The 54,045-nt window shown below is 69.7% G+C and carries 59 protein-coding genes (2 of these 59 running past the window's edge); 24 read left to right on the top strand and 35 right to left on the bottom strand.

The genetic code is table 11. The annotated features are described in order from the left end of the window. The 3 genes from RT282_RS07070 to RT282_RS07060 all read right to left on the bottom strand — a co-directional run. A protein-coding gene (locus RT282_RS07070; RefSeq protein ID WP_313312893.1) for an alpha/beta fold hydrolase crosses the window boundary here: on the bottom strand, positions 1–684 show its 5' portion. It extends 216 nt beyond the left edge of the window; only the first 684 of its 900 coding nucleotides appear in the window; it begins with the start codon at positions 682–684; its stop codon lies beyond the left edge, outside the window. After that, positions 681–1,127, bottom strand: coding sequence for a type II 3-dehydroquinate dehydratase (aroQ, locus tag RT282_RS07065; protein ID WP_312760377.1), 447 nt, complete (start codon positions 1,125–1,127; stop codon positions 681–683). The genes RT282_RS07070 and aroQ overlap by 4 nt, the downstream gene beginning before the upstream one ends. A 90-nt stretch (positions 1,128–1,217) precedes the next feature. Continuing rightward, positions 1,218–1,559, bottom strand: coding sequence for a hypothetical protein (locus tag RT282_RS07060; RefSeq protein WP_313312892.1), 342 nt, complete (start codon positions 1,557–1,559; stop codon positions 1,218–1,220). Positions 1,560–1,733: 174 nt separating this feature from the next. On the opposite strand from RT282_RS07060, the gene RT282_RS07055 reads away from it, so the two are divergent. Both RT282_RS07055 and RT282_RS07050 read left to right on the top strand, forming a co-directional pair. Then, positions 1,734–3,542 carry a glutamine--tRNA ligase/YqeY domain fusion protein gene (locus RT282_RS07055; protein ID WP_313312891.1) on the top strand — a complete coding sequence of 603 codons (1,809 nt, stop codon included), beginning with the start codon at positions 1,734–1,736 and terminating at the stop codon, positions 3,540–3,542. Between the two features lie 108 nt (positions 3,543–3,650). Then, positions 3,651–4,493, top strand: coding sequence for an META and DUF4377 domain-containing protein (locus tag RT282_RS07050; protein WP_313312890.1), 843 nt, complete (start codon positions 3,651–3,653; stop codon positions 4,491–4,493). 93 nt (positions 4,494–4,586) lie between these two features. Here RT282_RS07050 and RT282_RS07045 read toward each other — a convergent pair whose 3' ends face one another. After that, a complete protein-coding gene (locus RT282_RS07045; protein WP_313312889.1) occupies positions 4,587–5,990 on the bottom strand; it encodes an aspartate ammonia-lyase in 1,404 nt (467 codons plus the stop codon). A gap of 304 nt (positions 5,991–6,294) precedes the next feature. Here RT282_RS07045 and RT282_RS07040 point away from each other — a divergent pair, with 304 nt between their 5' ends. Both RT282_RS07040 and RT282_RS07035 read left to right on the top strand, forming a co-directional pair. Further along, positions 6,295–7,152, top strand: a complete 858-nt coding sequence (locus tag RT282_RS07040; RefSeq protein ID WP_313312888.1) for a peptidoglycan DD-metalloendopeptidase family protein — start codon at positions 6,295–6,297, stop codon at positions 7,150–7,152. Next, complete coding sequence (locus RT282_RS07035; protein ID WP_409519474.1) at positions 7,101–7,742, top strand: pseudouridine synthase; 642 nt, start codon at positions 7,101–7,103, stop codon at positions 7,740–7,742. Before RT282_RS07040 ends, RT282_RS07035 begins: the two co-directional genes overlap by 52 nt. A 42-nt stretch (positions 7,743–7,784) precedes the next feature. On the opposite strand, the gene RT282_RS07030 is transcribed toward RT282_RS07035, so the two are convergent. Genes RT282_RS07030 through RT282_RS07020 form a run of 3 tightly spaced genes read right to left on the bottom strand, consistent with a single transcriptional unit; the run spans position 7,785 to position 8,900 of the window. Next, complete coding sequence (locus RT282_RS07030; protein ID WP_313312884.1) at positions 7,785–7,982, bottom strand: DUF2892 domain-containing protein; 198 nt, start codon at positions 7,980–7,982, stop codon at positions 7,785–7,787. 38 nt (positions 7,983–8,020) lie between these two features. Further along, the gene (locus tag RT282_RS07025; protein ID WP_313312882.1) at positions 8,021–8,581 is read right to left on the bottom strand and encodes a rhodanese family protein; all 561 of its coding nucleotides are present in this window, start codon (positions 8,579–8,581) and stop codon (positions 8,021–8,023) included. 7 nt (positions 8,582–8,588) lie between these two features. After that, positions 8,589–8,900, bottom strand: a complete 312-nt coding sequence (locus RT282_RS07020; protein WP_313313985.1) for a metalloregulator ArsR/SmtB family transcription factor — start codon at positions 8,898–8,900, stop codon at positions 8,589–8,591. Positions 8,901–9,027: 127 nt separating this feature from the next. Here RT282_RS07020 and RT282_RS07015 point away from each other — a divergent pair, with 127 nt between their 5' ends. Further along, positions 9,028–9,381: a carboxymuconolactone decarboxylase family protein gene (locus RT282_RS07015; protein WP_313312881.1), complete on the top strand. Its 354-nt coding sequence runs from the start codon at positions 9,028–9,030 to the stop codon at positions 9,379–9,381. Positions 9,382–9,402: 21 nt separating this feature from the next. On the opposite strand, the gene rarD is transcribed toward RT282_RS07015, so the two are convergent. Next, a complete protein-coding gene (gene rarD, locus RT282_RS07010) occupies positions 9,403–10,275 on the bottom strand; it encodes an EamA family transporter RarD (RefSeq protein WP_313312879.1) in 873 nt (290 codons plus the stop codon). Between the two features lie 90 nt (positions 10,276–10,365). On the opposite strand from rarD, the gene RT282_RS07005 reads away from it, so the two are divergent. Further along, on the top strand, positions 10,366–10,827 hold the full coding sequence (locus RT282_RS07005; RefSeq protein ID WP_313312877.1) for a thermonuclease family protein: 462 nt from the start codon (positions 10,366–10,368) through the stop codon (positions 10,825–10,827). 13 nt (positions 10,828–10,840) lie between these two features. On the opposite strand, the gene RT282_RS07000 is transcribed toward RT282_RS07005, so the two are convergent. From RT282_RS07000 to RT282_RS06990, 3 genes are all read right to left on the bottom strand, one after another. Next, positions 10,841–11,845 (bottom strand): diaminopimelate dehydrogenase, encoded by a 1,005-nt coding sequence (locus tag RT282_RS07000; RefSeq protein ID WP_313312871.1) that lies wholly within the window; start codon positions 11,843–11,845, stop codon positions 10,841–10,843. A 99-nt stretch (positions 11,846–11,944) separates the two neighbouring features. Beyond that, positions 11,945–12,889: a DHH family phosphoesterase gene (locus RT282_RS06995; protein ID WP_313312868.1), complete on the bottom strand. Its 945-nt coding sequence runs from the start codon at positions 12,887–12,889 to the stop codon at positions 11,945–11,947. A 233-nt stretch (positions 12,890–13,122) separates the two neighbouring features. Further along, on the bottom strand, positions 13,123–13,395 hold the full coding sequence (locus RT282_RS06990) for a hypothetical protein (RefSeq protein ID WP_312303337.1): 273 nt from the start codon (positions 13,393–13,395) through the stop codon (positions 13,123–13,125). A 236-nt stretch (positions 13,396–13,631) separates the two neighbouring features. Here RT282_RS06990 and RT282_RS06985 point away from each other — a divergent pair, with 236 nt between their 5' ends. The 7 genes from RT282_RS06985 to RT282_RS06955 all read left to right on the top strand — a co-directional run bounded on the left by RT282_RS06985 (position 13,632) and on the right by RT282_RS06955 (position 20,525). After that, positions 13,632–13,919, top strand: coding sequence for a hypothetical protein (locus tag RT282_RS06985; RefSeq protein ID WP_313312867.1), 288 nt, complete (start codon positions 13,632–13,634; stop codon positions 13,917–13,919). Continuing rightward, positions 13,916–14,707 (top strand): pseudouridine synthase, encoded by a 792-nt coding sequence (locus RT282_RS06980; protein ID WP_313312866.1) that lies wholly within the window; start codon positions 13,916–13,918, stop codon positions 14,705–14,707. The genes RT282_RS06985 and RT282_RS06980 overlap by 4 nt, the downstream gene beginning before the upstream one ends. 207 nt (positions 14,708–14,914) lie before the next feature. Then, positions 14,915–15,520, top strand: a complete 606-nt coding sequence (locus RT282_RS06975; RefSeq protein WP_312303333.1) for an MgtC/SapB family protein — start codon at positions 14,915–14,917, stop codon at positions 15,518–15,520. Then, entirely contained in the window at positions 15,517–15,756 is a 240-nt protein-coding gene (locus RT282_RS06970) for a hypothetical protein (protein WP_313312865.1), read from the top strand. The genes RT282_RS06975 and RT282_RS06970 overlap by 4 nt, the downstream gene beginning before the upstream one ends. Positions 15,757–15,785: 29 nt before the next feature. Beyond that, positions 15,786–17,399, top strand: coding sequence for a hypothetical protein (locus RT282_RS06965; protein WP_313312863.1), 1,614 nt, complete (start codon positions 15,786–15,788; stop codon positions 17,397–17,399). Between the two features lie 72 nt (positions 17,400–17,471). Continuing rightward, positions 17,472–17,951, top strand: a complete 480-nt coding sequence (locus RT282_RS06960) for an OsmC family protein (protein WP_313312862.1) — start codon at positions 17,472–17,474, stop codon at positions 17,949–17,951. 6 nt (positions 17,952–17,957) lie between these two features. Next, complete coding sequence (locus RT282_RS06955) at positions 17,958–20,525, top strand: DEAD/DEAH box helicase (protein ID WP_313312861.1); 2,568 nt, start codon at positions 17,958–17,960, stop codon at positions 20,523–20,525. A gap of 72 nt (positions 20,526–20,597) precedes the next feature. Here the strand turns inward: RT282_RS06955 and ylqF are convergent, their stop codons facing one another. From ylqF to RT282_RS06925, 6 genes are all read right to left on the bottom strand, one after another. Continuing rightward, the gene (gene ylqF, locus RT282_RS06950; protein WP_313312860.1) at positions 20,598–21,542 is read right to left on the bottom strand and encodes a ribosome biogenesis GTPase YlqF; all 945 of its coding nucleotides are present in this window, start codon (positions 21,540–21,542) and stop codon (positions 20,598–20,600) included. Positions 21,543–21,609: 67 nt separating this feature from the next. Continuing rightward, on the bottom strand, positions 21,610–22,515 hold the full coding sequence (locus RT282_RS06945; RefSeq protein WP_313312859.1) for an SDR family oxidoreductase: 906 nt from the start codon (positions 22,513–22,515) through the stop codon (positions 21,610–21,612). Next, positions 22,512–23,000: a GNAT family N-acetyltransferase gene (locus RT282_RS06940; protein ID WP_313312857.1), complete on the bottom strand. Its 489-nt coding sequence runs from the start codon at positions 22,998–23,000 to the stop codon at positions 22,512–22,514. The genes RT282_RS06945 and RT282_RS06940 overlap by 4 nt, the downstream gene beginning before the upstream one ends. Then, entirely contained in the window at positions 23,000–24,016 is a 1,017-nt protein-coding gene (locus RT282_RS06935) for an NADP-dependent oxidoreductase (RefSeq protein WP_312303316.1), read from the bottom strand. The genes RT282_RS06940 and RT282_RS06935 overlap by 1 nt, the downstream gene beginning before the upstream one ends. A 102-nt stretch (positions 24,017–24,118) precedes the next feature. Further along, a complete protein-coding gene (locus tag RT282_RS06930; RefSeq protein ID WP_313312855.1) occupies positions 24,119–24,529 on the bottom strand; it encodes a PaaI family thioesterase in 411 nt (136 codons plus the stop codon). Between the two features lie 23 nt (positions 24,530–24,552). After that, positions 24,553–25,341, bottom strand: coding sequence for an SDR family oxidoreductase (locus tag RT282_RS06925; RefSeq protein WP_313312853.1), 789 nt, complete (start codon positions 25,339–25,341; stop codon positions 24,553–24,555). A 248-nt stretch (positions 25,342–25,589) separates the two neighbouring features. Between RT282_RS06925 and RT282_RS06920 the strand changes: the two genes are divergently transcribed. From RT282_RS06920 to RT282_RS06910, 3 genes are all read left to right on the top strand, one after another. Further along, positions 25,590–26,705 carry an ABC transporter substrate-binding protein gene (locus tag RT282_RS06920; RefSeq protein WP_312303309.1) on the top strand — a complete coding sequence of 372 codons (1,116 nt, stop codon included), beginning with the start codon at positions 25,590–25,592 and terminating at the stop codon, positions 26,703–26,705. A 151-nt stretch (positions 26,706–26,856) separates the two neighbouring features. Next, positions 26,857–27,327 (top strand): nucleoside deaminase, encoded by a 471-nt coding sequence (locus tag RT282_RS06915; RefSeq protein ID WP_313312850.1) that lies wholly within the window; start codon positions 26,857–26,859, stop codon positions 27,325–27,327. Next, positions 27,317–28,525: an MFS transporter gene (locus tag RT282_RS06910; protein ID WP_313312848.1), complete on the top strand. Its 1,209-nt coding sequence runs from the start codon at positions 27,317–27,319 to the stop codon at positions 28,523–28,525. The genes RT282_RS06915 and RT282_RS06910 overlap by 11 nt, the downstream gene beginning before the upstream one ends. Before the next feature lie 10 nt (positions 28,526–28,535). On the opposite strand, the gene RT282_RS06905 is transcribed toward RT282_RS06910, so the two are convergent. From RT282_RS06905 to RT282_RS06890, 4 genes are all read right to left on the bottom strand, one after another. Further along, entirely contained in the window at positions 28,536–29,036 is a 501-nt protein-coding gene (locus RT282_RS06905) for an NAD(P)H-dependent oxidoreductase (RefSeq protein ID WP_313312846.1), read from the bottom strand. A 25-nt stretch (positions 29,037–29,061) separates the two neighbouring features. Then, positions 29,062–30,900, bottom strand: coding sequence for an acyl-CoA dehydrogenase (locus tag RT282_RS06900; protein ID WP_313312842.1), 1,839 nt, complete (start codon positions 30,898–30,900; stop codon positions 29,062–29,064). 83 nt (positions 30,901–30,983) lie between these two features. Then, the gene (locus tag RT282_RS06895; RefSeq protein WP_313312841.1) at positions 30,984–31,382 is read right to left on the bottom strand and encodes a c-type cytochrome; all 399 of its coding nucleotides are present in this window, start codon (positions 31,380–31,382) and stop codon (positions 30,984–30,986) included. Next, entirely contained in the window at positions 31,379–31,951 is a 573-nt protein-coding gene (locus RT282_RS06890; protein WP_313312840.1) for a ferritin-like domain-containing protein, read from the bottom strand. Before RT282_RS06890 ends, RT282_RS06895 begins: the two co-directional genes overlap by 4 nt. Positions 31,952–32,141: 190 nt before the next feature. Here RT282_RS06890 and RT282_RS06885 point away from each other — a divergent pair, with 190 nt between their 5' ends. Together RT282_RS06885 and RT282_RS06880 are read left to right on the top strand one after the other, a co-directional pair. Then, on the top strand, positions 32,142–32,849 hold the full coding sequence (locus RT282_RS06885; RefSeq protein ID WP_313313982.1) for an RNA polymerase sigma factor: 708 nt from the start codon (positions 32,142–32,144) through the stop codon (positions 32,847–32,849). A 272-nt stretch (positions 32,850–33,121) separates the two neighbouring features. Further along, positions 33,122–34,321 carry an MFS transporter gene (locus RT282_RS06880; RefSeq protein ID WP_313312839.1) on the top strand — a complete coding sequence of 400 codons (1,200 nt, stop codon included), beginning with the start codon at positions 33,122–33,124 and terminating at the stop codon, positions 34,319–34,321. Positions 34,322–34,489: 168 nt separating this feature from the next. On the opposite strand, the gene RT282_RS06875 is transcribed toward RT282_RS06880, so the two are convergent. The 5 genes from RT282_RS06875 to RT282_RS06855 all read right to left on the bottom strand — a co-directional run bounded on the left by RT282_RS06875 (position 34,490) and on the right by RT282_RS06855 (position 40,296). Beyond that, entirely contained in the window at positions 34,490–35,665 is a 1,176-nt protein-coding gene (locus RT282_RS06875) for an acetyl-CoA C-acyltransferase (RefSeq protein WP_313312838.1), read from the bottom strand. 51 nt (positions 35,666–35,716) lie between these two features. Then, positions 35,717–37,816, bottom strand: a complete 2,100-nt coding sequence (locus RT282_RS06870; protein ID WP_313312837.1) for a 3-hydroxyacyl-CoA dehydrogenase NAD-binding domain-containing protein — start codon at positions 37,814–37,816, stop codon at positions 35,717–35,719. Between the two features lie 146 nt (positions 37,817–37,962). Further along, entirely contained in the window at positions 37,963–38,619 is a 657-nt protein-coding gene (gene maiA / locus RT282_RS06865; protein ID WP_313313980.1) for a maleylacetoacetate isomerase, read from the bottom strand. 20 nt (positions 38,620–38,639) lie between these two features. Beyond that, positions 38,640–39,653 (bottom strand): fumarylacetoacetate hydrolase family protein, encoded by a 1,014-nt coding sequence (locus RT282_RS06860; RefSeq protein ID WP_313312835.1) that lies wholly within the window; start codon positions 39,651–39,653, stop codon positions 38,640–38,642. A gap of 97 nt (positions 39,654–39,750) precedes the next feature. Continuing rightward, on the bottom strand, positions 39,751–40,296 hold the full coding sequence (locus tag RT282_RS06855; protein ID WP_312306564.1) for a VOC family protein: 546 nt from the start codon (positions 40,294–40,296) through the stop codon (positions 39,751–39,753). 108 nt (positions 40,297–40,404) lie between these two features. Here RT282_RS06855 and RT282_RS06850 point away from each other — a divergent pair, with 108 nt between their 5' ends. Further along, on the top strand, positions 40,405–41,310 hold the full coding sequence (locus RT282_RS06850) for a LysR family transcriptional regulator (protein ID WP_313312826.1): 906 nt from the start codon (positions 40,405–40,407) through the stop codon (positions 41,308–41,310). A gap of 71 nt (positions 41,311–41,381) precedes the next feature. Here RT282_RS06850 and RT282_RS06845 read toward each other — a convergent pair whose 3' ends face one another. From RT282_RS06845 to RT282_RS06820, 6 genes are all read right to left on the bottom strand, one after another. Next, entirely contained in the window at positions 41,382–42,077 is a 696-nt protein-coding gene (locus RT282_RS06845; RefSeq protein WP_106846682.1) for an ABC transporter ATP-binding protein, read from the bottom strand. A 6-nt stretch (positions 42,078–42,083) separates the two neighbouring features. Continuing rightward, on the bottom strand, positions 42,084–42,890 hold the full coding sequence (locus RT282_RS06840) for an ABC transporter ATP-binding protein (protein ID WP_312306557.1): 807 nt from the start codon (positions 42,888–42,890) through the stop codon (positions 42,084–42,086). Further along, the gene (locus tag RT282_RS06835; protein WP_313312823.1) at positions 42,887–44,227 is read right to left on the bottom strand and encodes a branched-chain amino acid ABC transporter permease; all 1,341 of its coding nucleotides are present in this window, start codon (positions 44,225–44,227) and stop codon (positions 42,887–42,889) included. Before RT282_RS06835 ends, RT282_RS06840 begins: the two co-directional genes overlap by 4 nt. A 4-nt stretch (positions 44,228–44,231) precedes the next feature. Then, positions 44,232–45,185, bottom strand: a complete 954-nt coding sequence (locus tag RT282_RS06830; protein ID WP_313312821.1) for a branched-chain amino acid ABC transporter permease — start codon at positions 45,183–45,185, stop codon at positions 44,232–44,234. Positions 45,186–45,272: 87 nt separating this feature from the next. After that, positions 45,273–46,508 (bottom strand): branched-chain amino acid ABC transporter substrate-binding protein, encoded by a 1,236-nt coding sequence (locus tag RT282_RS06825; RefSeq protein ID WP_313312819.1) that lies wholly within the window; start codon positions 46,506–46,508, stop codon positions 45,273–45,275. Positions 46,509–46,634: 126 nt separating this feature from the next. Next, positions 46,635–48,272, bottom strand: coding sequence for a 3-(methylthio)propionyl-CoA ligase (locus RT282_RS06820; protein WP_313312817.1), 1,638 nt, complete (start codon positions 48,270–48,272; stop codon positions 46,635–46,637). A gap of 151 nt (positions 48,273–48,423) precedes the next feature. Here RT282_RS06820 and RT282_RS06815 point away from each other — a divergent pair, with 151 nt between their 5' ends. From RT282_RS06815 to RT282_RS06795, 5 genes are read left to right on the top strand one after another with little or no spacing between them, the layout of a single operon-like run. Continuing rightward, entirely contained in the window at positions 48,424–49,911 is a 1,488-nt protein-coding gene (locus RT282_RS06815) for a protein adenylyltransferase SelO family protein (protein WP_313312816.1), read from the top strand. After that, entirely contained in the window at positions 49,908–50,321 is a 414-nt protein-coding gene (msrB, locus tag RT282_RS06810) for a peptide-methionine (R)-S-oxide reductase MsrB (protein WP_312306543.1), read from the top strand. The genes RT282_RS06815 and msrB overlap by 4 nt, the downstream gene beginning before the upstream one ends. A gap of 4 nt (positions 50,322–50,325) precedes the next feature. After that, a complete protein-coding gene (locus RT282_RS06805) occupies positions 50,326–50,889 on the top strand; it encodes a septation protein A (protein ID WP_313312813.1) in 564 nt (187 codons plus the stop codon). Then, on the top strand, positions 50,886–51,182 hold the full coding sequence (locus RT282_RS06800; RefSeq protein WP_312306540.1) for a BolA family protein: 297 nt from the start codon (positions 50,886–50,888) through the stop codon (positions 51,180–51,182). Before RT282_RS06805 ends, RT282_RS06800 begins: the two co-directional genes overlap by 4 nt. Positions 51,183–51,237: 55 nt before the next feature. After that, positions 51,238–52,023 (top strand): peptidyl-prolyl cis-trans isomerase, encoded by a 786-nt coding sequence (locus RT282_RS06795; protein ID WP_312306537.1) that lies wholly within the window; start codon positions 51,238–51,240, stop codon positions 52,021–52,023. Between the two features lie 69 nt (positions 52,024–52,092). Here RT282_RS06795 and RT282_RS06790 read toward each other — a convergent pair whose 3' ends face one another. From RT282_RS06790 to ypfH, 3 genes are all read right to left on the bottom strand, one after another. Then, positions 52,093–52,782: a heparan-alpha-glucosaminide N-acetyltransferase gene (locus RT282_RS06790; RefSeq protein WP_409519473.1), complete on the bottom strand. Its 690-nt coding sequence runs from the start codon at positions 52,780–52,782 to the stop codon at positions 52,093–52,095. A 434-nt stretch (positions 52,783–53,216) separates the two neighbouring features. Continuing rightward, positions 53,217–53,669, bottom strand: a complete 453-nt coding sequence (locus RT282_RS06785; protein WP_312306533.1) for a hypothetical protein — start codon at positions 53,667–53,669, stop codon at positions 53,217–53,219. Next, positions 53,666–54,045: the 3' portion of an esterase gene (ypfH, locus tag RT282_RS06780; protein ID WP_313312808.1), read on the bottom strand. Its footprint extends 271 nt past the window's final position; 380 of the gene's 651 nt are visible here — the last part of the coding sequence; the start codon falls outside the window, past its right edge — the gene reads right to left on this strand; its stop codon occupies positions 53,666–53,668. The genes RT282_RS06785 and ypfH overlap by 4 nt, the downstream gene beginning before the upstream one ends.

Genomic DNA, 54,045 nt, shown 5'->3' with positions numbered 1-54,045 from the left:
CGCCCGGGCCAGGGCGCCGGTGTGCGCCAGGCGGCGGCGCGGCATGCGGTCGCGCAGCACGTTGGCCACATGCAGGCCCAGGGCCAGGCCTTCTTCGGTGTCGATCAGGGCGGGATCCTGCAGCATCAGCGCGGCCAGGTTGTAACGGTGCGCCGCCAGCTGCCCGGGTGCCTCCAGGTGGCGCCAGGCCTTGAGCACGAACTGCCGCGAGGGCACCACGCCCATGGCCGGCGCGCCCACCAGCACCAGCTGGCGTGCCAGGCGCGGGTGCGCGGCCAGCAGCAGGCCGGCCGTCAGCCCGCCAAAGGAAAAGCCCACCAGGTCGCACGGCCGATTACCGAAGAGCTGGCGCAGGCCCTGGGCCAGCGGCTCGACCACGGCGTCGGCGTCGGCGCCCTGGGGCGGCGAGGCGGAGTCGCCAAAGCCCGGCAAATCGGGCACCCAGACGGTGCGGCCGGCCTGGACCAGCGCGCCGATGTTGCGCACCCAATGCGTCCAGCTGCCGCTGCCGCCATGCAGCAGCACCAGCGGCGGTGTCACCTCTGTGCCCGCGCCCTCCCCCCAGACGTGCCAGACCAGCTCGCCATCGCCGCAGGGCGTGGCCAGGCGGCGCGCCTGCCGCTGCAGGGCGGTGACAGCGGGCGGCGTGGGCAGGGTGGCCGGCGTGGGCAGCGGCGCACTCACCACCGGGCCAACCCGTCGATGGCCAGCACGTAGCCCTGCACGCCGAAGCCGCACAGCACGGCGCGCGCCGCGGCGGACAGGTAGGAATGGTGGCGGAAGGCCTCGCGCGCGTGCACGTTGCTGATGTGCAGCTCCACCAGGGGCACGCCCGTGCCCTTGACGGCGTCCAGCAGGGCCACGCTGGTGTGGGTATAGGCGCCGGCGTTCAGCACCAGGCCGGCCAGCCGGCCGTCGGCATGCAGGCGCCCGGCCTCGTGCACCCAGTCCACGAGCTCGCCCTCGTGGTTGCTCTGGCGGAATTCCAGGCCCAGCCCGTGCCGATCGCAGGCCTGGCGGCACAGCTGCTGCACGTCGGCCAGGGTGTGGGCGCCGTAGATGTGCGGCTCGCGCGTACCCAGCAGGTTCAGGTTGGGGCCGTTGAGGACGAAGACGGTTTTGCTCATGGACGCGGCGCGGCGGCTACGGGGAAGGGCCGATTATGCGGGCCATAAAAAAGCGGCCCCAAGGGCCGCTGCATCGAGCGGGGCGCTGGCTCAGCGCCAGTCGCGACGGTGCCTGTGGTGGCTGTGTCCATGTCCACGGCCGTGGCCGCGGTAATAGCCGACCGGCGGCGCCACCACGACGGGAGGTGCGTAGTACACGGGACGGGGTGCGCGGTATACCGGTGGCGCATAGACCACCGGAGGGGGCGCGTAGTACACCGGTGCCGGCGGGGTGTAGTAGACGGGGGCGGCATTGCCTGCGCCGATGACGACGCCGGGAACCCCCACTCCCACGGACCAGTACACGTCGCTGCGCGCCTGCGCAGCGCCGGCCCCTACCAACAGGGCCAGGCCTACGCCGGCGGCGGCAAACCAAGAGCGAGTTGCGGTCATGACGACTCTCCTATGAAGGCGGCCGTGCCGCCAGGCTCAAAACAAAAAATGGGCGCTTTGCAGTCATAACGCACGAGATGCCACAAAGGATGGCACAAATGTCGCCTTTTCTTGTTTCCGCATGTAGGGGTGCGCGTCACCGCGTGTAACCGGTGCGCCGCCTAGAATCGCGGGATGAGCTCCCCCGCCGACAAAGACCGCAGTTCCGACATTCCCCGGCCCAGCAATTTCCTGCGCCAGATCATCCAGTCCGACCTGGACAAGGGCACGCACGCCACGCGCACCTGGGGCGGCGCCCCGGGCGATGCGCAGCACCACAGCCAGGGCGGCCTGGACGAGGCTCGCATCCGCACGCGTTTCCCGCCCGAGCCCAACGGCTACCTGCACGTGGGCCACGCCAAGAGTATTTGCGTGAACTTCGGCCTGGCGCGCGATTACGGCGGCGTCTGCCACCTGCGCTTTGACGACACCAACCCGGAAAAGGAAGACCAGGAGTACGTGGACGGCATCATCGACGCCGTGCACTGGCTGGGCTTCGACTGGAAGGGCGCGCAGGGCGAAGAGAACCTGTACTGGGCCAGCAACTACTTCGACTTCATGTACCGCGCCGCCGAATACCTGGTGCAGCGCGGCCTGGCCTATGTGGACGAGCAGTCGCCCGAGGAGATGCGCGCCAACCGCGGCGACTTCACCCGCCCCGGTGTGAACAGCCCCTTCCGCGACCGCAGCCCGGACGAGAACCTGGCGCGGCTGCGCGACATGAAGGCCGGCAAGCTGCCCGACGGCGCCGCCGTGCTGCGCGCAAAAATAGACATGGCCTCGCCCAACATCAACCTGCGCGACCCGGCTATCTACCGCATCAAGCACGCCGAGCACCACAACACGGGCAACGACTGGTGCATCTACCCGATGTACACCTACGCCCACCCGATCGAGGACGCGCTGGAGCACATCACCCACTCCATCTGCACGCTGGAGTTCGAGGACCAGCGCCCGTTCTACGACTGGCTGCTGGACCACCTGCGCGAGGGCGGCCTTATCGCCCCACCGCAGCCGCGCCAGTACGAGTTCGCCCGGCTGAACCTGACCTACGTGGTCACCAGCAAGCGCAAGCTCAAGCACCTGGTGGACAGCGGCCTGCTGACCGGCTGGGACGACCCGCGCATGCCCACCATCGTCGGCCTGCGCCGGCGCGGCTTCACGCCGGCATCCATCCGCAACTTCTGCGAACGCATCGGCGTGACCAAGGATTACAGCTGGATCGACTATGCCCTGCTGGAGGCCTGCCTGCGCGAGGACCTGGAGGCCAGCGCCCACCGCGCCATGGTGGTGCTGGAGCCGCTCAAGCTGGAGCTGACCAACTGGGCCGAAGTCTTCGGCAGCGACGCCCATCTGGAGGACTGCACTTTGCCCGCCCTGCCCCACGCGCAGGACGGCGCGCCGGTGCCCGAGCGCCGCTTCACCCTGGGGCGCGAGGTCTGGATCGAGCGCGAGGACTTCGCCGAGGAGCCGCCCAAGGGCTACAAGCGCCTGTTCCCAGGCAACCGCGTACGTCTGAAGGGCGGCTACGTCATCGAGTGCACCGGCTGCGAGAAGGATGCCCAAGGCCAAGTCACCAAGGTGCTGGCCACCGTGCTGCCTGGCACCAAGAGCGGCACGCCCGGCGCCGACAGCGTGAAGGTCAAGGCCGCCATCACCTGGGTGGGTGTGCAGGACGGCCTGCAGGCCGAGGTGCGCCTGTACGACCGCCTGTTCACCGACCCGCAGCCCGACTCCGGCGGCAAGGACTACCTGACGCTGATGAATCCGGACAGCCTGAAGGTGACGACCGCCTGGGTCGAGCCCTCGCTGGCCGCCGCGCAGCCGGACGACAAGTTCCAGTTCGAGCGCTTCGGCTACTTCGTCGCCGACCGCAAGGACCATGCGAGCGACCACCCGGTGTTCAACCGCATCACCGGGCTGAAGGACTCCTGGGGCAAGTAGGCCGGGGATGGGCCTGCCGCGCAGGCCAAGAAGCGTCCGCTTCCTACCCGCGCCGTGGCGCGGGCGTGGCACGCTGCTCCCGTTTGCCCCTACTGGAGAACCCCACCCATGCGCGCACCCAACGCCTGCAAGAGCCTGTCCGCACTGTCCATCCTGTCCCTCGCCGCGCTGCTGGCCGCCTGCGCCGGCGTGCCGCAAGGCAGCCAGCCCGCCTCGCCGGCCCTGCCCGGCAGCGTCGTCGCCCCGCCCCCTGCCGCCGCCATGCCGCAACTGACCGCCTACGACTGGGAACTGGTCGCCATGAGCGACCGCCACGGGCGCAGCGACACGCGCTGGCGCCAAGCCAGCCCGCGCGCGCCGCGCCTGCATTTCGAGAACGGCCGCGTGTCGCTGCACAACCTGTGCAACGTCGTCAGCAGCAGCTACCAGCTGCGCGGCAGCATGCTGGAGCTGACGCAGGGTGTGTCCACGCGCCGCGCCTGCGCCGAGCCGGCCCTCAATGAGCTGGAGCAGCGCATGACGGCCGCGCTGTCTGCCGCCGTCAGCTACGAGGTGCGCAACAACGCCGGCGGCCCGCCGCTGCTGGTGCTGCACTTCAACGACGCCAGCCGCTGGGAGCTCAAGGGCACGCCCACGCCGCAGACCCAGTACGGCGGCCCGGGCGAGCGCGTGTTCCTGGAGGTCGCGCCGCACCGCGTGGCCTGCAGCCAGCCGCTGATGCGCGGCGCCCAGTGCCTGCGCGTGCGCGAGGTGCGCTTTGGCGACAACGGCGTGCGCCAGGGCACGGGCGAGTGGTACCCGCTGTACACCGAGATCGAGGGCTACCAGCACGAGCCCGGCATGCGCAACGTGCTGCGCCTGAACCGCTTCAAGCGCCAGAAGGCGCCGGCCGACGCCTCGCCCTGGGTCTATGTGCTGGACATGGTGGTGGAGAGCGAGCGGGTGCGCTAACCGCTCCTCCTCAAAAGCACGACGGGCGTTGGAGCCAGAAACAGCTCCACCGCCCGCCAGTCAAGCGCAAGCAGCTATTAACTCAGTAGCAGATCACGGCTGGACCGCCAGCGTGCCGGCCTGGGTCAGGCGCTCGGCCACCAGCAGCTTTTGCATGTCGGCGCGGCTCATGATGCCCAGGTCCTCGGCCACTTCGGCGATCGGCTTGCCCGTGGCGATGGCGGCCTTGGCGATGGAGGCGGCCTTCTCGTAGCCGATCAGCGGGTTGAGCGCCGTCACCAGCGTCACCGAAGCGGCGATGCGCTCGCCCAGCAGGTCGCGGTTGGCCACGATGCCTTCGACGCAATGCACTTGCAGCGTGTGGCAGGCCTGGCCCAGGTGGCGCAGGCTCTTGTGCAGCGCCCAGGCGATCAGCGGCTCGAAGGCGTTGAGCTGCAGCTGGCCCGCCTCGGCCGCCATGGTGATGGCCACGTCGTTGCCGATGACCTCGAAGCACACCTGGTTCATTACCTCGGGGATCACCGGGTTGACCTTGCCCGGCATGATGGACGAGCCGGCCTGGCGCGCGGGCAGCTTGATGTCGCACACGCCGGCCTGCGGGCCCGACGACAGCAGGCGCAGGTCGTTGCTGATCTTTGACAGCTTGGCGGCAATCCGCTTCAGAACGCCGGAGATATCGACAAAGGCACCCGTATCGGAGGTGGCTGCGATCAGGTTGCCGGCAGCCTTCAGCGGCACGCCCGACAGTTCGGCCAGCTTCGGCGTGACCACGTCCACGTAGCCCACGGGGGCGTTGATGCCCGTGCCGATGGCTGTGCCGCCCAGGTTGATCTCGCACATCAGGAAGGCCGAGTCGCGCAGGCGGCGCTCATCGTCGGCGATCATGGCGGCAAAAGCCGCGAATTCTTGGCCCAGCGTCATGGGCACGGCGTCCTGCAACTGGGTGCGGCCGATCTTCAGGATGGGACCGAACTCCGCGGCCTTGGCCTCGAAGGCGCCGCGCAGGGAAGCCAGGGACTGCAGCAGCGACTGGATGCCGAAGTAGGCGGCGATCTTGACGGCGGTCGGGTAAGCGTCGTTGGTGCTTTGCGATGCGTTGACGTGGTCGTTCGGGTGGATCACGTCATAGCGGCCCTTGGGCAACCCCAGGTGCTCCAGGGCACGGTTGGCGATCACCTCGTTGGCGTTCATGTTGGTGGAGGTGCCGGCACCGCCCTGGATCACGTCGGTGACGAACTGCTCGTGCAGCTGGCCGGCGATCAGGTCGTCGCAGGCCTGCGAAATGGCCTGGGCCTGGGTTTCGTTGATCACGCCCAGCTGCAGGTTGGCGTGGGCGGCGGCTTTCTTGACGAAGGCAAAGGCCCGCACCAGCTCGGGCATCTGCGCAACGGTGTGGCCGGTGATGGGAAAGTTCTCCACGGCGCGGGCCGTATGCACACCCCAGTAGGCGTCGGGAGGGATGGTCTTGATGCCGATGAAGTCGTGTTCTTGACGCATGGTCGAGTGAGATGAATGAAGATGTGGAGAAAAAAGCGAAGAAGCGTCAGGCCTGCCGGGTAACGCGGCAAGGCCAGTGCTGCGGGGCGGGCTGGACGCTTCTTGGGCGGCACATGCGCGCTGCGCAGCTGTGGCACAGGCGGTGTGCACCTGGGGCCACATGAGCCAATGCCCTGGCAGGCTGGACATGCCGGGGTCTGGCACGCCGCCGCTCAGGGCATTGGGCCGCGATTATGACCCAATGCACAGTCCGCGCATGGGGGCTGTACTTTCAGGCATAACCCGCCCTCTACACTTGCCCATCATGCCGTCCTCCCCACTCACCAATCCCGCGCGCCGCTCATTGCTGCGGGCCCTCGGCCTGCCCCCACTGCTTGCCATCTGCCCCGCTGGGGCCGCCCCGCCCGCCGCTGCCGGCCCCTGGCCGCAGGACCTGCGCGTGCCCGGCGGCGTGGCCCGGCTGTCGCTGGGCCCGGCGCCGCAGCGCCCCGCGGCGCAGACGGCCGACGGCGTGCCCCTGCTGGTGCTGGGCGACGCCATCGAATGGACGGCCCTGGTTGGCATCCCGTTGGCCGCGCCGACCGGAGCGGCCCACATCACCACCCAGGCCGAACGCGTGCCCTACCGCGTGGTGCCCAAGAAGTACAGCGAGCAGCGCCTGACGGTCGCCCCGCGCACGGTGGACCTGTCGCCCGAGGACACCGCCCGCTACGAGCGCGAGCGCGCCCACCAACAGCAGGTGATGGCCACCTTCTCCACCCCGCTGCCCGAGGGGCCGGACCTGCGCATGCGCCCGCCCGTGCCCGGGCGGCGCAGCAGCAGCTTCGGCCTGCGGCGCGTCTTCAATGGCCAGCCGCGCAATCCGCACAGCGGCATGGACATCGCCGCCGCCACGGGCACGCCCATCGTGGCCCCGCTGGCCGGCCGGGTGATCGACGTGGGCGACTATTTCTTCAACGGCGGCACCGTCTGGCTGGACCACGGCGGCGGCCTGCTGACCCTGTACTGCCACCTCAGCAGCGTGGACTGCCAAGTGGGCGACCAGCTGCGCGCCGGCGAGCCCTTTTGCAAGGTCGGCGCCACCGGCCGCGTGACCGGCCCGCACCTGCACTGGGGCGTGATGCTGAACCGCACCATGGTCGATCCGGCCCTGTTCCTGTGACGGCGCGCCTGATCCGCTTCAACAAGCCCTATGGCGTGCTGAGCCAGTTCACGCCCGAGGGCCGCTGGCGCGGCCTCAAGGGCCTGATCGACGTGCCCGGCGTGCGCGCCGCCGGCCGGCTGGACGCCGACAGCGAAGGCCTGCTGCTGCTGACCGACGACGGCGCGCTGCAGGCGCGCATCAGCGACCCGCGTCACAAGATGGAGAAGACCTACTGGGTGCAGGTCGAGGGCATCCCGGGCGATGAGGCGCTGCAGCGCCTGCGCGCCGGCGTGCTGCTGAACGACGGCCCCACCCTGCCCGCCCGTGTGCGCCGGCTCGATGCCGCGCCCGCGCTGTGGCCGCGCGACCCACCCATCCGCGTGCGCCAGCACATCCCCGACTGCTGGATGGAGCTGGTCATCCGCGAGGGCCGCAACCGCCAGGTGCGCCGCATGACGGCCGCCGTGGGCCACCCCACGCTGCGCCTGGTGCGCGTGGCCGTCGGGCCGTACACCCTGCAGGGCCTGGCGCCGGGCGCGTGGGACGACGTGGCGCCGCCGCAGGACTATCGAAAAGATAGCTACTCGCGCTTATCCAGCAAGCGCTAGAGCCGTTTTTCTCATAGAACCCGAGGCGGCACCCGGCCGCCGTCAGCGCGGCTTGCGCATCGGGCAGGTGCTCATGCCCAGCAGGGAGTAGGCCGGGCAAAAGCGCACCAGCCCCGTCAGCAGCGCCACCACGCCCAGCCAGCCCCACCAGCCCACGGTGCCCGTGGCCGCCAGTGCGATCAAAACCAGCCCCACCACTACCCGCAGCACGCGATCGATGCCGCCCACGTTGAATGCCATGATGCTTTCCCTCGGTTGACTGGAAAAACCCGGCCCTTTCAGGCCGCTGCCGCCCTGCGGTTCCAGGGCATCCTCACCAGCAGGCGAGCCAGGCCGCAAAAGCCGGACACGCCCGCAAACACCAGCCCGCAGCCGACGAAGCCCGGCAGCAGCAAGAACCACGGCGACACGCCGGCGCCCAGCGCCGTGCCCAGCGCCACCAGCGATCCGGCGGCGATCTGCACCTGGCGTTGCAGCTCCAGCGGCTGCGACGCGTCGCGCAGCACGGGCAGTCCGGCGCGCTTCCAGCCGTCCAGCCCGCCTTCCAGCACATAGGCTTGGCAGGGGGCGCAGTCCGCCAGCGCCTGCGCGTGCATGGCCGTGCGCTGGCCCGAGCGGCAATGAAAGATCACCGCCGGTGCGCCTGCCAGCCTGGCGCCGGCGGCTTGCGCCTCGCTGCGCAGCTGCTCCAACGGCACGCTGAGGGCGCCGGCGATGCGCTCGCGCGCGTGCTCGTCCGGGGCACGCACGTCGACCAGCAGGGCGCCGCCCGTATCAATCAGGCGGCGGGCGGCAAGGGCGTCCAGGGGCTGCAGGGGTATGGCGGGGGCGGTTTTCATTTCGAGGTCAGGGACAAAAGATGTTCTTCAGCGTAGCCACCAGGGTGGCCAAGTGCGGGTTGTCGATGCGGTAGTGCAGCGTCTGCGCCTCGCGCCGAAACGCCACCAAGCCCTCGTCGCGCATGCGCGACAGGTGCTGCGACAGCGCCGAGGGGCTGAGCGCTACGTATTCGTTGAGGGCGCCCACGCTCATCTCGCCGTGCTCGATCAGCAGGCACAGCACCAGCAGGCGGTGCTGATTGCCCACCGCCTGTAGCAGCGCGGCCGCCTGGACGGCGCTTTGCTGCAGTTGGGCGAAATCAGAGGGCGGGGTTTGCATGTCATTCATGGCAGGTTCCGTATTGTAATTAAGTTTTCTCTAAATTAGAATTTCCTAAACAAAACTTCCACGCCTGCAGCGCGGGTTTTGTCCAAGCCTTTTTCCACCACCACAGGGAGTCTTTTTCATGACCATCGCCTCGTACAAACAGCTCACCCAGGACATTTCCAGCAACCTCATGCCGCTGCGCAAAAGCGTGCCCGGAGTGATGGTCGGCTTCAACGACATGGGCAAGGCCGCCATCGCGGACGGCGCGCTGGAGGCCAAGACCAAGGAGCTGATCGCCCTGGCCGTGGGCGTGGCCGCCCGCTGCGAAGGCTGCATCGGCTTTCACACCAAGGCGCTAGCCCGCCTGGGCGCCACCACGGCCGAGGTGCACGAGGCCCTGGGCGTGGCCATCTACATGGGCGGCGGGCCGGTGGCCATGTACGCCGCCAGCGCCGTTCAGGCCTTCGAGGAATTCAAGCCCGCCACCGCCTGACCGGCCGGGCACTGCCCGCCTTTAACGCTGGCGCAGCCGCAGCGCGCCATCGACCACCAGCACGGCCACGGCCGCGAAGATCGGGCCGTAGGTGGGCCACTGCTGTGGCGCGATGCTCTCGCCCAGCAGCAGGGCCACCAGCGCCAGCAGCACCGGCTCCACATAGCTCAGCAGGCCAAACAGGCCCAGCGGCAGCAGCCGCGCCGCCGCCATGTACAGCGCCAGCGCCACGGCGCTGACCAGGCCCAGCACCGGCACCATGGTCCACAGATGGGGATGCCCGGCCACCAAGCCCAGCGACGACGGCGTGCGCAGCACGAACCACAGCGCCGCCGGCGCCAGCAGCAGCATGTCCAGCCAGTGTCCGCCCAGGTGGTCGGTGCGCAGCAGCCGGCGCATCACGAAATAGGCGGTGTAGCCCAGCGCGACCAACCAGGTCTCCCAGGACATGCCGCCGGCGCGCAGCACCTCGTGCGCCACACCGGCGCCGGCCAGCGCCGTGCCCAGCCACTGCAGACCCGACAACTGCTCGGCGAACAGCACCCGCCCGGCCAGCACCATCACCAGCGGCAGCAAAAAATAGCCCAGCGACACCGGCAGCGCCCGCCCGTGCAGCGGCGCCCACAAAAACAGCCACAGCTGCACCCCCAGCATGGCGGCGCTGGCCAGCAGGCCCAGCGCCAGCAGCGGCTGGCGCCAGGCACGCAGCAGCAGCAGGCGTACGCGCCCGCCCTGTCTGAGCGCCAGCACCAGCAGGCTGGTGAAGGGCAGCGTGCACAGCACGCGCCAGCCGAAGATCTGCTCGCCATCGAGCGGCGCCAGCCACGGTGCCATGTAGTACATGGCGCCAAACAGCACGGACGCGATGACGGAAGCGGCAAGGCCTTTGAGCACGGAAGGAAGGGAGGAAGAAAAGAGGATGGGGCAGGCCCGGCCGCGCGGGCCGAAGCCCTATAGTTTCGCCCTTTTTGCCCCTGCCGCACCGTGCCCGTCGCCACCTCTGCCCTGCTCTGTCTCGTGATTGCCGTCAGCGACGGAGACACCCTGTCCGTGCGCTGCGGCGAAGGCCGCCCGCAGCGCGTGCGCATCGCCGCCATCGACGCGCCCGAGAGCCGGCAGGCCTATGGCCGGCAGGCGCGCGAGAACCTGGCGCGCCTGTGCTTGCGCCAGCGCGCGCAGCTGCACACGCTGGGCCGCGACACCTACGGCCGGCGCATTGCCGACGTGCGCTGCGGCGGGCAGGACGTGGGCCAGGCCCAAGTGGGCGCGGGGCTGGCCTGGGTCAGCACGCGCCAGCCGGCGCAATACCGCGAACTGGCCGCCCTGCAGCAGCGCGCCCGCGACGCAGGCCAGGGCCTGTGGGCGCAAAAGCGCCCGCTGCCGCCCTGGGACTACCGGCGCCGCTACCCGGCTGCGGCCCCGGCGCAGTCCGGCGCCGGCCGCTGACTCGGCGGCCCGCTTACAGCAAATCGGCGCGCAGCTCGGCGGGGCTGCGCGGCGACAGCAGGCCGGGCGCCACGTCGAACACCGTCTTGCAGCCGTGCTGACCCATCTGCTGCAGGCGGTGCACGGCGCGGGCATAGGCCACCAGCACGCTGGCGGTGAACTCGGGATTGCTGTCCAGCTTCAGGTGGTATTCGATGACCTGCTGCGCTTGCTCGCTGCTGTTGCCGCTGCGGATCACGAAGCCGCCGTGGGGCATGGCGGCGTGGTCGCGGGCCAGCTCGTCGGCGCCGATGAAATGCACCGTGGTGTCGTACTGGTCGAAGTAGTGCGGCATGCCGACGATCTCGCGGCGCACGGCCTCTGCGTCGGCGCCCTCCTTGAGCACCACGAAGCACTCGCGGCGGTGCTTCTCGCGCGTGGTGAGCTCGGGCCGGCCGCCGGCACGCACGCGTTCCACGGCCTCATCCACGGGGATGGTGTACTGCACGCCGCCGGCCACGCCGGCCACGCGGCGGATGGCGTCGGAGTGGCCCTGGCTGAGGCCCTTGCCCCAGAAGGTGTAGGTGGCGCCATCGGGCAGCAGGGCCTCGCCCATCAGGCGGTTGAGCGAGAACATGCCCGGATCCCAGCCGGCGGAGATCAGCGCCGTGGTCTTGCCGCACTGCGCAGCGGCATCCACCGCGGCAAAGTGCTCGGGGATGCGCGCGTGGGTGTCGAAGCTGTCCACCAGGCTGAAGCTGGCGGCCAGGCGCGGGCTCTGCTCAGGCAGGTCGTCCTTGGAGCCGCCGCACAGGATGAGCACGTCCAGCTGGCCCTGGTGCGCCATCAGGTCGTCCATGGCATGCACGGCCACGCCCTGCCCCTGGGGCTGCAGGCTGGCCGGTGCGCGGCGGGTGTAGATGCCGGCCACGCGCATGTCCGGGTTCTTGGCGATGGCCGCCTCCACGCCGCGGCCGAGGTTGCCGTAGCCGACGATGCCGATGCGGATGGGGGTGCTGGAAGAAGCGTGCTGGGTCATGGTGGTGGTATTTATTCCAGATGAAAGCGGTGCCAGAAATTCAAATTTGATAGCTACCAGCGCTTAGCCGGCAAGGCTTGGAGGCCGATTTGGTTAATATTATTGCTGCTGCGCCTGCAGGTTGCCGGCCAGCAGCTCGGGCAGGCGCTCGGCGGGCAGGCGAAAGCCGCAGGCCTGGGCGTGGCCGCCACCGCCCATGCTGACGGCCAGCGGCGAGCAGTCATAGCCGCGCTGCGAGCGCAGGCCGACCTTGACCTGCCCGTCCTTGCCCACGGCCCACATCAGCGCGAAGGTGCCGCTCTGGCGCGACAGCAACTCGCCCACCAGGCTGTGGAAGGCGCCGGGCGCATTCACCATCAGGCCCTGCTCGCCATTGAAGACCAGAGACTGGGCGCCGCCGGCCACATCCTGCGCCAGGTGGCGGAATTTCTCGTCCATGGCCTGGCCGCGGGCGACGAAGGCGGCCGTCTCGGCGGGCGCGAAGTCGGCGATCTCGCTCCATCGCTCGAAGTCGAAGGGCTCCATGTCCAGCGCAGCGACGAAGCCGGCCGTCTCGGCGAATTGCCAGGCCCACAGGTCACGGTCTTCCACAAAGCGCACCAGATCAGGCAGCGGAGCATCGGGGTAGAAGAACTCCCACGCCAGCCGCGCGCCGGACTTGTGCATGTCGAAATGCAGCGCGCCGCAGCGGCATTCGAAGCCCGCCAGCTGCTCGGCCGCGCTCTTGTGGTGATCCAGCAGCACCAGGCGCTCGGCCTGCGCGTCGATGGCGGCCATCAGCTCGGGGCCGAAGGCGAAGTCCAGCACGTAGACCGCTCGCCCGGCCAGCGGCGGCAGGTCCTGCACGCCAGCGGCCTGGCCGTGCGTCAGGCCCACGCATTCCACCCGGCCGCCATAAAAGCGCCAGGCCGCCAGGGCCGCCGCAAAGCCGTCGGCGCAGCGGCCGTGGTACAGCACCAGGGGGTTGGGATCGTGGGGGGAAGGCGCTGCCAGCAGGGACAGCGGCAGCACGGTGGCGCGCCGGGAGATCGTCGTTGTCGTCATGTACGCCGATTGTGCGGCAGGGCGGCGGGGCAGCCGGCGCAGCACAGCGCGACGGGCCGCGCTCCTACAGGGGCGAGGGGGACGCGCTTGGATGATCGGGGGACGCGGCGTCTGCCCTCCGGGCGCCGCTCCCACCATCAAAAAATACGGCCGCCTACCAGAGAGAGGCGGCCCGGGAGGCCACCCATGCACCCCTTTCAGCCGGCCGGCAGGCGGGCGCGCGCCGCAGCGCCTCAGGGCGCCACCACGATGCGGCTGCGCGGCTGGGCCTGCGGCTCGCGCGCCCATTTGCGTAGCCCGTCGCGTCCGCTGGCCGCGCGCACCAGCAGCGCGCCGCCCGCCATGGCGTGTATCACGGCGCGGCCGCGCGAAGGCGTGAGCAGCGCACAGGCGATCAGCCCCAGGCCGGTGATCAGGGTGCAGGCGTGCTCGAACGGGGCGCTTTCGCGGGCGTCGTCGTATGCGATGACGTCGCGCACCGATTCGCGCAGGTCGGAAGTATTCATGGCGGTTTTCCTTTGCAAGCTGCGCCCCGTGCACCGCGCCCGGGGCGAGGCCATCGGCCCAGCGGCACACCGTAGGGCGGGCCGGCGCCGCGCCGCGCCATCGCCCATGCCCTGGCCCTGTAGGAATGCCGCCCATGGTCGCGGCGGCCGCAAAAACTGGATAAACATCCAGTTATCATCCAGCACCGACACGACCACCACCACCATCGGCCACGGGGCTTGAGGGAGAAGACGCCATGGGAATCGACCAGATCGCCATCGCCCTGCTGGGCGCCTCCGCCGCCTGGCTGTCGCAGGCACGCGGGCTGCAGTCGCGCCGCTGGGCCTGCCTGTTCGGGCTGGCGGGCCAGCCATTTTGGTTCTATGCCTCCTGGCATGCCGAGCAGTGGGGCATCTTCGCCGTGTCCATCATCTACCTGGCAGCCTGGCTGCGCGGCCTGTGGCTGTACTGGCTGGCGCCGCGCGCCGAGCCGCAGGACTCAGGCCTGGGCACCATCCAGTTGGCACCGGAGCCCCGCGCTTGAGCCTGGCGCTGCTGTGGCGCGACGAGCACCTGGTCGCCGTCTACAAGCCAGCCGGCTGGCTGGTGCACCGCACCGGGCTGGATGCGGGCGAGACCCGCTTCGTGCTGCAAACCCTGCGCGACCAGCTGGGCCGGCACGTCTACCCCGTGCACCGGCTGGACAAGGGCACCTGCGGCGTGCTGGTCATGGCGCTCACTCCGCAGGCCGCCCGCACCCTGTCCGAGGCCTTCGCCGCCCAGGCCGTGCGCAAGCGCTACCTGGCCCTGGTGCGCGGCTGGGCGCCCGGGCAGGCGCAGGTCGACCACCCGCTGCGCCCGGACGACGCGCCGCCCGACGCGCCCGTGCAGCCCGCCCTCACCCATCTGCGCTGCCTGGCCCGGCTGGAGTTGCCCGAGGCCAGCGACCCGCGCTTTGCCGCCACCCGCGCCTCGCTGGTTTTGGCCGAGCCGGCCACCGGCCGGCGCCACCAGATCCGCCGCCACCTCAAGCACATCGCCCACCCCATCCTGGGCGACGCCACGCACGGCAAGGGGCCGCTGAACCGCTGGTGGGCAGCGCGCCTGGGCCTGCAGCGCCTGTGGCTGCACGCCTGGCAGCTGGAGCTGCCGCACCCGGCCGACGGGCGGCCGCTGGCGCTGCACAGCGGCCTGCGCTGGCCGCCCGCCGCTGCCGAAGCCGAAGCCGAAACGCCACCCCACGCTGACATACCGCCCTGCCTGCGCGACTGGCAGCAGCGGGTGTGGCCTCTGCCCTGGCAGCCGTTGGCGCCAGAGCATCAAAAAGCATAGCTGCTCGCGCTTGCTCAGCAAGGGCTGGAGGCGTTTTTCCTTGAAAACCGCCCGGCGCCAGCGAGCGTGCGCCGCGTCCTACCCGGACAACCGGCCTGCGCCGCTGGCGCGCCGCCCTGGCGTGGCGACACTGCGCCACATGCACCGCCGCCCCTTTCCGTACCCCCAGGGTTCCCCGTCTTTCCCGGCCCCGGCCGGCGCACGGCCATGAGCGGCTGGTGGGACGAAGCACTGGCCACTGCCAGCCACGAACTGGCCAGCACCACCGACCCGGAGCTGGTGACACGCGTCGTGCTGCGCCTGGGCATCGCCGCCGCGCTGGGCGGCCTGCTGGGCTGGGAGCGCGAGCGCGCCGGCAAGGCCGCCGGGCTGCGCACGCACATGCTGGTGTCCATGGGCGCGGCGCTGTTCGTGCTGGGCGCCGAACAGGCCGGCATCGACCCGGCCGACAACAGCCGGGTGATCCAGGGCGTGACGGCGGGCGTGGGTTTCCTGGGCGCCGGCACCATCCTCAAGCGCGAGGACCCGGACACCGTCAAGGGCCTGACCACCGCCGCCGGCATCTGGTTCACCGCCGCCATCGGCACCGCCGCCGGGCTGGGCCAGGAGGGCATGGCGCTGCTCAGCGGTCTGCTCGGCCTGGTCGTGCTATGGGCCATCCCGCTGGCGCACCAGACCCTGGCGCCCGACGCCGAACCCCACCCCGGCGCCCATGCCCTTGGCCGCGCCCAGACCAACGCCGCAGCGTCCGCCAGCGGCTCATCCGCGCGGCCGGGCGGGGCCGCTTCTTCCCCTTCTTCCTCAGACCCATGACCCAACACGACACCACCCCTAACCCCCGCCACGCCACCATCCAGGGCCATGTCACCTACCGCGAAGGCGACGGCATGCCCATCACCATCCGCAAGGGCCCTGTGGAGTTGCGGTACGCCGCCGACAGCGTCACGCTGAGCTGGCAGGAGAGCAACGGCGCCGCCGGCCTGGCCGCGCTGCCGCGCGACGAGTTCGAGCGCTACGTGCGCGAAGGCCTGATCGCCCTGAAAACCTGAAGCCGCGCGGCGCTACCATGCGCCGCAGCATGCCTGCCGCCGTTCCCGACCTCCTGCTGCCGCAAGACCCTGCGCTGTGCCCCGGCGGCGCCATGAGCGCCCCTCACCTGCGCCAGCTGCTGCACGCCGGTCTGCCAGAGCGGGGCCGGCACAAGGCCGCCGGCTGGTTCGGACAAACGGACTTTCTGCTCACGCGCAGCCACGTCGACGAAGACCAGGACAGCTACCGCGACGCGCTGTTCATCACGGTGTGGCGACAGTGGGACTTCTGGCTCGCCCTGCCCGAGGCACCGCCGCCGGCCACCCCGCTGGCACGCGCCTGGGCGCGCCTGCGCGGCCGGGAAGCGCCGGCCGCCGCGCCCGCCGATGACAGTCCGCTGGAATGCCGTTTCCGCCGCCCCGGCGGCTCCTGGCTGGCGCTGGATGACGCGGCCCCGTCCGAGGCGCGGCAGGCCTGCCTGGAGGGCTGGCAGGGCGTGCTGCGCTACTGGCGCCTGGCCGAAGGCCAGCGCCGCGCCGGCCGGCCGCTGCGCGCGCTGCTGCACGCCACGCTGACGCCCGAGCGGCTGGAGGCGCTCACGCTGCTGCCCGTGTTCGCCGGCCAGCCCCTGCAGGGCGGGGAGGGCCAGGCCTGGGCGCAGCGCATCCAGCCGCACCCGCGCGACCCCCGCGCCCTGCGGCTGGACTGGCGCACAGCCCCCGACGGCGAGGATGCCGACTGCCTGGCCAGCTACCAGATCGAGCCGGCCGAGCATGGCGGCACCGCCCACCCGCCCGGCCTGCGCCTGCGCTACCGCCAGCGCCCCGACGACGCCCTGCAGCCCCTGCCGGGCGACGCCGTGGAACACATGAACCGCCTGCTGCGCCTGTTCGCCGCCGCCGAGCTGCAGGACCCGCCCGAGTCGGCAGACGGCCCGCCCGCCCTGCCGCGCACGCCGCCCTTCGCCGCGCACGAGAGCGATGCCGAGGTCTTCGGCCCGGCCCTCATGGTCCTGTCGCACGACTGGCAGGCCGCCGGCCGCGCCCACGCCACCGTGGTGCGCCAGCTGTGGGCCGCGCAGCCTGAAGGCGGCCCGCCGCCCCTGGCCGACCCGCGCGGCTTGCATGCCGCCGCCGTGCTGCAGCTGGCGCGCGCCGTGCACGGCCAGGCGGACGCGGACCTGTCCCGGCGCTTTCACCACCGGTTCGCCTTCGCCTCCCGCGCCTATGCGGGCCGCGCCACGGGCCCGGCCGTGCGCGCTCTGCGCTGGCAGGACGACGGCACGCTGCTGGCCTGGACGCAGCGCTGCTGGCACATCAGCGCCGACGGCCTGCGCATCGCCCCGGCCAACGAGGCCCTGCCCGCGGACGCCGCCCCGCACGCCAGCGTCCACGGCACCGCCGTGCACGGCGACGCCCAGGGCAACCTGCGCGGCCTGGCCGGCAATGGCAGCGTGCTGTGGCAGCACCATGTGGGCGGCGGCGCCGTGCTGTGCCTGGCGGCCGGTCCCGGCGACAGCCTGGCCGTGGGCACGGCGGGCGGGGCGCTGGCGCTGCTGCGCCGTTCCAGCGGACCGGACCCGCACCAGTACGGCACCTCGCGCTACGCCGAGGCGCGGCGCATCCTGTTCTGGGCCGACGCCGACGCGCCGCTGGCCTGGTAGCTCATTTTTTGATAGCTTCCAGCGCTTGCCACACAAGGGCTGGAGGCCTTTTTCACTAGAAGGACACGCACCATGGCCACCTACCACGCCGAAACGCTTTGGGAGCGCAGCGCATCGCCCGCGGACTTTCTGAAAAACCGCTACAGCCGCCGCCACCTGCTGCGCTTTGACGGCGGCGCCGAGCTGCCCGGCTCCTCGTCCCCGCACGTGGTGCCCGCGCCGTGGTCGGACACCGCGGCGGTGGACCCGGAGGAGGCCTTCGTCGCCTCGCTGTCCAGCTGCCACATGTTGTGGTTCCTGGCCATCGCTGCGGGCCAAGGCTTTTGCGTGGACCGCTACCGCGACGCCGCCGAGGGCGTGATGGCGCACGACGCGCAGGGCCGCATGGCCATGAAGCGGGTCACGCTGCGGCCCGAGGTGCACTTTGGCGCCGACGCGCCCCCGCCCACGCCCGAGCAGCTGCACGCCATGCACCACCGGGCGCACGAGGAATGCTTCATCGCCAACTCGGTGAAGACCGAGGTGCGCTGCGAGCCGGTCGTGCCCCGCTGACCAGCCATGCCTGAGCCCGATGACGCCGTCCCTGGCCGCTTCCGCCCCCGCCTCAGCTTGATGACGCTGGGCCGGGGCGAGGGCCTGCTGGGCCTGGCGCCCCACGGCCGGCTGGGGCCGCGCGGCGCGGGCGTGACGCTGGCGCGCATCGACTGGACCTACCGCACGGGCAGCGGCGCGCAGTGGGAATGCGCCGCGCCCACCTCCGTGCTGGGCGCGCGGCCCGAGCCGATGCAGGCGCTGTACGACACCGGCGGCCCGGTGCTGCGCCTGGCGCGCGACCTGGCGGCCGAGGCCGACGCCATGGACCGCGTGTGGTCGCTGGGCCTGATCCCCGTGGACCCGCGCAAGCTGCAGTGGCGCCACCCCGACGCCGGCGCCACGCTGGGCCCCGTGTGGACGCTGGCGCAGGAGGCGCACTTCGGCGACTTCTGGGCCGAGCAGGTGCCGCGGCTGCGCGCCGCGGGCTGGGCCGTTGCCGTCCACCCCGGCTTCGCGCACCAGAGCGTGCCCGTGCAGCGCTGGAAGCTGGTGCTGTCGCCCGGCAGCGCCGAGCCCTCGCCGGCGCGCGAGGTCGACGGCCCGCTGCCGGCGCGCCAGCGCCCAGTGCAAAAGCTGCACCTGCCCGCGCGCGAGGGCGCCTGGCTGCTCAGCCTGGGCGTGGAGATCGACGGCGAGACGCTGGACCTGGCCCCCCTGCTGGCCGACCTGCTGCGCCGCGACGCGCGCTGGCTCGACGCCCGGCAGCTGGCCGCCATCGACGACGCGGCCGTCATCACGCTGCGCGCTCCGGGCGGGCGACGCATCGAGGCGCCGGCCGCGCCGCTCAAGGCCATCGTGGCCGCCATGGTGGATCTGCTCACCGACCCGGCCCGCAACCAGCGCCAGGACGGTGACCCGCTGCGCCTGGGCGCCTGGGAGGCGCGCCGCATCGAGGCCCTGCGCGCCGCACTCATCCAGGCCGGGCGCGTGGGCGAGCACAACGCCTGGCAGCTGCAGGGCGACGCCGGCCTGGCGCTGCTGGCCCAGCGCCTGCGCGCCATCGGCACGCCGCAGCCCGTGGCCGCGCCCCGGGGCCTGGCGGTGCGGCTGCGGCCCTACCAGCTCGAAGGCCTGGCCTGGCTGCAATACCTGCGCGCGCAGCAGCTGGGCGGCATCCTGGCCGACGACATGGGCCTGGGCAAGACGGCGCAGGCGCTGGCCCACGTGCTGCTCGAAAAGGAGGCCGCCCGTCTGGTGCAGCCGGCCCTGGTGGTGCTGCCCACCTCGCTGTTGTTCAACTGGCAGGCCGAGGCCGCGCGCATGGCGCCCGGCCTGCGCGTGCTGGCCCTGCACGGGCCGGGCCGGGCGCAGGCCCACGCACACATCGCCGCGCACGACCTGGTGCTGACCACCTACCCGCTGCTGAGGCGCGACGTGGAGGCACTGGCCGCCCGGCCCTGGCACCTGCTGATCCTGGACGAGGCGCAGATGGTGAAAAACGCCGGCAGCCGCGCCGCCCGCGCGCTGCGCCGGCTGAACGCGCGGCATCTGCTGTGCCTGACCGGCACGCCGCTGGAAAACCACCTGGGCGAGCTGTGGGCGCAGTTCGACTTTCTGATGCCGGGCTTTCTGGGCGACGCGCGCAGCTTCAACGCCCGCTGGCGCAAGCCCATCGAGGAGAACGGCGAAACCCTGCGCGCCCAGCTGCTGGCCCGGCGCGTGCGCCCCTTCATCCTGCGCCGGCGCAAGCAGGACGTGGCCGCCGAGCTGCCGCCGCGCACCGAGGTCCTCCAGCGCGTGCAGCTGCAGGGCCGCCAGCGCCAGCTGTACGAGGCCGTGCGCACGGCGGCCGACAAGGAGGTGCGCCGCGTGCTGGAGCGCCAGGGCTTCGCCGGCGCCCAGGTGGCGGTGCTGGACGCGCTGCTCAAGCTGCGCCAGGTGTGCTGCGACCCGCGCCTGCTCAAGGGCACCGCCGTGCACCCGGGCACCGAGCGCGCCAAGCTCGAATGGCTGGCGGGCGCCCTGCCGCCCCTGGTGGCCGAGGGCCGGCGGGTGCTGGTTTTCTCGCAGTTCGCCGCCCTGCTGGCGCTGGTGCAGGAGCAGCTGGACGCGCTGGCCCTGCCCTACCTCAGTCTGACGGGCCGCACGCCGCCGCGCGAGCGCGGCGCGGTGGTTGAGCGTTTCCAGACGCTGCAGGCGCCGGTGCTGCTGGTCAGCCTGAAGGCGGGCGGCACGGGCCTGAACCTGACCGCCGCCGACACCGTCATCCACCTCGACCCCTGGTGGAACCCGGCCGTGCAGGAGCAGGCCACGGCCCGCGCTCACCGCATCGGGCAGCACCTGCCGGTGTTCGTCTACCAGCTGGTGGTGCAAGGCAGCATCGAGGAGCGCATGCTGGAACTGCAGGCGCGCAAGGCGGCACTGGCCCAGGGCGTGCTGGGCCACGACGGCGCCGGCGCGGTCAAGTTCAGCGAGGCCGACCTGCACGCCCTGCTGGCACCGCTGGCCGAGCCGGCGGACAACCCGCTGCACATCCCCGGCGAGGACGCGCAGCGCTGGGGCGGCACCGGCCGGCGCCGCGGCACATCATGAGTGTTTTTGGCCTCCAGTCCTTGCTGGACAAGCGCTGGCAGCTACTGAAACAGTAGCAAAGGCGGCCGGCGCCTAGGTGTTGCGCGCCCGGCGCTCGTCGCGCTTCTTCTGCTCGGCCTTGCGCGCGGCGCGCTCCTTCTCACGCTCGTCGGCAGCGGCCTGCCAGGCGGCGTACTCCTGCGGCGTCTCCAGTGTCACGCGGCCGATGGCGCCGCTGCGCAGGTCGGTCAGCACGATCTCGGCGGCTTTTTGCAGGTTCAGCCGTCCGCCGCTCATCACGGCGCCGCGCTTGCGGGCGATGCGCTCGAGCAGCTCGTCGTCGTGCAGCGCGGCGATGGCGCCGGCCTCCAGCCCCAGCTTGTAGCGCGCGTCCAGCAGCGCGGCGTAGTGGTGCTTGAGGTAGCCCAGCAGCGCCATGGCCACCTCTTCCTCGTCATAGGCGTTGCGGCCCACGGCGCCGCTGGCGGCCAGGCGTTCGCCGCTCTCGACCACGGTGATGCGCGGCCACAGCATGCCGGGCGTGTCCCACAGGTAGAAGTCGTCGTCCAGCACGATGCGCTGCTCCTGGCGGGTGACGCCGGCCTCGTCGCCGGTCTTGGCCTCGCGCTTGGCCGACAGGGTGTTGATCAGGGTGGACTTGCCCACGTTGGGCACGCCCACGATCAGCACCCGCATGGGCCGCGCCATGCCGCGGCGCGTGGGCGCCAGCTGGCGGCAGCCGTCGATGAGCCGCCGCGCTGGCGCGGTGTCGGAGGCGTCCAGCGCGATGGCGCGCGTGTCCTTGCGGGCGTTGAACCAGTCCAGCCAGGCCGGCGTGCGCGCCGGGTCGGCCGCGTCCTGCTTGTTCAGCACCTTCAGCGTGGGCCGGTGGCCGGTCAGCTCGGCCAGCAGCGGATTGGCGCTGGAGGCGGGCAGGCGCGCGTCCAGCAGTTCGATCACCACATCGATGTCCTTGATGCGCTCGGCGATCGCCTTGCGCGTCAGGTTCATGTGACCGGGAAACCACTGGATGGACATGGGGCGAGCTTTCAATCAATCGATGACGGGCGAAGCCGCCAAGGATAAGCGCCCCGGGCCTGTCCTTTCAGCCGCCGCGCAGCGCCGCCCGCAGCTGCTCGCCCACCTGCGGGCGCTCGGCGAAGGGATCGGCCGGGTTGCGGGCGTGCACGATGTCCTCCATGCGGCTTTGTACGTTGCCCAGGGCCTGGGGGTGGCTGTAGATGTAGAACTGCCCGGCGGCCACGGCGTCGAAGACCTTCTGCGCCACCTCCTGCGCGCTGACCTTGCCGCTGGCCACCGCCTTGCCGATCATGGCGGCGTTGATGCGCTGGCTGGGCGTGAGCTGCTCGTCCGCCATGCCCTGGGGCCGGTTGCGCTCGCTCATCGTGATGCCGGTGGGCACGAAGTACGGGCACAGCACGCTGGCGCCCAATTGGTCCGTGACCAGCGAGAGGTCGTGGAACAGCGTCTCGCTCAAGGAGACGACGGCGTGCTTGCTGACGTTGTACACGCCCATGTTGGGCGGGTTCAGCAGGCCGGCCATGCTGGCGGTGTTGACGATGTGGCCGCGCCAGGCGGGGTCGCTCTTGGCGGCTGCCAGCATCATGGGGGTGAACAGGCGCACGCCGTGGATCACGCCCCACAGGTTCACGCCCAGCACCCATTGCCAGTCGGCCACGGTGTTTTCCCACACCAGCCCGCCCGAGCCCACGCCGGCGTTGTTGAAGACCAGGTGCGGCGCGCCGAAGCGCTCGTGCACGTCGCGCGCCAGCTGCTCCATCTGCGCCGCGTCGGACACGTCCACGCGCCGCGCCAGCACCTCGCAGCCGGCGGCGCGCACCTCGGCAGCGGCGGCGTCCAGCGCGTCCTGCTGCACGTCCACCAGCACCAGGCGCATGCCGCGCTGCGCGCCGATGCGCGCGCATTCCAGGCCGAAGCCCGAGCCCGCGCCGGTCAGCACCGCGGTCTTGCCTTGAAAGTCCTCGATCATTTTGTCTCCTGTCGTGTTATCGGGGCGCACAGCATGTCGACGTGGGGAATGCCGTCCTCCACGTACTGCGGCGAGACGGTCTGAAAGCCCAGCGCGCCGTAGAAGCCCTGCAGGTGCGCCTGGGCGCTGAGGCGGATGGCCTGCCCCGGCCACGCGGCCCGGCAGCGCGCCATGCCCTCGCGCATCAGGACCTGGCCCGCGCCCGCGCCGCGCGCCTCGGGCGCGATGACGACGCGGCCGATGGCGGGCTCGGCCCCATGCACGCCGGGGTCGACCACGCGCAGCGTGGCCCGCAGCGGCGCGCCGGGTGCGGCGCGGCCCAGCAGGTGCCAGGCGCGGGTGTCGGCCTCGTCCACGTCCTGGTAGGGGCAGCGCTGCTCCACCACGAACACCCGGCAGCGCAGCGCCAGCGCCTCGTGCAGCGCCCGCGCGGGCAGGTCGTCCAGGCGCGCCCAGGTCCAGTGCCAGGGTCCGGCGGTGGCCATCAGACCAGCTTGACGAGCTGCTTGCCGAAGTTCTTGCCCTTGAGCATGCCCAGGAAGGCCTCGGGCGCGGCGGCCAGGCCCTCGGCCACGGTCTCGCGCGGGCGCAGCTTGCCGGCGGCGACCAGGCCGCCCAGCTCCTTGAGCGCCTCGCCCCACACCTCCATGTGCTCGCTGACGATGAAGCCCTCCACGCGCATGCGGTTGATGAGGATGAGCGCCGGGTTTTGCAGCGGCAGCGGCTGGCCGTCGTAGCCGGCGATCATTCCGCACACGGCCACGCGGGCAAACGCGTTGGAGCGCAGCAGCACGGCGTCCAGGATGTGGCCGCCAACGTTCTCGAAGTAGCCGTCGATGCCGTTCGGGCAGGCGGCCTTCAGCGCGGCGGACATGGATTTCAGGTCCGGATGCTGGCGGTGGTCGATGCACGCGTCGAAACCCAGCTCCTCGGTGGCGTAGCGGCACTTGTCCGGGCCGCCGGCAATGCCCACCACGCGGCAGCCGCGCGCCTTGGCCAGGGCCACGAAGGCGCTGCCCACGGCGCCGGTGGCGGCGCTCACCACCAGGGTTTCGCCCGCCTTGGGGTTGATGATCTTCACCAGGCCGTACCAGGCCGTCACGCCGGGCATGCCCACGGCGCCCAGGTAGTACGACAGCGGCACGTGCGTGGTGTCCACCTTGCGCAGCGCGCCGGGCTGGCCGGCGTCGACCACGCTCCATTCCTGCCAGCCGCCCATGCCGACCACCTTGTCGCCGGGCGCAAAGCCGGGGTGGCGGCTCTCGGCCACCTCGCCCACGGTGCCGCCGATCATCACTTCGCCCAGCCCCTGGCTGGCAGCGTAGCTCTTGCTGTCGTTCATGCGCCCGCGCATGTACGGGTCCAGACTCAGGTAGTGGTGGCGCACCAGCACCTGGCCGTCCTGCAGCGGCGGCGTGTCGGTGGTGACGAGCTTGAAGTTGGCGGCCGTGGCCTCGCCCTGGGGGCGGCTGTCGAGCAGCATTTGCTGATTGCGTGGCATGGCGGTCCTTTCCCCTCGCAGAGGGTTGCTTGCTATGGTTTTGATAGCTTCCAGCGCTTGCCAGTCAAGCGCTGGAGCCCGATTTCATTGAAAACCCGGCGGTCAGTCCGTGGGGATGGGGGCGGCGGCATCCGGGCGGCGCAGGTAGCGGAAGGTGCCCGTGGCATGGCTGCACACCCGGCCCTCGGCGTCCTGCACCGTGCCTTCGACGAAGGCCATGGTGCGGGTGCGGTGCAGCAGCCGCCCGCGCGCCACCAGGGCGCCGCGTGCGGGCTGCATGAAGCTGGTCTTCATTTCGATGGTGACCACGCCCATGTCCGGCTGGAGGCTGCGCGCGGCCACAGCCATGGCCACGTCCAGCAGCGTCATGGAGGCGCCGCCATGCACCACGCCGAACGAGTTGAGATGCTGCGCGCGCGGCTCGTAGCGCAGCTCGGAGGCGCCGCCTTCCATGTGGTGCAGGGTGAAGCCCAGCTCCGTCACGAAGGGCACCTCGGGGCCGAAGTCCAGCACGTTCGCGGCTCCTGCTGCGCCTGTCAGCCGACCAGGGCGCTGACGCCGCCGTCCACCGCCATCCACTGGCCGGTGATGTGCTTGCCGGCATCGCTGGCGTACAGCAGCGTAATGCCCTTCAGGTCTTCGTCGTCGCCCAGACGGCGCAGCGGCGCGTGGCCGGCCATGCGCTCCTCGCCCATGGTCTCGATCAGCACGCTGGCCATCTTGGTCTTGAAGAAGCCCGGGCAGATGGCGTTCACGTTGATGCCATGCACGCCCCACTCGGCCGCCAGCGCGCGGGTGAAGTTCAGTACCGCGCCCTTGGAGGTGTTGTAGGCGATGGTCTTCATCTCGATGGGGTTGCCGCCCAGCCCGGCGATGGACGCCACGTTGATGATGCGCCCGCCCTTGCGCGGGATCATGTTGGCGCGGGCAATCGCCTGCGACAGCAGGAAGTAGCCGCGCACGTTCAGGTTCATGACCTTGTCCCAGGCGGCGGTGGGGTGTTCCTCGGCCGGCGCGCCCCAGCTGGCGCCGGCGTTGTTGATCAGGATGTCCACCTGTCCCAGCTGCTGGAGGGCTTCTGCGGCCAGGCGCTGGATGTCGTCCTCGCGCGCGCAGTCGGCGGCGATCCACTGCGCGTCGATGCCGGCGGCCTTCAGTTCGGCGGCGGCCTCCTCGAGGTCCTGGGCCTTGCGCGAGGTCAGCAGCACACGCGCGCCGGCTTCGCCCAGGGCATGCGCCATCTGCAGGCCCAGGCCGCGCGAGCCGCCGGTCACCAGGGCGGTCTTGCCCGAGAGGTCAAAGAGTTGTTGCACCGTGCGCGCCATGTGGTCTCCGATGGATGTTGTGACAGTGAAAGGCAAAGGGCCGCCTGCTGTCGCCCGGCCCTGCGGCGGCTATTGTGTATGGCGCCGCGCGCGCCGCGCTGTCGCGTGCGCGATTGCGCTGTACCTGCGCCCTCTGCGGCGCAGGCCAGGCGTGAATGCATGCAATTGCAACGTTGGTGACTACACTTGAGCACCTGCCTCCGCCCCCCCTGGATGGCCCTGACAACGCGCAAGGAGACACCAACCTGATGACCATTCGCCGACTGCTGGGCGCCGCCACCGCCGCCGCCATGCTTGCTGCCCTGCCCGCCGCCCAGGCCGAACTGCTGATCGGCCAGACGACCTCGGTGACTGGCCCGGTGGCCGCCAGCGTGGGAGAGACGCTGGTGGGTGTGCGGCTGTACCTGGATCACGTCAACGCCAAAGGCGGCGTGCATGGCGAACAGATCAGGCTGCTGACGCTGGACGACAAGTTCGAGCCCCCGCTGGCCGGCGAGAACGCGCGCCGCCTGATCGAGCAGGACAACGTGCTGGCCCTGTTCATGAGCCGCGCCACGCCGCACACCGAGGCCATCCTGCCCCACCTGGCCAAGCACAACGTCGCGCTGATCGCACCCTCCACGGGCGCCATGGTGTTCCACCAGCCACCCAACCCCCTGGTGTTCAACGTGCGCTCCAGCTACCAGGCCGAGACCGAAAAGGCCGTGGAGCACCTGCACACGCTGGGCGTGCAGCGCATCGCCGTGGTGCACGTGGACGACAGCTTCGGCGAGGACTGCCTGGCCGGCGCCCAGAAGGGCTTTGCCAAGACCGGGCTCAAGCCCGTGGCGGTGATCCCCGCCGACCGCGCCAAGCCGGACTTCGCGGCCATCGTGCCGCAGCTGGTCAAGGCCGACGCGCAGGCCGTCATCTGGATCGGCTCCAGCGTGGCGGTGAGCGGCGGCGTGAAGGCGCTGCGCAAGGAAGGCTCGTCCATGCAGGTCATCACCGTGTCCAACAATGCCTCGTCGGGCTTCACCAAGCAGCTGGGCGATGCGGTGCGCGGCGTGATCGTGACGCAGGTCTTTCCCAGCGAACGCGCCATGAGCTACGCCATCAACCGCGAGGCCGCCGCCCTGGCCAAGGCCGGCGGCGCCACGCTGTCGCCTTCGGTGATGGAGGGCTTTGCCTCGGCCAAGGTGCTGGTGGAGGGCCTGCGCCGCGCCGGCCCCAAGCCCACGCGCGAGAAAATCGTGGCTGCGCTGTCGGGCATGAGCCACTACGACCTGGGCGGGCTGGAAGTGGGCTACGGCCCGGGCGACCGCACCGGGCTGTCGTTCGTGGACCTGTCCATCATTGACGCCAGCGGGCAGTTCCGCCGCTAGCCGGGCGGGCCAGCGGGTTTCAAGCGAAAATGGCGGAAAACGCCCGTCCCGCAAGCGCTGGCAGCTACTGAAAACGTAGCACCGCGCAGCGCGCCGGGGCCCCCTGCCGCCGCAGCGCGCGCCGCGGCGGCGCCGCTTTCAGGAGAAACCCATGCCCACCGATACCGCCCTGCTGCGCCAGGCCGTGCAGCTGGCCCACGACAACCGCCAGCGCGGCGGACGGCCGTTTGGCGCGGTGCTGGCGCGCGATGGCGAGGTGATCGCCACCGGCGTCAACGAAATCGTGCACAGCCACGACCCCAGCACCCACGCCGAGATGCAGGCACTGCGCGCCGGCACGCGCGCCCTGTCCCGGCCCAGCCTGGCCGGCTGCACCATGTACGCCAGCGGCCACCCCTGCCCCATGTGCCTGGCGGCGCTGGTGATGGCCGGCGCCGAGCGGGTGGTCTACGCCTTCGGCAACGACGATGCCGCGCCCTACGGCCTGTCCAGCGAAGGCGCCTACCAGCGCCTGCGCCTGCCGCTGCAGCCACCCCCGCTGCCGATCGCGCGGCTGGACACCGGCGTCACTCCCGCGCAGCTGTACGGCGAGGCGCCCTGGCCCGCAGGCCGTGGCGCCTGAAGCGCCGCGCACGGCCGCCCTGCTGTGGCTGGCCACGGTGGTGCTGGTCACGCTGAACCTGCGCCCCTTCCTCACTGCCATCGGCCCGCTGGGACAGGCCATCCAGGCCGGCACGGGCATGGACCTGGCCGCGCTGTCCTGGCTCACGCTGCTGCCCATGGCGCTGATGGGCGCCGGCACCTGGGCCGCACCCGCCGCGCTGCGCCGCCTGGGCGCGCGCGCTTGCGTGGCTGGCGCGCTGGCCCTCATCGCCCTGGGCTGCCTGGCACGCCTGGGCGGGACCGACGCGGGCGTGCTGCTGGCCAGCTCGGCCCTGTGCGGCGCCGGCGTGGCCCTGGTGCAGGGCGTGCTGCCGGGGCTGATCAAGCGCCGCTCGCCGGGCGGCGTGGCGCAGATGATGGGCGTGTACTCCGCCTCGCTGATGGGCGGCGGGGCGCTGGGCGCGCAGCTGTCGCCCCTGGCGCTGCAGTGGGGCCTGGGCTGGCAGGCGGCGCTGGCCCTGTGGGCCGCGCCCGTGCTGCCGGCCCTGGCGCTGGCCTGGCACACGCTGCGTGCGCCGCCCGCGCCCCGGGCGCCCGCCGCCACGGCCCCGGCGCACGACGACACGGGCTGGCTGATGCGCCGCCCGCGCACCTGGCTGCTGATGCTCTGCTTCGGGCTGGTCAACGGCGGCTATGCCTCCATGGTGGCCTGGCTGGCGCCGCACTACCAGTCGCTGGGCTGGAGTGCCGCGCGCAGCGGCCTGCTGGTGGCCGTGCTGTCGGTGGCGCAGGCCGCGGCGGCGCTGTCGCTGCCGGCGCTGGCCGCGTCCCGGCCGGACCGCCGGGGCTGGCTGTGGTGCGCCCTGGCCTGCCAGGCCATCGGCTTCGCCCTGCTGGCCTGGTGGCCGCTGGCGGCGCCGCAGGCCACGGCCATCGTGCTGGGCGCGGGCCTGGGCGGCTGCTTCGCGCTGATCATGGTGGTGGCGCTGGACCACCTGCCCGACCCGGCGCAGGCCGGCGCGCTGAACGCGCTGATGCAGGGCGGCGGCTTCATCCTGGCGGCCCTGGCGCCCTGGGTGGTGGCCCGGCTGCACCAGGCCACGGGCGGCTTTGCCGCCGGCTGGCTGGCGCAGCTGGGCGCCGTGCTGGCGGCCTGCGTGCTCGCCGCGCGGCTGTCACCAGTGCATTACGCCCGGGTGATGCGCGCGCCGGCCTGAGCCAGTGCGGTCAGAACACGCCCAGCGCCAGCCCCGCGGCCAGGGCTTCGCCCAGCGCGCGGCAGCGCTCCAGGTCGCCCGCGCCGATGCGCTTGGGCGCCAGGATGGCCTCGGGCGTCTGCGCATGGGTGCAGACGATGAGCGGATCGGCCACGGCCTTCAGGCGCCAGCCGGTGGCGATGCGCGCGATCTGCCGCGCGGCGTTCTGCCCGTCGCTGCCGGCGCAGACCAGACTGGCGTAAGGCCGGCCGTTGATGCGCTCCAGTGCCGGGTAGTAGCAGCGGTCGAAGAAATCCTTGAGCTGGCCACTGACGGCGGCCAGGTTCTCGGGCGTGGCGAACAGGTAGCCGTCGGCGGCCAGCACGTCCTCGGGGCCGGCCTGCGCGGCGTGCAGCAGCCGCGCCTGCACCGCCGGCTCACCGTCCGCGCCTGAGCGCGCAGCCTCGGCCATCTGGGCCGTGCCGCCGGTCAGCGAGTGGTAGACGATGAGCAGGGTCTTGGTGCCAGACATGCCGGCATTGTGGCCAGGCGGCCGGTCAGAAGGCGTCTTCGGCCAGGGCGGCGCAGGTGGCGTCGCGCTCGCGCACCACCTGCAGCCAGGCACCGATGCGCGGCAGTTCGTAATGGAAGAAATAGCGGCAGGCGCCCATTCTGCCTGCGTTGGCAGCTATCGAAAGAGAAGCGTCCCGGGCCAGCACGGCATGGGCCATGTCCAGCCACATCCAGGCCAGGACCACGTGGCCGAGGGCCTGCATGTAGGGCACGGCGTTGGCCAGCGCCTCGCCAGGGTTGCCGGTGGCCCAGGCCGCCCGGGTGGCGTCGGCCACGTCCTGCAGCGCCTGATCGAGCTGCTGCGCGTAGGGCGCCAGCGCGGGCACCTGCCGCGCCTTTCCTATCGTGGCGCCGACGGTGCGCGCCAGCAGCTGCAGTCCCGCGCCGCCCTGCATCACCACCTTGCGGCCCAGCAGGTCGGCGGCCTGGATGCCGTGCGTGCCCTCGTGGATCATGTTCAGCCGGTTGTCGCGCCAGTACTGCTCTACGGGGAAGTCGCGCGTGTAGCCATAGCCGCCATGGATCTGGATGGCCAGGCTGTTGGCCTCCAGGCAGTTCTCGCTGGGCCAGCTCTTGGCGATGGGCGTCAGCACTTCCAGCAGCAGCCGGGCGTCGGCCGCCGTCTGCCCCTCGCCCGTGCGGCCTTCGTCCACCAGGTGCGCGCAGTACAGGTTCAGCGCCAGCGCGCCCTCGCACCAGCTCTTTTGCGCCAGCAGCATGCGCTTGATGTCGGCATGCTCGATAAGGCGCACCTGGGGGGCGCTCGCGTCCTTGCCGCCGCTGCCGACGGGGCGGCCCTGCAGGCGCGTCTTCGCGTAGTCCAGGCTGGCGTAGTAGCCGGCCAGGCCCAGCATGGTGGCGGCCATGCCGATGGAGATGCGCGCCTCGTTCATCATGTGGAACATGCACTTCAGGCCCTCGCCCGGCTGGCCCACCAGGTAGCCGATGGCGCCCGCGCCGCCGCGCACCGGGTACTTGCCCTCGCCGAAGTTCAGCAGCGTGTTGGTCGTGCCGCGCCAGCCCAGCTTGTGGTTCAGCCCGGCCAGGGCCACGTCGTTGCGCTCGCCGGTCAGCCGGCCCTCGGTGTCCACCAGATGCTTCGGGCAGATGAACAGCGAGATGCCCTTCACGCCCGGCACCAGCTTGCCGTCCGGCCCCGGGATCTTGGCCAGCACCAGGTGGACGATGTTCTCGGTCAGCTCATGGTCGCCGCTGCTGATCCACATCTTGTTGCCGCGCAGGCGGTAGCGCGGGCCCAGCGGGTCGGCCATGTGGTCGTTGCCGTCGGGTTCGGCGCGCGTGGCGATGTCCGACAGCGACGAGCCTGCCTGCGGCTCGGACAGGCACATGGTGCCGGCCCAGCGGCCGTTGAATTCGTTGGCGGCAAACACCTGCTGCTGCAGCGGCGTGCCGTGCACCAGGATGGCGTTGGCGTTGCCCGTAGTCAGCAGGTTGGAGCCGATGCTGATGGACGCGCAGGCAAAGAAGCTGTTGGCCGCCGACTCCACCACGTAGGGCAGCTGCATGCCGCCCAGCGCGTAGTCCTGCGCGGCGCCGAGCATGCCGCTGTCGGCATAGGCCTGGCGCGCGTCGTGGGTGCACTGCGGCAGGATGACCTTCTCGCCGTCGAAATGAGGCTCCTGCGTGTCCACCGTGCGGTTGAAGGGTGCGTACTTCTCGCGCGCGATGCGCTCGCAGGTGTCCAGCACGGCGTCGAAGGTCTCGCGCGAGTGGTCGGCGAAGCGCTCACGCGCGGTGAGCGTTTCGGCGTGCAGCCAGTCGTGCAGCTGAAAGTCGAGGGTGGTGCGCAGGGAGGTGGTCATGCGGGAAATTATGAAAGCCAGCGCCCCCCAGACGTGTCCGCTGGGCGACGGGCGACGGGCGCGCACCACCGGCCCGCCGGCGGTCAGCGCGCTGGCGCGCCGGCCTTGCGGCACTCTGGCGAACCGTTGGCCTGCCTGAGGTAGGCGATCAGGTCACTGCGTTCCTTGGCGTCCGGGACTCCGTCGTAGGTCATGGTCGTGCCTGGAACCACCTTCATGGGCCCGGCCAGGAAGCGGTCCAGCGTCTTTTCGTCCCAGGTGAGGCCGGAGTTCTTCATGGCGTTTGAGTAGGCAAAGCCGGGCACCGAGCCCGCCCGCCGTCCCAGCAGGCCGCAATGGCGCGGCCCCACGCGGTCGTAGGCCAGGGCATGGCAGGCCACGCAGCGGGCGTAGACCTGCTCGCCCGCGCGTGTGTCTGGCGCTGCCTGCGCTGCCACGGCAAGCGGCAGCACGCCCAGCAGCAACCACCGCCGGGCAGTCATGACACGAAGGCCACGGGGACGGGCGCATCGCCCACCGCCTGGCGCAGCACCGCCCAGTGCATGGCCTCGTCGCCCAGGATGCTGGCCGCCGCCTTGGACAGGTCCCGGTTGCCAAACAGGGGGACGGCGCCAAGATAGGCGCTGACGGCGCCCTGCTCCAGCCGCGCCGCAAAGCGCAGCACATCTTCCTGGGACTTCAATTGGTCAGCCGGAAAGTTATACGCAGACTTGGCAACGACTGGCTTGCCGCCCAATTTCTCGATCGTCTTTGCCAGCAGATCGGCATGCGCCTTGTGGTGACCCTGGAAGGTCACGGCCAGGTCCAGCACCGGCGGCTGCAGCAGCTTGCTCTCCGCGCCCAGCTGGTAGGCGGCGATGGCCTCCAGCTCGGCGCCCAGGGCGGTGTTCAGGATCTGCGTGTCCTGGGCCTTGCCGTCGCCGGTCTTGGCTGCCAGCGCGTCGCGGCCGGCCAGCAGCGCAACGGCCGCCCCCGACAGCAGCAGGCCGGACTGGCCGAGGAAGAGGCGGCGGGCCTCCTGAGGACGGGTGATTTGCAGAAACGACGACATGACGATCTCCTTCGTGGGTGACGAGGCCTGCGACGGGCGTCGGGAAATCTGGCGTCCGAGCCAGGCGCTCATCCATTGGACGGAACGGCGCGCCGCCACGTTCCGGCCCTGCCGGCGGTATGGCTGGTGCGCCGGCCCGCGCCGGAACGCGCCGCGCGGGACCACCATCTCATCGTCACAGGAGCCGCACATGCCACACACCCACACCTCGGCCCGCAGCGCAGTAGCCGCCGATGCATCGGATCTGGAACTCGCCTTCCGGTCCGCCGGCGGTGACGAGCTGGCCTTCGAGGCCATCATGCGGCGCCACAACCGCCTGCTGTTTCGCACCGCGCGCGCCATCTTGAAAAGCGATGCGGATGCCGAGGACGTGGTGCAGCAGGCCTACCTGCGGGCCTGGCAAGCGCTCGGCGATTTCAGGGCGGATGCCAAGCTGTCGACCTGGCTGGTGCGCATTGCGGCCAACGAGGCTCTCGGGCAGCTGAGGCGCCGCCAGTTGAAGGTCGTGCCGCTGGAGTCCGCGATGGCATCAACCGAACAGATGGATGACGAATGGCAGCAGGACGACCGGGATCTCCGCCCCGAGCGCACAGCCATGCGCGCGGAGCTGCGTCGCATCATGGAGGCGCGCATCGACATGCTGCCCGACAACTTCCGCCGGGTCTTCATGCTGCGCGGCGTGGAAGAGCTGAGCGTGGAGGAGGTCTCGCAGATATTGGAGATCCCCGAAGCGACGGTGCGCACGCGCTTTTTCCGCGCGCGCAGCATGCTGCGGGAGGGCCTGTCGCAGGACATGGACATGGCTGTCGGAGATGCCTTCAACTTCGACGGAGAGCGCTGCAATCGCATCGTGCTCTCGGTGAGAGCGCTGCTGTCAGGCAGGCCGCAAAACCCCTGATCGGCGCGGACCTCCCGAAACATTGGCTGCTAGAAAAGCGGGCTCCCTCGCCGGGAGAGCTCGTGAGCGAGCAATCCCGGGCGTGCGGCCGGGCCAGGGCCTCGCCAGCAGACAGCTCGAGGGATGAGCACAATACGCGGTTTGCCCGCTCCACCCGGCGGACCTGGCCCAGCGGGAGACACCTGCCCGCCGGCTGCTGCCCACGTCGGTGGCCCGGCTCCACCGCCCCTTTTCTCCTCTTGCGGAGCCCCTGGCGGCTCCGGCGCGCTCCTATGTCTCCTGCATTCCGGTCCCTCTGCCTGCTGAGCTTCGCCATGGTCGTGGGGGTGATGGGCACGGCGCTGATCAGCCCGTTGTACGGCCTATACCAGGAGACCTGGCACCTGCAGACCGTGGAGGTTTCGCTGATCTACGTGATCTACATGGGCGGTGCGCTGTGCGCCCTGCTGCTGTTCGGGCGGCTGCCGGACGTGTTGGGCTTTCAGAAGACGATGACCTGGGCCCTGGCGGCGATCTGGCTGGGCACGCTGGCGTCCATGCTGGCGTGGAACGCGGTCTCGCTCACGGTGGGCCGGTTCATCGTCGGCGCGGCGTCGAGCATGGTGACCACCAGCGCCTCGCTGGGTTTCCTGCATGTGGCGCCACCGGAAAAGCGCAACCGCATGGCCATGCTCAGCAGCATCCTGATCGCCTTCGGCTTCGGCGTGGGGCCGCTGATGGGCGGCATCCTGGGCCAATGGGCGCCCGCGCCGCTGGTCACCACCTACGTGCCCACGCTGGTGCTGGCGCTGCTGGGCATCGCCGGGCTGCGCCGGGTGCAGGTGCACCCCCACGACAGCGCCGCCGCGCAGCGCCGCCGGGCGACATGGGCCGACATCGTGCCCCGGCTGACCTGGCCCGCCGCCCAGGACTCGGGGGTCTTCCTGCTGACCTGCACCTTGCCCTTCGTCGCCTTCGGCGTGTTCGGGCTGTACGCGTCGATGCTGCCACTGTTCCTGGACAAGATGGTGCCCTGGCACGGGCCGGTGGTGAGCGGCACGGCGGTGGCGCTGATTCTGTTCGCCTCGTCCGGCTTTCAGCTGCTGGCGCGCCGCGTGCCGGTGCGCTGGACGGGCGTGGCCGGGCTGGTGGCGCTGGCGGCCAGCAACGCCCTGCTGCTGGCCAACCTGCTGGCCGGCTCCACCGTGCTGTTCTTCAGCGGCGTGCTGCTGACGGCGCTGGGCCATGCGCTGACCATGCTGGCGGGCATGACCATGATCAACAAGATCGCCACGGCGCACAACCGCTCGGGCCTGCTGTCGACCTACCTGGTGGTGGGCTACATCGGCTCCATGGCGCCCATGCTGGGCATCGGCTGGATCGCCGATCGCTGGGGCATGAACGTGGCGCTGGCGTGCTTTTGCAGCGCGGTGGTGGCCATGGGCTGCGTAGCCGGGTGGCTGTTCCAGGCCCACCCGCGCACCCGGGGTTGAGCCGGCCCGGCGCGCACACTGCCGGTATGGATAAAAAACGGCTCCAGCGCCCGTCAGTCAAGCGCGAGCAGCTATCAAAAACAAAGCAAACGCCCCGCGCAGACGGCAAGCCTGCGCGGGGCGTGAGGGGGCGCCGGCCAGGGCGCCCGCGGGTGGCTGCCGGCGTGCTTACAGCACCTCGAACACCCCGGCCGCGCCCATACCGCCGCCGATGCACATGGTCACGCACACGCGCTTGGCACCGCGGCGCTTGCCTTCGATGAGGGCGTGGCCCGTCAGGCGCTGACCCGACACGCCGTAGGGGTGGCCCAGGGCAATGGCGCCGCCATTCACGTTCAGGCGGTCGGCGGGAATGCCCAGCTTGTCGCGGCAGTACAGCACCTGCACGGCAAAGGCTTCGTTCAGCTCCCACAGGTCGATGTCCTGCACCGAGAGGCCCAGCTTCTTGAGCACCTTGGGCACGGCGAAGACCGGGCCGATGCCCATCTCGTCAGGCTCGCAGCCGGCCACGGCAAAGCCCAGGAAGCGGCCCAGGGGCTTCAGGTTGTTGCGCGCGGCGTAGTCCTCGCCCACCACCACGCAGGCGCCGGCACCGTCTGAAAATTGGCTGGCGTTGCCGGCCGCGACCACGCCGCCGGGCAGTGCGGGGCGGATTGCGCTGATGCCTTCCTTGGTCGTGCCTTCGCGCGTGCCTTCGTCCTTGGAGACGGTGACTTCCTTGGTGATCAGGCCGCGCACCTTGTCGGCCACGCCGGCGATGACGGTGATGGGCGCGATCTCGTCGTCGAACTTGCCGGCGGCCTGGGCGGCGCAGGCCTTTTGCTGGCTGGCGGCGCCGTACTCGTCCATGGCGTCGCGGCCAATGCCGTAGCGCTTGGCGACCTGTTCGGCGGTCTGCAGCATGCTCCAGTAGATCTCGGGCTTCTTCTTGGCCAGAGCCAGGTCCTGGATCATGTGCAGGTTCATCTCCTGCTGCACGCAGGAGATGCTCTCCACGCCGCCCGCCACGTACACGTCGCCCTCGCCGGCAATGATGCGCTGCGCGGCGGTGGCGATGGTCTGCAGGCCGGACGAGCAGAAGCGGTTAATGGTCATGCCCGAGGTGGTCACGGGCAGGTCGGCCATCAGCGCGATCTGGCGCGCGATGTTCATGCCGGTGGCGCCTTCGGGGTTGGCGCAGCCCATGATGACGTCATCGACGGCGGCCGGGTCGATGCCGGCGCGCTGCACGGCAGCGCGCACGGCGTGCCCGCCCAGCGTGGCGCCATGGGTCATGTTGAACGAGCCCTTCCAGCTCTTGGCGAGCGGTGTGCGGGCGGTGGAAACGATCACTGCGGATGTCATGTGCGAACTTCCTTGCAAATCTGGTCGAGGGGTGCAACGCAATGCGTTTCGTCAAAAGCCCTTGCCTTCGGCCACCAGGCGCTCGATGAGCGGCGCCGGCTGCCAGAAGCTGGCGTCGTCCTGCGGGTTCTGGGCAAAGCGCTTCATGGCCTGGGCGACGCTGAACAGGCCGACCTCGTTGGCATAGTTCAGCGGGCCGCCGCGGTGCACCGGGAAGCCGTAGCCGAAGATGTAGACCACGTCGATGTCGCTGGCCTTGTTGGCAATGCCTTCTTCCAGGATGTGCGCGGCCTCGTTGACCAGCGAATACACCAGGCGCTGCACGATCTCCTCGTCGGAGATCTTGCGCGGCGTGATGCCGAGCGACTGGCGGTGCTCGGCCACCATCTGCTCGACCTCGGCGTTGGGGATGGCGTCGCGCTTGCCGGCCACGTAGTCGTACCAGCCCTTGCCCACCTTCTGGCCGAAGCGGCCGCGCTCGCACAGCAGGTCGGCCGTCTTGCTGTACTTCATGCCCGGCTTCTCGACGGCGCGGCGCTTGCGGATCGCCCAGCCGATGTCGTTGCCGGCCAGGTCGCCCATGCGGAACGGGCCCATGGCGAAGCCGAACTTCTCGATGGCCTTGTCCACTTGGCTAGGAGTGCAGCCTTCGTCCAGCAAGAAGCCCGCCTGGCGGCCGTACTGCTCGATCATGCGGTTGCCGATGAAGCCGTCGCACACGCCGGAGACCACGGCCGTCTTCTTGATCTTCTTGGCCACGGCCATGACGGTGGCCAGCACGTCGTGGGCCGTCGCGTCGCCGCGCACCACCTCCAGCAGCTTCATCACGTTGGCCGGGCTGAAGAAGTGCAGGCCCACCACATCCTGCGGACGCTTGGTGAAGCTGGCGATCTGGTTCAGGTCCAGCGTGGAGGTGTTGGAGGCCAGGATGGCGCCGGGCTTCATGACCTCGTCGAGCTTCTTGAAGACCTGCTCCTTCACGCCCATGTCCTCGAACACGGCCTCGATCACCAGGTCGGCGTCCTTCAGATCGGCGTAGTCCAGCGTGGTGGTCAGCAGGGCCATGCGCTGGTCGTACTTGTCCTGCTTCAGCTTGCCCTTCTTGACCTGCGCCTCGTAGTTCTTGCGCATGGTGCCCACGCCGCGCTCCAGGGCCTCCTGCTTGGTCTCGAGCATCACCACGGGGATGCCGGCGTTCAGGAAGTTCATGGCGATGCCGCCACCCATGGTGCCGGCACCGATGACGGCGACCTTCTTCACGTCGCGCTTGCGCGTGTCGGCCGGCACGTCCGGGATCTTGCTGGCGGCGCGCTCGGCGAAGAACAGGTGGCGCAGCGCGCGCGACTCGGCCGTCCACATCAGGTTGATGAACCGCTCGCGCTCACGGGCCAGGCCATCGTCGAACTTCTTGTTCTTGGTGGCGGCCTCGACGGCGTCCACGCACTTGGCAGGCGCGGGGAAGTTCTTGGCCATGCCCTTGACCATGTTGCGCGCAAACTGGAAGTACGCGTCGCCCTGCGGATGCTTGCAGGGCAGGTTGCGCACCAGCGGCAGCGGACGGGTGTCGGCCACGCTCCTGGCAAAGGCCAGGGCTTCCTCGGCCAGGCTCTCGGGCGAGGCGGCCAGCTTGTCGAACAGCTTCTGGCCGGGCACGGAGGCAATGAACTCGCTCTTTACGGCCTCGCCGCTGACGATCATGTTCAGCGCGGCTTCCACGCCGATCACGCGCGGCAGGCGCTGCGTGCCGCCGGCGCCAGGCAGCAGGCCCAGCTTGACCTCGGGCAGCGCCACACTGCAGCCGGGCGCGGCCACGCGGTAGTGGCAACCCAGGGCCAGCTCCAGCCCGCCGCCCATGCAGACGCTGTGAATGGCCGCGATGACCGGCTTGGCCGACTGCTCGATGGCGGCGATCACGGTGTGCAAATTGGGCTCGGCCAGCGACTTGTCAGTGCCGAACTCCTTGATGTCCGCGCCGCCGGAGAAGGCACCGCCGGCGCCGGTGATGACGATGGCCTTCACGCCGGCATCGGCCTGGGCCTTGCCCAGCCCGTCGACGATGCCCTGCCGCGTGGCCAGGCCCAGTCCGTTGACCGGCGGGTTGTTCAGTGTGATCACGGCCACGTCGCCGTGGACCTGGTATTCAGCGCTCATGCGGGCTTTCCTTCGCGGTTGAGGGAGGGGAAAAGTACGGTCGTGCGTTTTTCATTGTAGGCAGAGACCGACGATTCGCCGCATGCGCTTTGTCCCCGGTGGGACAAGCGCGCCGCGCAGGATGGGAGGGCCCTACCCCCGTTTTTTCAAGCGGCGTCCGGCTGGCGCTCCGGCGCCGCCTGCTGGAAGGCTGGCAGCTCCTCACACGCGGCCACGATGCGGGCGATGGTGGGGTAGCCGTCCAAAGGGCAGTTGAAGCGCCGGGCGTTGTAGACCTGGGGCACCAGGCAGCAGTCGGCCAGGCCAGGCGTGTCGCCGTGGCAGTAGCGGCCGGTGGCGCTGCTGGCGGTCAGCGACTGCTCCAGCGCCGATAGGCCCACGGCCACCCAGTGGGCGTACCAGGCGTTCTTGGCCTCGTCATCCACGCCCAGGGTGTGCTTGAGGTAGGCCAGCACGCGCAGGTTGTTCAGCGGGTGCAGGTCGCAGGCGATGGACTGGGCCAGCGCACGCACGCGGGAGCGGCCCAGGGGGTCCTGCGGCAGCAGGGGCGCGCCGCCGTGGGTTTCATCGAGGTACTCAATGATGGCCAGCGACTGCGTCAGCACGGCGGCGCCTTCGCCTTCGCCATCCTGCAGTGCCGGCACCAGCTCCTGGGGGTTGGTGGCGCGGTAGGCGGCGCTGTGCTGCTGGCCGCCGCCCTGCAGCAGGTGCACGGGCACGGTTTCCCAGGCCAGGCCCTTCAGGCCCAGAGCGATGCGCACGCGGTAGGCGGCGGAGCTGCGGAAGTAGGAATACAGCTTGATGGTCATCGCACTCGTCCTGCTCAGGCCGCGCTGGCGGTGTCGACCTGGTTTTCGATGGTGCCGAAGATGCTGCGGCCCTGCCCGTCCAGCATTTCGATGCGCACCACGTCGCCGTGGCGCATGAAGGGTGTGGCGGGCTTGCCCTGCTCGATGGTTTCGTAGGTGCGCACCTCCGCCAGGCAGCAGTAGCCCACGCCGCCATTGGCGATCGACGAGCCCCACAGGTTGCCCTGCTTGTTCGACACCGTGCCCGAGCCGATGATGGAGCCGGCGCACAGGGTGCGCGTCTTGGCCACGTGGGCCACCAGCTGGCCGAAGTCGAACGTCATGTCCACACCGGCGTTGGGTTTGCCGAACAGTTCGCCGTTCAGGTGCACCTGCAGCGGCAGATGCACCTTGGCGCCCTGCCAGGCATCCCCCAGCTCGTCGGGCGTGACGGCCACGGGGCTGAAGGCGCTAGCGGGCTTGCTCTGGAAGAAGCCGAACCCCTTGGCCAGCTCGCCCGGGATCAGGTTGCGCAGCGACACGTCGTTGACCAGCATGACCAGGCGGATGGCCTGAGCCGCCTGCTCAGGGCTGGCGCCCATGGGCACGTCGCCGGTGACAACCGTCACCTCGGCCTCGAAGTCGATGCCCCACTCCTCGCGCGCCACCACCGCGCCGCGCGGCGGGATGAAGCCGTCGCTGCCGCCCTGGTACATCAGCGGGTCGGTGTAGAAGCTGGCCGGCACCTCGGCGCCGCGGGCGCGGCGCACCAGCTCGACGTGGTTGATGTAGGCCGAGCCGTCGGCCCACTGCCAGGTGCGCGGCAGCGGCGAGTGGCAGGCAGCCTGGTCGAAGGCCTCGCCCTGGTCGGCGCCGCTGTTCAGCGCATCGTAGACCTGGCGCAGCTGCGGCTCGGCGCGCTCCCAGTCGTCCATGGCGGCCAGCAGCGTGGGGGCAATGGCCGGCACGGCGCGGCAGCGCGCCAGATCACGGCTGACGACGACCAGGGTGCCGTCACGGCCGCCTTGTTGCAGGGTGGCAAGTTTCATGGTGCTGTCCGTCCGTAGTTCTTTTAAGGGTCAAAAAGGGCTGCAGCCCGCGCCATTCAAGCGCGGGCCGCTATCAAAACCGCAGTACGGGCGCGTGTCAGCCCTTCAGGCTGCCGTCGTGCATCCAGGCGGCATGCTTGGGCGCCTTCTTGGTGGCGGCCCATTCGTTGAGCATGTCCCACTTCACCTCGTCGAGCTTGCGGTTCATCTCGTCAGTGGCCGTGTCCACGGCCAGCTCCAGCCGGTGGCCGCTGGGGTCGCGGAAGTAGATGGAGCGGAAGATGGTGTGCTCGGTCGGGCCCACGACCTGGATGCCGTCGGCCTCCAGCCTGGCCTTCACCTGCATCATGATCTCCTCGGACTCCACCTTCAGCGCCAGGTGCTGCGTCCACGCGGGGGTGTTGGCGTCGGCGGGGCTGAGCATCTCGGCCTTGGTCGGCAACTCGAAGAACGCCAGCACGTTGCCGCCGCCGGCGTCCATGAAGATGTGCATGTAGGGGTCGGGCTCCTTGGTGGAGGGCACCTCGTCCTCGGCGATCGCCAGGATGAACTTCATGTCGAGGTACTTCTGGTACCACTCCACGGTTTGCTTGGCGTCCTTGCAGCGGTAGGCAACGTGGTGGATGCGCTGGATCAGGCTCATGGCGGTCGGTCTCCTGGGTCGGGTGGAATGCGATCAGCAGGATGTATTACAGCCCCGGCGATTTATCATGGCAAACGAATTTTCGTAATCTATTTATCAGACCATCTCATGAATGTGACGCTACGCCAGCTCCAGGCCTTCGTGGCCGTGGCCGACACCGGCAGCTTCACGCTGGCGGCCGAGCGCCTCTTTGTCACTCAGTCGGCGCTGAGCGCGCTGATCAAGGAGCTGGAGCAGTCCCTGGGTCTGCGCCTGTTCGACCGCAGCACGCGCCGGCTGCGCCTGTCGGCCACGGGCGCCGAGCTGTACCCGCAGATCGACAAGATCCTGCACGATCTGGGCGGCGTGATCAGCGAGGTGGGCAACTTGAAGGAGCTGCAACGCGGCAGCGTGCGTGTGGCCGTGCCGCAGCTGCTGGCCTGCACGCTGCTGCCGGGCCTGATGGCGCAGTTTCGCCAGCTGCACCCCGGCGTGCATCTGCGCCTGGTGGACTGCGGCGTGGAGAGCGTGACGGCGCGCGTCTTCTCCGGTGAGGTGGACATTGGCGTGGGCCCGGAGCGCGAGGCCAATTCCGACATCGCCGCGGCGCAGCTGTTTCGCCTGCCCTTCATGGTGGTGCTGCCGCCCGGCCACGCGCTGGCGCGGCGCCGGCGGCTGCGCTGGGACGACCTGAGCGGCCAGCCCCTGATCACCCTGCAGGGCCAGTTCACCGAGCTGCTGGTGAGCGATGTGGGCGAGGCCGCGCGCGGGCTGAACAAGGAGGCCTTCACCCAGGTGACCTTCATGACCACGGCCCTGGCGCTGGTGCGCGCCGGCCTCGGCATCACCCTGTGCGTGCCCTACGCGCGGGCGCTGGTGGAGCAGCACGGCCTGGTCATGCGGCCCATCGGCACACCGGTGGTGGAGCGCAGCTTCTGGGCCTTCACGCGCCGCGGGCGCTCGCTGTCGCCGGCGGCGCAGAAGTTCCTGGACTTCCTGCATGAGCGCCTGCAGCAGCCCGAGGCGTTCCGCTGACGCTCATCTTTCAATAGCTTCCCGCGCTTGTCTGGCGCGCGTTATAAGCCTTTCTTATATAAAAAAAAGACCTAGACCTCCAGCCACTCCTTGCGCACGTGGCTGTCGGCCCGCAGCGCGTCGGGCGTGCCCGAGAACACGATGCTGCCGTGGCCCATGACCAGCGCCCTGTCGGAAATGGTCATGGCAATCGTCAACTTCTGCTCGATCAGCAGCACCGAGATGCCCTTGTCCTTGAGGCGGATGAGGTACTCGCCCACCAGTTCCACGATCTTCGGCGCCAGGCCTTCCGTGGGCTCGTCGATGATGATCAGGTCGGGGTCGCCCATCAGCGTGCGGCACAGGGTCAGCATCTGCTGCTCGCCGCCGGACATGACGCCGGCCTCGATGTTGCGCCGCTCCTTCAGGCGCGGGAACATGTCGTACATGTCGTCGAACGACCAGCGGCTGCCGCGGCCGTTGCCCTTCTGGCCCAGCAGCAGGTTCTGGTGCACCGTCAGGTTGGGAAAGACGTCGCGACTCTCGGGCACGTAGCCCAGCCCCAGGTGGGCGATCTCGTAGGCCTTGCGACCCTTCAGGGGTGCGCCCTTCCACTCGATACCGCCCTCCCAGTCCACCAGGCCCATGACGGCCTTGGCGGCGGTGGAGCGGCCGGAGCCGTTGCGCCCCAGCAGCGCGACGATCTCGCCCGGCCGCACGTCGAAGTTGACGCCGTGCAGCACGTGGCTCTTGCCGTAGTAGGCGTGCAGGTTCTCGATCTTCAGCATGTTGTATCAATGTCCCTCGGCCTGCTGCGATGCGATGACGGAGCCCAGATAGGCCTCCTGCACGCGCTGGTTGGCGCGTACCTTCTCGGGCGTGTCGAAGGCGATGACCTCGCCGTAGACGACCACGGCGATGCGGTCGGCCAGGCCGAAGACCACGCCCATGTCGTGCTCCACGGTCAGCAGGGTGCGGCCCTCGGTCACCTCGCGGATCAGGTTGATGAAGCGCCCCGTCTCGCTGGTGCTCATGCCCGCCGTAGGTTCGTCCAGCAGGATGACGCTGGCGCCGCCGGCGATGGTGATGCCGATCTCCAGCGCGCGCTGCTCGGCATAGGTCAGGTTCATGGCCAACACGTCGCGCTTGTCCTGCAGCTTGATCATCTCCATGAGCTGCGTGGCGCGCTCGTTGGCGTCCTGCAGGCGCGACAGGAAACGCCAGAAGGCGTAGCGGTAGCCCAGGCTCCACAGCACGCCGCAGCGCAGGTTCTCGAACACCGAAAGCCGGGGAAAGATGTTGGTGATCTGGAAGCTGCGCGACAGCCCCATGCGGTTGATCTCGAAGGGCTGCTTGCCGTCGATGCGCGCACCGTGCAGCAGCACTTCGCCGCTGGTGGGGGCAAAGCGCCCGCTGATCAGGTTGAACAGCGTGGACTTGCCCGCGCCGTTGGGGCCGATGATGGCCACGCGCTCGCCGGCCTTCACGGCCAGGTTGGCGCCGCGGATGATCTCGGTCCGGCCGAAACTCTTGCGCAGGTCGCGCAGCTCCAGGGCGCAGGCCGGTGCCGCGCCGCCGTGAGGGTTGGTCGTCGTCGTCATGCGGCCTCCACGCGCTTCTTGGTCTGCAGCTCGATCTCCTCCTGGATGGCGCCCCAGCGCCGGGCGAACCGGCGCCTCAGCCACTCCAGGCCGACCAGCCCCACGCCGCACACCGCGGCCGCGGCCGCCCAGGTGGCGGCGCTGCGCACGTTCAGCTGCAGGCCCAGGAAGGGCAGCTCGTCGCCCATGGCGGCGTTCAGCTGAAGGTGGTAGGTCATCTCCACCATGGCGGCGGCGCCCAGCACCGCGATGAGCCCGAACACGGCCAGGCCCAGGTACAGCCAGCCCAGCTGGCCCAGCCGCTTGAAGCGGGCCACGCGCACGTTCATCATGATCAGGCTGGCGATGCCGCCGGGCGCGTACATGACCATCAGCAGGAAGGCGAGGCCCAGGTACAGCAGCCAGGCCTTGGACAGCTCGGACAGCAGTACCGAGGCGAACACCAGCAGCACCGCGCCGATGATGGGCCCGAAGAAGAAGCCCGCCCCGCCCAGGAAGGTGAACAGCAGGTACGAGCCCGAGCGCATGATGCTCACGCTGTCCGCGCCGGTGACGATCTCGAAGTTGATGGCCGCCAGCGCCCCGCCCACCCCGGCGAAAAAGCCCGAGATGATGAAGGCGAAGTAGCGTACGCGCTGGGTGTTGTAGCCGATGAACTCCACGCGCTCGGGGTTGTCGCGCACCGCGTTGAGGATGCGCCCCAGCGGCGTGCCGGTGAAGGCGAACATCAGCGCCGTACAAACGAAGCAGTACACCGCGATCAGGTAGTACACCTGGATGGCCGGCCCGAAGGTGATGCCCATGAAGCCCTGGCCGTACACCCGGTCGGTGGTGATGCCGCCTTCGCCGCCGAAGAATTCCGGGAACATCAGCGCCATGGAGGCCACCAGCTCGCCGATGCCCAAGGTGATCATGGCAAACGTCGTACCCGACTTCTTGGTGGTGACGAAGCCCAGCACGATGGCGAAGAAGGCGCCGGCCAGCCCACCGACGACGGGCATCAGCACCAGCGGAATGGGCAGCTCGCCCTTGCCCGCCATGTTCATGGCGTGGATGGTGATGAACGAGCCCAGACCGGTGTAGACGGCGTGGCCGAAGCTCAGCATGCCGCCCTGCCCCAACAGGATGTTGTAGGACAGGCAGATGATGATCAGATAACCGATCTGGCTGAGCATGGTCAGCGCCAGGCTGCTGGTGAAGACGTAGGGCGCCACGATCAGCGCCAGCGCGAACAGCGCCCAGATCGTGATGCGCCCGGCGTTCAGCGGCCCGGCGCGGCGGTGGCCGCCAGCGCTGCTGGCGGCGGGGGTGGAGGAGGAAGGCACGGCAGCATTCATGGTGTCAATCCTCTCGCGTGCCCAGCAGTCCGCGGGGGCGGAAGATCAGGATCAGGACGAGGAACAGGTAGGGCAGGATGGGCGCGACCTGCGAGATGGTGAGCTTGAGCAGCGGCCAGCCGAAGGTCCCTTCTCCCACGGTGATTCCCAGGCCTGCCAGCGCGCTGGCGGTGGAGTAGTCGAGCGCCACGGCGAAGGTCTGCACGATGCCGATGAGCAGCGAGGCCAGGAAGGCCCCGGCCAGCGAGCCCATGCCGCCCACCACCACCACCACGAAGATGATGGAGCCCACCGACGCGGCCATGGCCGGCTCGGTGATGTAGGTGTTGCCGCCGATGACGCCGGCCAGGCCGGCCAGCGCACAGCCGCCGCCAAAGACCAGCATGAACACGCGCGGCACGTTGTGGCCCAGCGCCTCGACCATGTGCGGGTGCTTGAGCGCCGCCTGGATCACCAGGCCGATGCGCGTGCGCGTAAGCAGCAGCCACACCGACAGCAGCATCAGCACGGCCACCAGCATGATGAACGAGCGCGACTTGGGAAATTGCGTGCCGTACAGCGTGAACAGCGGCCCCTGCAGCGCGGGCGGCAGGCCGTAGGGCACGGTGGAGCGGCCCCAGAGCAGCTGCACCACCTCCAGGATCAGGTAGGACAGGCCAAAGGTGACCAGCAGCTCGGGCACATGGCCGAACTTGTGCACCCGCCGCAGGCTGTAGCGCTCGAACGCCGCACCCAGGCCGCCCACCAGCAGCGGCGCCAGGATGAGCGCGGGCCAGAAGCCCAGCACGCCCGACAGGGTGTAGGCAAAGTAGGCGCCCAGCATGTAGAAGCTCGTGTGGGCGAAGTTGAGCACGCCCATCATGCTGAAGATCAGGGTGAGCCCCGAGCTCAGCATGAACAGCAGCAGCCCGTAGCTGATGCCGTTGAGCAGGGAGATCACGAAAAACTCAAGATTCATCGAAGACCCGCACCGAAGGGATGAAGAAAGCCGGAGTGAAAAAAAGGCCCGAGCGCGCTCGGGCCCTCAAGGTCGTCCCGGAACCGATCAGGACGGACGCTTCATCTGGCAGGAAGTGGGCGTGCTGGACACGTAGGGCTCGTAGTACTTGACCGGCACGAAGGTGTAGCCCGTGTTCTCGGCGTCATAGGGATACTTGCCACCGGCCTTCTCCCAGCGGGTGATGAACAGGCCCTGCTGCAGCTGGTGGTCGCTCTTGCGCATCTCCACCTCGCCGTTGAAGCTGTTGAACTTCATGCCTTCCATGACCTTGGCGACCTTGGCCGGGTCGGTGGAGCCGGCCTTGGTGAAGGCGGCGTCCAGCATCGTGAAGCCGTGGTAGACGGCCGCCGTGTACATGTCGTCGTTGAACTTCTTCTTGTAGTCGGCCACCAGCTGCTGAATGCGGCCTGGCATGTTCAGGTGGCTGTAGGAGACCATGTACACGCGCTTGTCGGCAGCGGCGCCCATGGCCGTGGGGCTGCCCGTGACGCCGCCGTAGTAGGTGTAGAAGTTGACGTTGTTCAGGCCCGCGTCGTTGGCGGCCTTGATCAGCAGCGCCAGGTCCGAGCCCCAGTTGCCGGTGATGACCGTATCGGCGCCGGACTGCTTGATCTTGGCGATGTAGGGCGCGAAGTCGCGCACCTGCGCCAGCGGGGCGAAGTCGTCGCCCACGATCTCCACGTCCGGGCGCTTTTGCTTGAGCATCTCCTTGGCGTACTTGGAGACCTGCTGGCCGTGCGAATAGTTCTGGTTGATCAGGTAGACCTTCTTGACCTCGGGATGGTCCTTCATGAAGGTGGTGATCGCCTCCATCTTCATGGAGGTGTCGGCGTCCAGGCGGAAGTGCCAGTAGCTGCACTTGCTGTTGGTGAGGTCGGGGTCCACGGCGGCGTAGTTCAGGTACACCACTTCCTTGCCGGGGTTGCGCGAGTTGTGCTTTTCCAGCGCGTCCATGATGGCCAGCGCCGGGCCCGAGCCGTTGCCCTGCACCACGTAGCGCGCTCCCTGGTCCATGGCCGAGCGCAGGGCGCTGGTGGTCTCCTGCGGGCTGAGCTTGTTGTCGATGCCGATGATCTCGAACTTCACACCCGAGGTGTTCTTCTTGCTGAACTCCTCGGCCAGGAACTGCCAAGTCTTGAGCTGGTTGGTGCCCACCGCCGCCATCAGGCCCGACAGCGGGTCGAGCCAGGCGATCTTCACGGTCTCACCTTTTTGGGCAAAAGCGCCGCCAGCGCAAGCCAGCAAAGTGCCGGCAGCTACCATTTTCATAGTGAAATTCATGAACTTGTCTCCTTGTATGTTCGGCGGTCAGGGGAATGAGGCCAGCGTACAAGCTTGATCCCCACCCCCCTTCAGGGATTGCCCCTAGGGTCTATCGCCCAGGTGACTTTCGCGCGGCGTTGTCCGTCACAGGCCGGGCAGGCGGTAGTCGGCCAGCTGCTCGCGCAGGCGGGTCTTGAGCATCTTGCCGGTGGCACCCAGCGGGATGGCATCGACAAACACCACGTCGTCGGGGATCTGCCACTTGGCCGTCTTGCCCTCGTAGAAGGCCAGCAGCTCCTCGCGCGTCACCTCGGAGCCGGGCTTCTTCATCACCGCGACGATGGGTCGCTCGTCCCACTTGGGGTGCGGCATGCCGATGCAGGCGGCCATGGCCACGGCCGGGTGGGCCATGGCGATGTTCTCGATGTCGATGGAGCTGATCCACTCGCCGCCGGACTTGATCACGTCCTTGCTGCGGTCGGTGATGTGCATGAAGCCGTCCGCGTCGATGGTGGCCACGTCGCCGGTCGGGAACCATCCCTGGCCCAGCTCGTCCTTGACCAGCGGGCTGGCGCCCTTGTAGTAGGAGTCCAGGATCCAGGGGCCGCGCACCAGCAGGTCGCCGTAGGTCTTGCCGTCCCAGGGCTGCTCGCGGCCCTCGCCGTCGACAATCTTCATATCGACGCCGTAGATGGCGCGGCCCTGCTTTTGCAGGATCTTCATCTGCTCATCCTTGGGCAGCTGCAGGTGCTTGTTCTTGAGCGTGCACAGCGTGCCCAGCGGGCTCATCTCCGTCATGCCCCAAGCGTGCAGCACCTCCACGCCGAACTCGTCCTGGAAGGCGGTGATCATGGCCGGCGGGCAGGCCGAGCCGCCGATCACCGTGCGCTTCAGGGTCGAGAACTTGAGGCCCGCCGGGCGCATGTGGCCCAGCAGCATCTGCCACACCGTGGGCACGCCGGCGGCGTAGGTCACGCCCTCGGTCTCCATCAGCTCATAGATGGACTTACCGTCCATGGCCGGGCCGGGGAAGACCAGCTTGCAGCCCGTGAGCGCGGCCGAGTACGGAATGCCCCAGGCGTTGACGTGGAACATGGGCACCACCGGCAGCACGGCGTCGCGCGCGGACAGGCACATCACGTCCGGCAGGGCCGCGGCGTAGGCGTGCAGCACCGTGGAGCGGTGGCTGTACAGCGCGGCCTTGGGATTGCCCGTGGTGCCGCTGGTGTAGCACATGCTCGACGCGGTGTTCTCGTCGAACTGCGGCCAGGCGTACTGGTCGGAGGCGCCGGCGATCCAGGCCTCGTAGCTCTCCAGGCCGGGGATGCCGCTGTCCTGCGGCAGCTTGTCGGCGTCGCACAGCGCCACCCACTTCTTGACCGTGGGGCACTTGGCGTGCACCGCCTGCACCAGCGGCAGGAAGGTGGTGTCAAAGCACAGCACCTGGTCCTCGGCGTGGTTGATGATCCAGGCGATCTGCTCGGGGTGCAGGCGCGGGTTGATGGTGTGCAGCACACGGCCGGAGCCGGACACGCCGAAGTACATCTCCATGTGGCGGTAGCCGTTCCAGGCCAGCGAGGCCACGCGGTCGCCCGAGGCCAGGCCCATGCCGTCCAGCACGTTGGCCAGCTGGCGCGAGCGGCGCGCCAGGTCGCGGTACGTGTAGCGGTGGATGTCGCCTTCCACGCGGCGCGAGACAATCTCCCCATCGCCGTGGTGCCTCTCGGCAAAGGTGATCAACGACGAAATCAGCAGCGGTTGGCTCTGCATCAGGCCCAGCATGGGAGTCTCCTTGGAAAGCGGGTGCGAAAAAACAACCGCAGCATCGTAGCGGCGAAAAACCCCGTCTCTGTCGCGCGCCTGTCAGGACAAGCCCCGAGTCCAAGGCCTTGCCCGGGGCGGGTGATTAGGGGCGGCGCGGACAATCCCCCGCATGACCGGACCTCTCCCCGCCCGCGACGCCCTGCGCTCGCCGTGGCAGCCCCAGTGGCAGCCCGGCTTCATGCAGCTGGGCCCTGCCTTCGGCCGCGAACTGCCGCCCCGGCCCCTGCCCGAGCCCTACTGGGTGGGCACCAACGCCAGCGCCGCCTCCCTGCTCGGCCTGCCGGACGGCTGGCAGCAATCCCCCGCCCTGCTGCAGGCCTTTACCGGCAACGCGCTGCTGCCGGGCAGCACGCCCATGGCCAGCGTCTACAGCGGCCACCAGTTCGGCGTGTGGGCCGGGCAGCTGGGCGACGGCCGGGCGCTGCTGTTGGGCGAGACAGCCGGGCAGGAAGTGCAGCTCAAGGGCAGCGGGCTCACGCCGTATTCGCGCATGGGCGACGGCCGCGCCGTGCTGCGCTCGTCCATCCGAGAATTCCTGTGCAGCGAGGCCATGCACGGCCTCGGCATTCCCACCACACGGGCACTCTGCGTGACGGGCTCTCCCCAGCTGGTGCAGCGCGAGCAGCTGGAAACGGCCGCCGTGGTCACGCGGCTGGCGCCCAGCTTCGTGCGCTTCGGCCACTTCGAGCACTTCGCGGCCCGCCGCCAGCCGGCCGAGCTGCGCCAGCTGGCCGACTACGTCATCAGCCGCTACTACCCCGAATGCCAGGGAGCGACCGAGGCCGGCAGCCGCCAGCAGTACGCCGCCTTCCTGCAGGCCGTGAGCGAGCGCACCGCGCGGCTGCTGGCGCACTGGCAGGCGGTGGGCTTTTGCCACGGCGTGATGAACACGGACAACATGAGCATCCTGGGCCTGACGCTGGACTACGGGCCCTTTCAGTTCATGGACGCGTTCGACCCCGGCCACATCTGCAACCACAGCGACCACCAGGGCCGCTATGCCTTCGACCGCCAGCCCTCCGTGGCCTGGTGGAATCTGCACTGCCTGGCCCAGGCGCTGATGCCGCTGATCGACGACGCGCAGGCGGCCGAAGAGGCACTGGAGAGCTACGAGGCGGTGTTCGGCGATGCCTTCCTGGCGCTGATGCGCGCCAAGCTGGGCCTGCGCACCCCGCGCGAAGGCGACGCGACGCTGGTGCAGCAGCTGCTGGTGCTGCTGGCCGCGGGCCGCGTGGACTGGACCATCTTCTGGCGCCGCCTGTCGCATGCGGTGGGCCCAGGCGACTTCGCCGAGGTGCGCGACCTGTTCATCGACCGCGCCGGCTTCGATGCCTGGCTGCTACCGTATCAGGAGCTGCTTGCGCAGGAGGGACGGGCGTTGGCGGCCGATTTGATGCTGAAAACCAACCCCAAGTTCGTGCTGCGCAACCACCTGGCCGAGCAGGCCATCGCCGAGGCGAAACTTGGCCGCTTCGATGAACTCCAACTGCTGCAGACGCTGCTGGCGCGCCCGTTCGACGAGCATCCGGGCTTTGAGGCCCACGCCGGCTTTCCGCCCGAGTGGGCTTCGCACATCACCATCAGCTGCTCCTCATGACCTACCCCATCCAGAAAACCGACGAACAGTGGCAGGCAGACCTGCAGGCCCGCGGCGCCGAGCCGCGCGCCTTCGAGGTCACGCGCCGCGCCGCCACGGAGCGCCCTTTCACCGGCAAGTACGAGGCCCACTGGGCCGATGGCAGCTACCACTGCATCTGCTGTGGCGCCAAGCTGTTCGACTCGGGCACCAAGTTCGACGCCGGCTGCGGCTGGCCCAGCTTCTCGCAGGCCGTGCCCGGCGCCATCCGCGAGATCCGTGACACCAGCCACGGCATGGTGCGCACCGAGACGGTGTGTGCACAATGCGGCGCGCACCTGGGCCACGTCTTTCCCGACGGCCCGGCCCCCACCGGGCTGCGCTACTGCATGAACTCCGCCTCGCTCGACTTCGAGCCGCCCGCGACGTGATCCCATGAAACTGCTGATCGACTTCTTCCCCATCATCCTGTTCTTCGCGGCCTTCAAACTGTGGGGCATCTACGCGGCTACGGGCGTGGCCATCGCCGCCACCATCGTGCAGATCGCCTACATCCGCCTGCGCCACGGCAAGGTCGAGCCCATGCAGTGGCTCTCCCTGGGCGTGATCGTGTTGTTCGGCGGCGCCACGCTGCTGGCGCACAGCGAGACCTTCATCAAGTGGAAGCCCACGGTGCTGTACTGGCTGATGGGCGGCACGCTGCTGCTGGGCCAGCTGGCCTTTCGCAAGAACTTCATCAAGAGCCTGATGGGCGCGCAGATCGAGCTGCCCGACGCCGTCTGGCGCCAGCTCAACTGGGGTTGGGCCGGCTTCTTCACCGCCATGGGCGTGCTCAACCTGTGGGTGGCCTACACCTTCGACACCGACACCTGGGTCAATTTCAAGCTCTTCGGCGGCATCGGGCTCATGATCGCCTTCGTGGTTGCCCAGGCCCTGTACCTGAGCCGCTTCATCAAGGAAGACGAGGCCCATCCCCGGCCTGAGGACGCACAGCCATGACCGAGAACACCACCATTGCCGCAGCGCAGCCCGTTGCCGTGACCGCGCCAGCCATGCAGGCCCACCTGCAGCAGCAGCTGCAGCCCACCTTCCTGGAAGTGCTGGACGAAAGCTGGCAGCACGAAGGCCACGCTGGCGCCAACGGCACGGGCTTCGGCACCCACTTTCGGGTGCGTGTCGCCTCGCCGCTTTTTGCCGGCCAGCGCCGCGTGGCGCAGCATCGCCTTGTGTATGATGCGCTGCGGGTTTTCATCGACGCTGGCGCCCATGCCATCGCCATTGAAACCCTCTGATACAAGGCCCTTTTTCTCAGGCGCCCGCACCCCCTTTCTCATCCGTGGATTCCCAATGAAGCAAAAGCTCCTGTCCGGCCTGGTGGCCGCTGCCATGCTGGGCGCGATGGCCCTGCCTGCCGGTGCGCAGAACATCGCCATCGTCAACGGCAAGGCCGTTCCCAAGGAACGCGCCGAAGCTCTGAAGCAGCAGGTCGAGCGCTCGGGCCGGCCCGTCACGCCGGAGCTGGAAGGCCAGATCAAGGAAGAAGTGATCGCCCGCGAGATCTTCATGCAGGAAGCGCAAAAGCGCGGCCTGGACGCCACCGCCGACTACAAGGCGCAGATGGAGCTGGCCCGCCAGACCATTCTGATCCGCGAGCTGTTCGCCGACTACCAGAAGAACAACCCCGTCACCGACGCCGAGATCCAGGCTGAATACGACAAGTTCGTGGCCGCCAACGCCGGCAAGGAATACAAGGCCAGCCACATCCTGGTCGAGAAGGAAGACGAGGCCAAGGCCATCATCGCGTCGCTCAAGAAGGGCGGCAAGTTCGAGGACATCGCCAAGAAGCAGTCCAAGGACCCGGGCTCCGGCGCCCGCGGCGGCGACCTGGACTGGGCCAGCCCCAGCAGCTACGTGCCCGAGTTCACCGAGGCCCTGGTGAAGCTGGAAAAGGGCAAGACCACGCAGGCGCCCGTCAAGAGCCAGTTCGGCTGGCACGTGATCCGCCTGGACGACGTGCGCGAAGCCCAGCTGCCCAAGCTGGAGGAGGTCAAGCCCCAGGTGGCCCAGCAGCTGCAGCAGCAAAAGCTGATGAAGTTCCAGGAAGATCTGCGCGCCAAGGCCAAGGTCGAATAAGGGACGCTCTGCCCCACCCACCAAAAACGCGGCCCCGGCCGCGTTTTTTGTTGCCTGCAAACCTGCGCATCAGCGCATCAGCGCGCCCCACAGCAGCAGGCCGCCGATCAGCGCCGGCTGGTGCAGCATGTACCAGCTCAGGCTGTAGCGCCCCAGCAGCACCAGCGGCGCGCCCGCTCGCGGCACCGCCCGCGCCAGCGGCTGCGCCGGCCGGGCCAGCAGCCATTTGCCCAGCGCCAGCCCCCACCACATCACGCCCAGCCAGGGAAAGACGGGTACATAGTCCTCGGTGAAGGGCTTGCGGGTGATGAGTCCCAGCCAGTTGAGCCCGCGCGCGTTGAAGGCCTCGGCCAGCGGCGCCAGCGGCCCGCCGAGCACCGCGGCGGCCAGTGGCGGCAGCGCCAATGCCAGCGCGCCCGCCAGCACCAGCCATGCATTGCGCCAGCCAGCCGTGGCGCGCGCCACCAGCAGCATCACCGCCATGCCGTGCAGCACACCGAAATAGATGAAGCTGCGCGGGAACATGACGTACGAGCCCGCCGTCACCAGCAGCGCGCAGCCCGCCACCTGGGCCCAGCGCCGTGCGAAGCGTGCGCGGCCCACGCCGCGCTGCCAAGCCACAGCCTGCCCCAGTCCCGCGCACAGCAGGAACAGGCTGACGATGCTGGTGCGCTGCAGCGTCCAGAACGGATCGCCGCGGAAGTCCTGCAGCCAGTAGCCGTAGTGGCTCAGGTCGAAGCAGAAGTGATAGGCCGTCATCCACACGATGGCCAGGCCGCGCAGCGCGTCCACGCGCTCGAAACGCCCTGCCTTGCGCAACTCTTGCACCCCACCCTCCCCTGGCGCAGCGGCTGCGCCCCTGTTCTTCAAAAACAAAAACCGCCCCAACGGGGCGGCATGCACGGCTGTCCGGAACTACCAATGCCACTGCTCTCCTTTGAAGCAACCCTCAGGGCGGCGGCTCGTGTTCACGCAGGCCTCTGCGACCCGAAGAGACGCTACTGCCCAACGGCGAAGTCGAATTTAGCAGCTGCGCTTGCACCGCCGCTCTCATCCTGGACGGGCCGCCGTGGTTCGCGTGCAAGAGCCCAAACACTCCTTGGGCCGTCGGCAGTGCTGCGGCCAGCTGGGCCAAGCCTGCGTTGGGACGTCGTGTAACACGCCCCTGGCCTGTGGAAGCTGGACCGATTGCTTCAGTGCCGGTCTGTCACCAGCCCGCTGTAGCCCAGGTGGTGCATGCACTCGCGCAGGATTAACAGCATGGCAGCTGCCATCGGCTCCGTCGGCGGATCATCCTGCGCTCGCGGCTGGCCCAGCGCTATCGACGCCAGCCGCTGGAACCTGGCTTCCAGCTGTTCGCGCGTCATTCGCTCACACGCAGCGTGTAGCCCCAGTTGCTCGAACGATACGAGGGCATCAATCACCAGGTCGCCGCGCACGGCCTGTTTCAGGCCCGTGTGGGCCAGCGCATCCTCAACCCAGTCGATGGCCTGCTCGATCTCTCCCGGTGCGGGAGGATCGTGCCGGAACAACCGCGTCGCGATGTTGATCGCCGCGACGTTCAGCACCACAGGGGGCGATGCTCCATCCGAGAGGACGGTACGGTCATCGTCGAAGCGAATGCGGGTCAACGGGCCGGAGCTCACAAGCCCTTCTCCTCGTTCACATCCTGCAGGCGCCGACCGATGACCTGAACCACGCGCGCATCAATGCCGTGGCCAAGGCCTGCAAAGCGGTCCAGTGTTGGGGCAGCTCCCAGGGACCGCAACTCATGTTCAGCCTCCATGGCCAGCCTGACGGGCATCACGTGATCCTGCTCGCCATGCAGCAGATGCACTGCGACATCCTCCGGCTTGATCCGGGCTGGTTGCGCGAAGCGCCCGGCGATCGCGATCACACGGGCAGCGTATCTGGAGGCGCCGCAGAGCTGCGTCGACTCCAGCGCCATGATCGCGCCTTGCGAGAAGCCAAGCAGCGTCGTGCTCTGGGGGCCAACGCCTGTTTCACTCTGCCATGCCCGAA

This window comes from Pulveribacter sp., assembly GCF_032079985.1.
In the GTDB taxonomy this organism is placed as follows: domain Bacteria; phylum Pseudomonadota; class Gammaproteobacteria; order Burkholderiales; family Burkholderiaceae_C; genus Melaminivora.
Note: the sequence above shows the minus strand (reverse complement) of the source record. Positions and strands in the feature narration are given on the sequence as shown.

What these genes read in the sequence shown, in the direction of transcription:
- aroQ (WP_312760377.1), bottom strand. Translation starts at nt 1,127, where the DNA reads ATGAGCAAAACCGTCTTCGTCCTCAACGGCCCCAACCTGAACCTGCTG.
- RT282_RS07060 (WP_313312892.1), bottom strand. Translation starts at nt 1,559, where the DNA reads ATGACCGCAACTCGCTCTTGGTTTGCCGCCGCCGGCGTAGGCCTGGCC.
- RT282_RS07055 (WP_313312891.1), top strand. Translation starts at nt 1,734, where the DNA reads ATGAGCTCCCCCGCCGACAAAGACCGCAGTTCCGACATTCCCCGGCCC.
- RT282_RS07050 (WP_313312890.1), top strand. Translation starts at nt 3,651, where the DNA reads ATGCGCGCACCCAACGCCTGCAAGAGCCTGTCCGCACTGTCCATCCTG.
- RT282_RS07045 (WP_313312889.1), bottom strand. Translation starts at nt 5,990, where the DNA reads ATGCGTCAAGAACACGACTTCATCGGCATCAAGACCATCCCTCCCGAC.
- RT282_RS07040 (WP_313312888.1), top strand. Translation starts at nt 6,295, where the DNA reads ATGCCGTCCTCCCCACTCACCAATCCCGCGCGCCGCTCATTGCTGCGG.
- RT282_RS07030 (WP_313312884.1), bottom strand. Translation starts at nt 7,982, where the DNA reads ATGGCATTCAACGTGGGCGGCATCGATCGCGTGCTGCGGGTAGTGGTG.
- RT282_RS07025 (WP_313312882.1), bottom strand. Translation starts at nt 8,581, where the DNA reads ATGAAAACCGCCCCCGCCATACCCCTGCAGCCCCTGGACGCCCTTGCC.
- RT282_RS07020 (WP_313313985.1), bottom strand. Translation starts at nt 8,900, where the DNA reads ATGCAAACCCCGCCCTCTGATTTCGCCCAACTGCAGCAAAGCGCCGTC.
- RT282_RS07015 (WP_313312881.1), top strand. Translation starts at nt 9,028, where the DNA reads ATGACCATCGCCTCGTACAAACAGCTCACCCAGGACATTTCCAGCAAC.
- RT282_RS07000 (WP_313312871.1), bottom strand. Translation starts at nt 11,845, where the DNA reads ATGACCCAGCACGCTTCTTCCAGCACCCCCATCCGCATCGGCATCGTC.
- RT282_RS06995 (WP_313312868.1), bottom strand. Translation starts at nt 12,889, where the DNA reads ATGACGACAACGACGATCTCCCGGCGCGCCACCGTGCTGCCGCTGTCC.
- RT282_RS06990 (WP_312303337.1), bottom strand. Translation starts at nt 13,395, where the DNA reads ATGAATACTTCCGACCTGCGCGAATCGGTGCGCGACGTCATCGCATAC.
- RT282_RS06985 (WP_313312867.1), top strand. Translation starts at nt 13,632, where the DNA reads ATGGGAATCGACCAGATCGCCATCGCCCTGCTGGGCGCCTCCGCCGCC.
- RT282_RS06975 (WP_312303333.1), top strand. Translation starts at nt 14,915, where the DNA reads ATGAGCGGCTGGTGGGACGAAGCACTGGCCACTGCCAGCCACGAACTG.
- RT282_RS06970 (WP_313312865.1), top strand. Translation starts at nt 15,517, where the DNA reads ATGACCCAACACGACACCACCCCTAACCCCCGCCACGCCACCATCCAG.
- RT282_RS06965 (WP_313312863.1), top strand. Translation starts at nt 15,786, where the DNA reads ATGCCTGCCGCCGTTCCCGACCTCCTGCTGCCGCAAGACCCTGCGCTG.
- RT282_RS06960 (WP_313312862.1), top strand. Translation starts at nt 17,472, where the DNA reads ATGGCCACCTACCACGCCGAAACGCTTTGGGAGCGCAGCGCATCGCCC.
- RT282_RS06955 (WP_313312861.1), top strand. Translation starts at nt 17,958, where the DNA reads ATGCCTGAGCCCGATGACGCCGTCCCTGGCCGCTTCCGCCCCCGCCTC.
- ylqF (WP_313312860.1), bottom strand. Translation starts at nt 21,542, where the DNA reads ATGTCCATCCAGTGGTTTCCCGGTCACATGAACCTGACGCGCAAGGCG.
- RT282_RS06945 (WP_313312859.1), bottom strand. Translation starts at nt 22,515, where the DNA reads ATGATCGAGGACTTTCAAGGCAAGACCGCGGTGCTGACCGGCGCGGGC.
- RT282_RS06940 (WP_313312857.1), bottom strand. Translation starts at nt 23,000, where the DNA reads ATGGCCACCGCCGGACCCTGGCACTGGACCTGGGCGCGCCTGGACGAC.
- RT282_RS06935 (WP_312303316.1), bottom strand. Translation starts at nt 24,016, where the DNA reads ATGCCACGCAATCAGCAAATGCTGCTCGACAGCCGCCCCCAGGGCGAG.
- RT282_RS06925 (WP_313312853.1), bottom strand. Translation starts at nt 25,341, where the DNA reads ATGGCGCGCACGGTGCAACAACTCTTTGACCTCTCGGGCAAGACCGCC.
- RT282_RS06920 (WP_312303309.1), top strand. Translation starts at nt 25,590, where the DNA reads ATGACCATTCGCCGACTGCTGGGCGCCGCCACCGCCGCCGCCATGCTT.
- RT282_RS06915 (WP_313312850.1), top strand. Translation starts at nt 26,857, where the DNA reads ATGCCCACCGATACCGCCCTGCTGCGCCAGGCCGTGCAGCTGGCCCAC.
- RT282_RS06905 (WP_313312846.1), bottom strand. Translation starts at nt 29,036, where the DNA reads ATGTCTGGCACCAAGACCCTGCTCATCGTCTACCACTCGCTGACCGGC.
- RT282_RS06900 (WP_313312842.1), bottom strand. Translation starts at nt 30,900, where the DNA reads ATGACCACCTCCCTGCGCACCACCCTCGACTTTCAGCTGCACGACTGG.
- RT282_RS06895 (WP_313312841.1), bottom strand. Translation starts at nt 31,382, where the DNA reads ATGACTGCCCGGCGGTGGTTGCTGCTGGGCGTGCTGCCGCTTGCCGTG.
- RT282_RS06890 (WP_313312840.1), bottom strand. Translation starts at nt 31,951, where the DNA reads ATGTCGTCGTTTCTGCAAATCACCCGTCCTCAGGAGGCCCGCCGCCTC.
- RT282_RS06885 (WP_313313982.1), top strand. Translation starts at nt 32,142, where the DNA reads ATGCCACACACCCACACCTCGGCCCGCAGCGCAGTAGCCGCCGATGCA.
- RT282_RS06880 (WP_313312839.1), top strand. Translation starts at nt 33,122, where the DNA reads ATGTCTCCTGCATTCCGGTCCCTCTGCCTGCTGAGCTTCGCCATGGTC.
- RT282_RS06875 (WP_313312838.1), bottom strand. Translation starts at nt 35,665, where the DNA reads ATGACATCCGCAGTGATCGTTTCCACCGCCCGCACACCGCTCGCCAAG.
- RT282_RS06870 (WP_313312837.1), bottom strand. Translation starts at nt 37,816, where the DNA reads ATGAGCGCTGAATACCAGGTCCACGGCGACGTGGCCGTGATCACACTG.
- RT282_RS06860 (WP_313312835.1), bottom strand. Translation starts at nt 39,653, where the DNA reads ATGAAACTTGCCACCCTGCAACAAGGCGGCCGTGACGGCACCCTGGTC.
- RT282_RS06855 (WP_312306564.1), bottom strand. Translation starts at nt 40,296, where the DNA reads ATGAGCCTGATCCAGCGCATCCACCACGTTGCCTACCGCTGCAAGGAC.
- RT282_RS06850 (WP_313312826.1), top strand. Translation starts at nt 40,405, where the DNA reads ATGAATGTGACGCTACGCCAGCTCCAGGCCTTCGTGGCCGTGGCCGAC.
- RT282_RS06845 (WP_106846682.1), bottom strand. Translation starts at nt 42,077, where the DNA reads ATGCTGAAGATCGAGAACCTGCACGCCTACTACGGCAAGAGCCACGTG.
- RT282_RS06840 (WP_312306557.1), bottom strand. Translation starts at nt 42,890, where the DNA reads ATGACGACGACGACCAACCCTCACGGCGGCGCGGCACCGGCCTGCGCC.
- RT282_RS06835 (WP_313312823.1), bottom strand. Translation starts at nt 44,227, where the DNA reads ATGAATGCTGCCGTGCCTTCCTCCTCCACCCCCGCCGCCAGCAGCGCT.
- RT282_RS06830 (WP_313312821.1), bottom strand. Translation starts at nt 45,185, where the DNA reads ATGAATCTTGAGTTTTTCGTGATCTCCCTGCTCAACGGCATCAGCTAC.
- RT282_RS06825 (WP_313312819.1), bottom strand. Translation starts at nt 46,508, where the DNA reads ATGAATTTCACTATGAAAATGGTAGCTGCCGGCACTTTGCTGGCTTGC.
- RT282_RS06820 (WP_313312817.1), bottom strand. Translation starts at nt 48,272, where the DNA reads ATGCTGGGCCTGATGCAGAGCCAACCGCTGCTGATTTCGTCGTTGATC.
- RT282_RS06815 (WP_313312816.1), top strand. Translation starts at nt 48,424, where the DNA reads ATGACCGGACCTCTCCCCGCCCGCGACGCCCTGCGCTCGCCGTGGCAG.
- msrB (WP_312306543.1), top strand. Translation starts at nt 49,908, where the DNA reads ATGACCTACCCCATCCAGAAAACCGACGAACAGTGGCAGGCAGACCTG.
- RT282_RS06805 (WP_313312813.1), top strand. Translation starts at nt 50,326, where the DNA reads ATGAAACTGCTGATCGACTTCTTCCCCATCATCCTGTTCTTCGCGGCC.
- RT282_RS06800 (WP_312306540.1), top strand. Translation starts at nt 50,886, where the DNA reads ATGACCGAGAACACCACCATTGCCGCAGCGCAGCCCGTTGCCGTGACC.
- RT282_RS06795 (WP_312306537.1), top strand. Translation starts at nt 51,238, where the DNA reads ATGAAGCAAAAGCTCCTGTCCGGCCTGGTGGCCGCTGCCATGCTGGGC.
- RT282_RS06790 (WP_409519473.1), bottom strand. Translation starts at nt 52,782, where the DNA reads ATGACGGCCTATCACTTCTGCTTCGACCTGAGCCACTACGGCTACTGG.